Origin of the sequence: Serratia sp. 201 (assembly GCF_037027545.1) — a bacterium.
GTDB lineage: Bacteria > Pseudomonadota > Gammaproteobacteria > Enterobacterales > Enterobacteriaceae > Serratia > Serratia bockelmannii.
Genome location: NZ_JAXCHC010000002.1, coordinates 1,534,426 through 1,588,841 on the forward strand (window position 1 = coordinate 1,534,426; position 54,416 = coordinate 1,588,841).

The 54,416-nt window shown below is 58.8% G+C and carries 52 protein-coding genes and 1 pseudogene (1 of these 53 running past the window's edge); 26 read left to right on the forward strand and 27 right to left on the reverse strand.

Translation table 11 applies throughout. From position 1 onward, the window contains the following. Positions 1-17: the 5' end (the start) of a sigma-54-dependent Fis family transcriptional regulator gene (locus WA302_RS15445; protein ID WP_261456363.1), read on the reverse strand. 1,762 nt of this gene lie to the left of the window's left edge; only the first 17 of its 1,779 coding nucleotides appear in the window; it begins with the start codon at positions 15-17; its stop codon lies beyond the left edge, outside the window. 276 nt (positions 18-293) lie between these two features. Here WA302_RS15445 and exaC point away from each other — a divergent pair, with 276 nt between their 5' ends. Further along, positions 294-1,814, forward strand: a complete 1,521-nt coding sequence (gene exaC, locus WA302_RS15450) for an acetaldehyde dehydrogenase ExaC (protein WP_025302811.1) — start codon at positions 294-296, stop codon at positions 1,812-1,814. 52 nt (positions 1,815-1,866) lie between these two features. On the opposite strand, the gene adhP is transcribed toward exaC, so the two are convergent. Further along, complete coding sequence (gene adhP, locus WA302_RS15455; RefSeq protein ID WP_261456362.1) at positions 1,867-2,883, reverse strand: alcohol dehydrogenase AdhP; 1,017 nt, start codon at positions 2,881-2,883, stop codon at positions 1,867-1,869. A 556-nt stretch (positions 2,884-3,439) separates the two neighbouring features. On the opposite strand from adhP, the gene WA302_RS15460 reads away from it, so the two are divergent. From WA302_RS15460 to WA302_RS15475, 4 genes are all read left to right on the forward strand, one after another. Next, complete coding sequence (locus tag WA302_RS15460) at positions 3,440-3,649, forward strand: hypothetical protein (protein ID WP_049207659.1); 210 nt, start codon at positions 3,440-3,442, stop codon at positions 3,647-3,649. A 355-nt stretch (positions 3,650-4,004) separates the two neighbouring features. Next, on the forward strand, positions 4,005-11,945 hold the full coding sequence (locus WA302_RS15465) for an RHS repeat domain-containing protein (protein WP_336064420.1): 7,941 nt from the start codon (positions 4,005-4,007) through the stop codon (positions 11,943-11,945). Positions 11,946-12,003: 58 nt separating this feature from the next. Further along, positions 12,004-13,488: a Ca2+-dependent phosphoinositide-specific phospholipase C gene (locus WA302_RS15470; protein WP_049204014.1), complete on the forward strand. Its 1,485-nt coding sequence runs from the start codon at positions 12,004-12,006 to the stop codon at positions 13,486-13,488. Positions 13,489-13,554: 66 nt separating this feature from the next. Next, positions 13,555-13,848: a SelT/SelW/SelH family protein gene (locus WA302_RS15475; protein ID WP_004928553.1), complete on the forward strand. Its 294-nt coding sequence runs from the start codon at positions 13,555-13,557 to the stop codon at positions 13,846-13,848. A gap of 6 nt (positions 13,849-13,854) precedes the next feature. Here WA302_RS15475 and WA302_RS15480 read toward each other — a convergent pair whose 3' ends face one another. Continuing rightward, positions 13,855-14,796 carry a LysR family transcriptional regulator gene (locus WA302_RS15480; protein WP_127145892.1) on the reverse strand — a complete coding sequence of 314 codons (942 nt, stop codon included), beginning with the start codon at positions 14,794-14,796 and terminating at the stop codon, positions 13,855-13,857. Positions 14,797-14,893: 97 nt separating this feature from the next. On the opposite strand from WA302_RS15480, the gene WA302_RS15485 reads away from it, so the two are divergent. From WA302_RS15485 to WA302_RS15515, 7 genes are all read left to right on the forward strand, one after another. Further along, positions 14,894-16,093: an MFS transporter gene (locus tag WA302_RS15485; RefSeq protein ID WP_089195874.1), complete on the forward strand. Its 1,200-nt coding sequence runs from the start codon at positions 14,894-14,896 to the stop codon at positions 16,091-16,093. Between the two features lie 105 nt (positions 16,094-16,198). Next, positions 16,199-16,693, forward strand: coding sequence for a TIGR00645 family protein (locus WA302_RS15490; protein ID WP_025302805.1), 495 nt, complete (start codon positions 16,199-16,201; stop codon positions 16,691-16,693). Positions 16,694-16,882: 189 nt separating this feature from the next. Continuing rightward, a complete protein-coding gene (gene fabZ, locus WA302_RS15495) occupies positions 16,883-17,338 on the forward strand; it encodes a 3-hydroxyacyl-ACP dehydratase FabZ (protein ID WP_025302804.1) in 456 nt (151 codons plus the stop codon). A 30-nt stretch (positions 17,339-17,368) separates the two neighbouring features. Further along, on the forward strand, positions 17,369-18,157 hold the full coding sequence (locus WA302_RS15500) for a spermidine synthase (RefSeq protein WP_127145891.1): 789 nt from the start codon (positions 17,369-17,371) through the stop codon (positions 18,155-18,157). Positions 18,158-18,237: 80 nt separating this feature from the next. Beyond that, positions 18,238-18,432, forward strand: coding sequence for a ribbon-helix-helix protein, CopG family (locus WA302_RS15505; RefSeq protein ID WP_004928567.1), 195 nt, complete (start codon positions 18,238-18,240; stop codon positions 18,430-18,432). A 141-nt stretch (positions 18,433-18,573) separates the two neighbouring features. Beyond that, positions 18,574-18,975, forward strand: a complete 402-nt coding sequence (locus tag WA302_RS15510; protein WP_127145890.1) for a VOC family protein — start codon at positions 18,574-18,576, stop codon at positions 18,973-18,975. After that, complete coding sequence (locus WA302_RS15515; protein WP_170311432.1) at positions 18,975-19,514, forward strand: dihydrofolate reductase family protein; 540 nt, start codon at positions 18,975-18,977, stop codon at positions 19,512-19,514. Before WA302_RS15510 ends, WA302_RS15515 begins: the two co-directional genes overlap by 1 nt. Here the strand turns inward: WA302_RS15515 and WA302_RS15520 are convergent. The 3 genes from WA302_RS15520 to WA302_RS15530 form a co-directional block, all read right to left on the reverse strand. Further along, a complete protein-coding gene (locus WA302_RS15520; RefSeq protein ID WP_336064428.1) occupies positions 19,499-20,896 on the reverse strand; it encodes an MFS transporter in 1,398 nt (465 codons plus the stop codon). The two genes, WA302_RS15515 and WA302_RS15520, sit on opposite strands and share 16 nt — an antisense overlap. Positions 20,897-21,009: 113 nt before the next feature. Further along, entirely contained in the window at positions 21,010-22,077 is a 1,068-nt protein-coding gene (locus WA302_RS15525; RefSeq protein ID WP_025302799.1) for an oxidoreductase, read from the reverse strand. 12 nt (positions 22,078-22,089) lie between these two features. After that, the gene (locus tag WA302_RS15530; RefSeq protein WP_336064429.1) at positions 22,090-22,839 is read right to left on the reverse strand and encodes a DeoR/GlpR family DNA-binding transcription regulator; all 750 of its coding nucleotides are present in this window, start codon (positions 22,837-22,839) and stop codon (positions 22,090-22,092) included. 152 nt (positions 22,840-22,991) lie between these two features. Here WA302_RS15530 and WA302_RS15535 point away from each other — a divergent pair, with 152 nt between their 5' ends. Further along, positions 22,992-23,867 (forward strand): alpha/beta hydrolase, encoded by an 876-nt coding sequence (locus tag WA302_RS15535; protein WP_049296061.1) that lies wholly within the window; start codon positions 22,992-22,994, stop codon positions 23,865-23,867. On the opposite strand, the gene WA302_RS15540 is transcribed toward WA302_RS15535, so the two are convergent. Then, positions 23,794-25,011, reverse strand: coding sequence for an MFS transporter (locus tag WA302_RS15540; protein WP_336064431.1), 1,218 nt, complete (start codon positions 25,009-25,011; stop codon positions 23,794-23,796). The genes WA302_RS15535 and WA302_RS15540 overlap by 74 nt on opposite strands. Next, complete coding sequence (locus tag WA302_RS15545; RefSeq protein WP_336064432.1) at positions 25,011-26,168, reverse strand: serine hydrolase domain-containing protein; 1,158 nt, start codon at positions 26,166-26,168, stop codon at positions 25,011-25,013. Before WA302_RS15545 ends, WA302_RS15540 begins: the two co-directional genes overlap by 1 nt. Before the next feature lie 121 nt (positions 26,169-26,289). Between WA302_RS15545 and WA302_RS15550 the strand changes: the two genes are divergently transcribed. The 6 genes from WA302_RS15550 to WA302_RS15575 all read left to right on the forward strand — a co-directional run bounded on the left by WA302_RS15550 (position 26,290) and on the right by WA302_RS15575 (position 32,656). Further along, the gene (locus WA302_RS15550; RefSeq protein ID WP_049204008.1) at positions 26,290-27,177 is read left to right on the forward strand and encodes a LysR family transcriptional regulator; all 888 of its coding nucleotides are present in this window, start codon (positions 26,290-26,292) and stop codon (positions 27,175-27,177) included. Positions 27,178-27,402: 225 nt separating this feature from the next. Further along, positions 27,403-28,707, forward strand: coding sequence for an MmgE/PrpD family protein (locus tag WA302_RS15555; protein WP_049204007.1), 1,305 nt, complete (start codon positions 27,403-27,405; stop codon positions 28,705-28,707). A 19-nt stretch (positions 28,708-28,726) separates the two neighbouring features. Beyond that, positions 28,727-30,064, forward strand: coding sequence for an LLM class flavin-dependent oxidoreductase (locus WA302_RS15560; RefSeq protein ID WP_049204006.1), 1,338 nt, complete (start codon positions 28,727-28,729; stop codon positions 30,062-30,064). 17 nt (positions 30,065-30,081) lie between these two features. Then, the gene (locus WA302_RS15565) at positions 30,082-30,996 is read left to right on the forward strand and encodes an ABC transporter substrate-binding protein (RefSeq protein WP_049204005.1); all 915 of its coding nucleotides are present in this window, start codon (positions 30,082-30,084) and stop codon (positions 30,994-30,996) included. Next, entirely contained in the window at positions 30,993-31,898 is a 906-nt protein-coding gene (locus WA302_RS15570) for an amino acid ABC transporter permease (protein ID WP_025302790.1), read from the forward strand. Before WA302_RS15565 ends, WA302_RS15570 begins: the two co-directional genes overlap by 4 nt. Continuing rightward, a complete protein-coding gene (locus WA302_RS15575) occupies positions 31,895-32,656 on the forward strand; it encodes an amino acid ABC transporter ATP-binding protein (RefSeq protein WP_025302789.1) in 762 nt (253 codons plus the stop codon). The genes WA302_RS15570 and WA302_RS15575 overlap by 4 nt, the downstream gene beginning before the upstream one ends. A gap of 39 nt (positions 32,657-32,695) precedes the next feature. Here the strand turns inward: WA302_RS15575 and WA302_RS15580 are convergent, their stop codons facing one another. The 3 genes from WA302_RS15580 to WA302_RS15590 form a co-directional block, all read right to left on the reverse strand. Next, a complete protein-coding gene (locus WA302_RS15580; RefSeq protein WP_016927779.1) occupies positions 32,696-32,833 on the reverse strand; it encodes an AcrZ family multidrug efflux pump-associated protein in 138 nt (45 codons plus the stop codon). Between the two features lie 193 nt (positions 32,834-33,026). Next, positions 33,027-33,497, reverse strand: a complete 471-nt coding sequence (locus tag WA302_RS15585; RefSeq protein ID WP_025302788.1) for an Rrf2 family transcriptional regulator — start codon at positions 33,495-33,497, stop codon at positions 33,027-33,029. Between the two features lie 130 nt (positions 33,498-33,627). Next, entirely contained in the window at positions 33,628-34,023 is a 396-nt protein-coding gene (locus WA302_RS15590; RefSeq protein ID WP_025302787.1) for a DUF427 domain-containing protein, read from the reverse strand. 231 nt (positions 34,024-34,254) lie between these two features. Between WA302_RS15590 and osmB the strand changes: the two genes are divergently transcribed. Continuing rightward, on the forward strand, positions 34,255-34,467 hold the full coding sequence (osmB, locus tag WA302_RS15595) for an osmotically-inducible lipoprotein OsmB (protein ID WP_336064436.1): 213 nt from the start codon (positions 34,255-34,257) through the stop codon (positions 34,465-34,467). Between the two features lie 154 nt (positions 34,468-34,621). Here the strand turns inward: osmB and WA302_RS15600 are convergent, their stop codons facing one another. Next, positions 34,622-36,169, reverse strand: a complete 1,548-nt coding sequence (locus WA302_RS15600) for a methyl-accepting chemotaxis protein (RefSeq protein WP_193389593.1) — start codon at positions 36,167-36,169, stop codon at positions 34,622-34,624. Between the two features lie 414 nt (positions 36,170-36,583). Here WA302_RS15600 and WA302_RS15605 point away from each other — a divergent pair, with 414 nt between their 5' ends. Both WA302_RS15605 and WA302_RS15610 read left to right on the forward strand, forming a co-directional pair. Continuing rightward, positions 36,584-37,822, forward strand: coding sequence for a hypothetical protein (locus tag WA302_RS15605; protein ID WP_336064437.1), 1,239 nt, complete (start codon positions 36,584-36,586; stop codon positions 37,820-37,822). A 49-nt stretch (positions 37,823-37,871) separates the two neighbouring features. Further along, positions 37,872-38,267, forward strand: coding sequence for a polyketide cyclase (locus tag WA302_RS15610; RefSeq protein ID WP_049204002.1), 396 nt, complete (start codon positions 37,872-37,874; stop codon positions 38,265-38,267). 6 nt (positions 38,268-38,273) lie between these two features. Here the strand turns inward: WA302_RS15610 and WA302_RS15615 are convergent, their stop codons facing one another. Both WA302_RS15615 and mrdA read right to left on the reverse strand, forming a co-directional pair. After that, entirely contained in the window at positions 38,274-39,992 is a 1,719-nt protein-coding gene (locus WA302_RS15615; RefSeq protein WP_049204001.1) for a penicillin-binding transpeptidase domain-containing protein, read from the reverse strand. Positions 39,993-40,099: 107 nt separating this feature from the next. Continuing rightward, on the reverse strand, positions 40,100-42,025 hold the full coding sequence (mrdA, locus tag WA302_RS15620) for a penicillin-binding protein 2 (protein ID WP_049204000.1): 1,926 nt from the start codon (positions 42,023-42,025) through the stop codon (positions 40,100-40,102). Between the two features lie 294 nt (positions 42,026-42,319). Between mrdA and WA302_RS15625 the strand changes: the two genes are divergently transcribed. Further along, positions 42,320-42,601 carry a YjcB family protein gene (locus WA302_RS15625; protein WP_033634498.1) on the forward strand — a complete coding sequence of 94 codons (282 nt, stop codon included), beginning with the start codon at positions 42,320-42,322 and terminating at the stop codon, positions 42,599-42,601. A 36-nt stretch (positions 42,602-42,637) separates the two neighbouring features. On the opposite strand, the gene WA302_RS15630 is transcribed toward WA302_RS15625, so the two are convergent. Continuing rightward, positions 42,638-43,084, reverse strand: a complete 447-nt coding sequence (locus tag WA302_RS15630) for a MarR family winged helix-turn-helix transcriptional regulator (RefSeq protein WP_038629307.1) — start codon at positions 43,082-43,084, stop codon at positions 42,638-42,640. Positions 43,085-43,335: 251 nt separating this feature from the next. On the opposite strand from WA302_RS15630, the gene WA302_RS15635 reads away from it, so the two are divergent. Further along, the gene (locus WA302_RS15635) at positions 43,336-44,535 is read left to right on the forward strand and encodes a multidrug efflux MFS transporter (protein WP_004940721.1); all 1,200 of its coding nucleotides are present in this window, start codon (positions 43,336-43,338) and stop codon (positions 44,533-44,535) included. Positions 44,536-44,706: 171 nt separating this feature from the next. Here the strand turns inward: WA302_RS15635 and WA302_RS15640 are convergent, their stop codons facing one another. The 4 genes from WA302_RS15640 to WA302_RS15655 form a co-directional block, all read right to left on the reverse strand. Next, a complete protein-coding gene (locus WA302_RS15640; protein ID WP_025302780.1) occupies positions 44,707-45,198 on the reverse strand; it encodes a nuclear transport factor 2 family protein in 492 nt (163 codons plus the stop codon). 9 nt (positions 45,199-45,207) lie between these two features. Then, on the reverse strand, positions 45,208-45,546 hold the full coding sequence (locus WA302_RS15645; protein WP_016927790.1) for a MoaF-related domain-containing protein: 339 nt from the start codon (positions 45,544-45,546) through the stop codon (positions 45,208-45,210). Positions 45,547-45,970: 424 nt separating this feature from the next. After that, positions 45,971-46,405, reverse strand: coding sequence for a glyoxalase/bleomycin resistance/dioxygenase family protein (locus WA302_RS15650; RefSeq protein ID WP_049203999.1), 435 nt, complete (start codon positions 46,403-46,405; stop codon positions 45,971-45,973). Positions 46,406-46,422: 17 nt separating this feature from the next. Further along, positions 46,423-47,292: a helix-turn-helix domain-containing protein gene (locus WA302_RS15655; protein WP_049203998.1), complete on the reverse strand. Its 870-nt coding sequence runs from the start codon at positions 47,290-47,292 to the stop codon at positions 46,423-46,425. 181 nt (positions 47,293-47,473) lie between these two features. Here WA302_RS15655 and WA302_RS15660 point away from each other — a divergent pair, with 181 nt between their 5' ends. Both WA302_RS15660 and WA302_RS15665 read left to right on the forward strand, forming a co-directional pair. Next, complete coding sequence (locus tag WA302_RS15660; protein WP_049207124.1) at positions 47,474-48,391, forward strand: DMT family transporter; 918 nt, start codon at positions 47,474-47,476, stop codon at positions 48,389-48,391. Between the two features lie 54 nt (positions 48,392-48,445). Further along, positions 48,446-49,342 carry a PhzF family phenazine biosynthesis protein gene (locus tag WA302_RS15665; RefSeq protein ID WP_049203996.1) on the forward strand — a complete coding sequence of 299 codons (897 nt, stop codon included), beginning with the start codon at positions 48,446-48,448 and terminating at the stop codon, positions 49,340-49,342. A gap of 271 nt (positions 49,343-49,613) precedes the next feature. Here the strand turns inward: WA302_RS15665 and WA302_RS15670 are convergent, their stop codons facing one another. The 8 genes and pseudogenes from WA302_RS15670 to WA302_RS15705 form a co-directional block, all read right to left on the reverse strand. Continuing rightward, positions 49,614-49,952 (reverse strand): hypothetical protein, encoded by a 339-nt coding sequence (locus tag WA302_RS15670; RefSeq protein ID WP_080350763.1) that lies wholly within the window; start codon positions 49,950-49,952, stop codon positions 49,614-49,616. Positions 49,953-49,980: 28 nt separating this feature from the next. Continuing rightward, the gene (locus tag WA302_RS15675; RefSeq protein ID WP_261438760.1) at positions 49,981-50,382 is read right to left on the reverse strand and encodes a hypothetical protein; all 402 of its coding nucleotides are present in this window, start codon (positions 50,380-50,382) and stop codon (positions 49,981-49,983) included. A 12-nt stretch (positions 50,383-50,394) separates the two neighbouring features. Beyond that, positions 50,395-50,853, reverse strand: coding sequence for a hypothetical protein (locus WA302_RS15680; protein WP_261456354.1), 459 nt, complete (start codon positions 50,851-50,853; stop codon positions 50,395-50,397). Positions 50,854-51,103: 250 nt separating this feature from the next. Continuing rightward, the gene (locus WA302_RS15685; RefSeq protein ID WP_197826672.1) at positions 51,104-51,385 is read right to left on the reverse strand and encodes a hypothetical protein; all 282 of its coding nucleotides are present in this window, start codon (positions 51,383-51,385) and stop codon (positions 51,104-51,106) included. A gap of 265 nt (positions 51,386-51,650) precedes the next feature. Next, entirely contained in the window at positions 51,651-52,004 is a 354-nt protein-coding gene (locus WA302_RS15690) for a hypothetical protein (RefSeq protein ID WP_049295562.1), read from the reverse strand. A 1-nt stretch (position 52,005) separates the two neighbouring features. After that, positions 52,006-53,133: pseudogene (locus WA302_RS15695) on the reverse strand (RHS repeat domain-containing protein); the annotation flags it as partial. Positions 53,134-53,280: 147 nt separating this feature from the next. Next, on the reverse strand, positions 53,281-53,634 hold the full coding sequence (locus tag WA302_RS15700) for a hypothetical protein (protein ID WP_025302770.1): 354 nt from the start codon (positions 53,632-53,634) through the stop codon (positions 53,281-53,283). Between the two features lie 3 nt (positions 53,635-53,637). Then, the coding region (locus WA302_RS15705) for an RHS repeat domain-containing protein (RefSeq protein WP_336064446.1) at positions 53,638-54,416 on the reverse strand (779 nt) is incomplete at its 5' end.

The window sequence follows — 54,416 nt, forward strand, 5'->3', positions numbered from 1 at the left end:
CGGTCATCAGGAAACATGCGTTTCTCCCCCCGTTTACGAGTGTTGCAAATATGTATCACATATGTGTATCAGGCGTTGCGACACGGAACACAAAAACCCAGCGCCGGCGGCGGTACCGCATGATTCGTCACGTCATATCAATTTTTAACGCGTTAATAAATGAGATCTTTTAACGATCATCTTCGCCATTCATCAATCTGGCACGGGCCGTGCTTCTCCGTGCTGCGGCGACATGCCGCACTCACAGGCGCAGCCCAATAGCGCCGGTTATCATCTGCAGAGAGGTGCTTCACATGAAATATGTCCACCCCGGTTTGCCTGGCTCGCTGGTTTCGTTCCGCAAACGCTATGGCAACTACATTGGCGGTAAATTCGTCGAACCGGTATCCGGCAACTACTTCACCAACACCTCGCCGGTGACCGGCCAGCCGATCGCCGAATTCCCACGTTCCGACGCCAAAGACATCGAACTGGCGCTCGACGCGGCGCATGCGGCGGCGGACGCCTGGGGCAAAACCAGCGTGCAAGAACGCGCCAACGTGCTGCTGGCGATCGCCGATCGCATCGAGTCGCGGCTGGAGATGCTGGCGCTGACCGAAACCTGGGACAACGGCAAACCGATCCGCGAAACCCTGAATGCCGATTTGCCGCTGGCGGTCGACCATTTCCGCTACTTCGCCGGCTGCCTGCGCGCGCAGGAAGGCACTGCGGCGGAGATCGACCAAAATACCGTGGCCTACCATATCTATGAACCGCTGGGCGTAGTCGGTCAGATCATACCGTGGAACTTCCCGCTGCTGATGGCCGCCTGGAAACTGGCGCCGGCGCTGGCGGGCGGTAACTGCGTGGTGCTGAAACCGGCGGAACAGACGCCGCTCGGCATCAGCGTGCTGATGGAAGAGATCGGCGATCTGCTGCCGCCGGGGGTGCTCAACGTGGTGCAAGGCTTCGGCGCCGAGGCCGGCGAAGCGCTGGCGCGCAGCAAACGCATCGAAAAAATCGCCTTCACCGGCTCCACGCCGGTCGGCCGCCACATCCTCGCCTGTGCGGCGGAGAACATCATCCCCAGCACCGTCGAGCTGGGCGGCAAATCGCCGAACATTTATTTTGAAGACATCATGCAGGCGGAGCCGGCGTTTATCGACAAGGCGGTTGAGGGGCTGGTGCTGGGCTTCTTCAATCAGGGGGAGGTGTGCACCTGCCCTTCACGCGCGTTGATCCAGGAATCCATCTACCCGCAGTTTATGGAGAAAGTGCTGGCACGCATCGCCACCATCCGCCAGGGCGATCCCTTCGACACCGAGACCATGATCGGTGCCCAGGCGTCAAAACAGCAGTATGACAAGATCCTGTCGTACATCGACATCGCTAAAAACGAGGGAGGCAAAATCGTTGCGGGCGGCGAACCCGCTCAGCGCGGCGACGAAGTGCAAAACGGTTTCTACCTGCAGCCGACGCTGATTACCGGCAACAACAGTATGCGTTTCTTCCGTGAGGAAATCTTCGGGCCGGTGATTGGCGTCACCACCTTCAAGGATGAGGCCGAAGCTCTAGCGTTGGCCAACGACACCGAGTTCGGACTGGGCGCCGGGCTCTGGACCCGCGACATCAACCGCGCCTACCGCATGGGACGCGCGATCAAGGCCGGGCGCGTGTGGACCAACTGCTACCACCTGTACCCGGCGCACGCCGCGTTCGGCGGCTACAAGAACTCCGGTATCGGGCGCGAAACCCACAAGGCGGCGTTGTCGCACTATCAACAGGTGAAAAATCTGCTGGTCAGCTACGACGCCAAACCGCTGGGCCTGTTCTGAGCCGGGCATAGCGACAAGAAGGCCACCCGCGGGTGGCCTTTTTTAGCGATGCTTATTTCGCCATGCCGAGATCGATCACCATGCGACCGCGAATGGTGCCCGCCTTCATCTCGTCGAAGATGGTGTTGATATCGCCCAATGGCCGTTTGGTCACTTTCGGCGTCACTTTGCCTTCGGCAGCGAACTGGAACGCCTCTTTCAGATCTTCGCGTGTGCCGACCAGCGACCCCACCACCTGAATGCCGTCCAGCACCAGGCGCGGAATGCTCAGATCCATGCTCTCCGGCGGCAGCCCCACGGCCACCACTTTACCGCCGGCGCGCACCGCATTGACCGCCGAATTGAAGGCGGCTTTCGCCACCGCCGTCACCACCGCCGCGTGAGCGCCGCCGGTTTGCTGCTGAATGATCTCCTCCGCATTTTGCGTTTTGGAGTTGATGGTCAGATCGGCGCCAATCTGTTTGGCGAACTCCAACTGGCCGTCGTTGACGTCGATGGCAATCACTTTGGCGTTAAACACGTTTTTGGCGTACTGCAACGCCAGGTTGCCCAGCCCGCCCAGGCCATAGATGGCGATCCACTGCCCCGGCTTGATATCGGAAATTTTCACCGCCTTGTAGGTGGTGACCCCGGCGCAGGTGATACTGCTGGCGGCGAAAGAATCGAGCCCGTCCGGCACTTTCACCGCGTAGTCCGCCACCACGATGCACTCTTCCGCCATGCCGCCGTCAACGCTGTAGCCGGCATTTTTCACCGAGCGGCACAGGGTTTCGTTGCCGCTGACGCAATATTCGCAATGGCCGCAACCCTGGTAAAACCAGGCGACGCTAGCGCGGTCACCCACTTTTAACGAGGTAACGCCCTCACCGACGGCGGAGACCACGCCGATACCCTCATGTCCCAACGTAATGCCCGGCACCTCGCCGAAATCGCCGTTTTTCACGTGCAAGTCGGTGTGGCACACCCCGCAACACTCCATTTTTAACGCCGCCTCGCCGTGCTTCAGCGGGCGCAGCACTTTATCCTGAATGTCTACGGTATGGTTTTTCGTCACTACGGCAGCTTTCATGCTGTATTCCTCCAGCCGGATTATAAAAACGGTCTTGATCACGGTCGTTACTGTCACCCAGGGCGACAATTCACATTCTCTTTTTCCGCTAAACGGTTAGCTTTAAAATATAGCAGAGAAATTTTTTTTATTGAATTAATTGCACGGCATTGCAGAAGCATGAGTGCCATTCACTTAACACAATAAAAACAACGCTCTCTAATTAATGTAACATCACCTGTCACAGAAATACCCTTAGTTCAATAACGACTGAATAAGATTATAATTAACACGCTTAATATCATTGATAAAAAAGTTATTTTATTTATCATCATGATTTTGAAATGGTTTAATTTTATTTATACTTTCATTGACAGAATCAATTACCTCCCCTAGTTTTAACTATGCTGTTTATCTCTGATAAGACTTTTCTTCACCTTCTATTTTTCATCGCCGCTATTTTTAGCGGCGCTACCCACAGCTGTCTAAAAATTCGAGGTTATATATGTCGACGACACAATTTAAAGTTATTAGCGTCAGTTCTGGCTCCACTCAAAGTTTGGATTTTGGTTCACGGGTGATTAATGCTTCCGTCGCCGTTCAGGGGTTTAACGTTTCTTACGGCAACACCGACCACCACCTGAAAACAATCGACGTCTCCAGCGCGATCGCCGGCCTCAGCGGCAGCAGTGTCACGGTGTCCGCCACCTGCTTTATGGAGGACAAATCCAACAATAAAACCTCAGGTACGGTAAGAGTGCTGGTGATCGCCGAATGCGAATCCTGAGACGTTGAGCGGCCGCTGGCCCGCCGTTTGGGCGCAGAGGCGCATCGCCTGGCTTTCAATCGCCCCTGGCGATTGAAAGCCATTTTGTTTCCCTGCGCTTTATCGATGAGGGTATTTAAAAATGAGTGACAAAACCAACGGTCAGATCCCGCCAGTACGGCCAAGCCAATTCGAAAGCAATGAAAAAAACATATTCGAAGACAGCGTCAATCTGTTTCGCGGCGATGTGAATTTATCGCTTGATTTGGTTGCGTTAACCGGAAGGAATCAACTCGACGTCAAAGTCACTGCATTTTATGGCAGCAACATCAAAAATGAAATTTATCAATCAAATGTTAGCGCACCAACCGGAATTATGGGATTAGGCTGGCAATTGCCTTTCGAACGCATTGAAGTCGATCACCGGGATAATGCAACACCCGGTGACAACCTTTATCGAATTTATACCAACAACGCCTCATCAGAATTAATTCGCGCGCCCAACGATTGGCTGAGAGCGAAATTACCAATCGCCGCCACCACCGCGCTCAATAGCGGCAAAGTGGACACCGAAATCCAATCCGCTTTCATCGCCGCCGGCCTGCAGTTGGGTTGCCATGCTCAGGTCGTCACGCGGTTCGACGATCGACAATGGGAAATTATCGACCCAGTCTATCAGCGCACCTTCAACGTGCTGCGCCAGGACGCCGAACTCGCCGTCTTCTCCGGCGGTGAAGCGTTTGAGTGCTTCCACTATGATTTCAGCAAGGTCCTGTATTATCCGCAGTTCGAACGCTGGGAGCTGGTCAAGGACAACGGGGTCAGCTACTTCTACGGCGGCAACGCGCAGGATGATCAGAGCATTCAATGGAAAGTGCGCTGGGGCAACTGGTCGGGACAATCCGCTTTGACCCACTCGCCCCAGGGCGATGCCTTGCAGGCTCGCTTTGCGGCAATCTGGAATCTGGCGCAGGTGGAAAGCCTGTGGGGCGATCGGATCGCCTTCCGTTACGAGGCCGTTGAACAGCCGGTTGGCGAACGAGGCTTAAGTTTTACCAAAGCCTGCTACCTGACGCGCATCACCGACATGTTCGATCGCACCGTCGATTTTGGCTATCAGGAGAAGCGGTACGACACGCAGTCGCCCGCAGGCCCACGGGAATACCTGTCTCCGCATTGGGATACCCCCTACAGCAAGGCCCCCGGCAACGCCGCTTCAGCCTATCAGGATCGCTACGAAACGCGCTATCTGGACAACATCGTCGTCAAAAACTCGCAGGGCACATTGCTCTATGCGGTGCAGCTGAGCTACGACACGCAGAGTAATTTCAGCGGTTACCCGCAAAGCGATCCGCTTTACGGTGATACCGTCAAACGCACGCTCACCGGCGTCCAGCGGCGCTATGCGGAAAATTGTGCGCTGCCGCAGATGCAGTTCAGCTACTGGCCGGCGGGTACGGTCAATGCCGGCGCGCTCAGTGGCGCCGTCACGCCGGACGGTGCGAAAATCGCCTACCGGTATAAGCAACAAACGCTGCCGCTGTGCGATCGCCAGCGGCAGATCGTCAGTCCCTGGCCGCGCAGCGCCAAACCGCGCGTATGGTTCGGCGGCGATTACGCGGTCTGCCTGTGGCTTAACGAGTCGAGCGACCAAATCCACGTCACGTTTTACACCTGGCTTGGGCGCTGGCAATGCTGGGCTCCCGAGCAGCAAACGATCAAGGCCGCTTTCGACATCAACAGTGTCAACGTCGTCACTGCCGGTGATTTCGCCTGCCTGACCTATGCCACCCCGCAGAGCGGCAAATCCTATGCGCATGTCTATCACAAGGATAACCGCAAATGGGGCGAGTGGTTCGACAGCGCGCCAATCGCCGCCAACACCACCCAACTGCAGCTGGCCGCCGGCGACAACTTTTTTGTGGTCTGCGACAAGGATCAACGGACGCTGCTGCGCTACACCTGGGATAACTTCACCAAACGGTGGGCGATCGCCGATAGGTCTGGCGATCTCAACGCCACCGCCCGCCCCTACATCGCGGCGGCCAACGGCTATTACGCCGTCCTGGATTATGCCCCCCTCACCGGCGGCGAACACCGTAATCGGCTGGCGCTTTATTATCAGGATAGCCAAGAACAATGGCGAAACGGCGCCTCACTCCCGCTGGTGTTCACCCTCGGCGGCGATGCGTCGGCCACCCGTTTCGGTTTTGCCGCCGGCGCCTCGTTTATCGCGCTGACCTACATCACGCAGGAGGTTTCGCTCAGCGTTGATTACACCGTCAAGGTCATCGGATGGGACGCGGCATTCGGCGCCATGACCAGCACTGACTTTCCCTGCCGCCTGCCGAAAAGCGCGCCGTCGCAAACCCTCACCATTCCGTTCCTGGCAAAATTCGTCAACAACGCCATGATTGCGTCCGGCCCCTATCTGCTGCGCTATAACGGCGCAGACTGGCTGCGTAACGACAGCCTGCTGTTACGCAGTACCTGCAGCGATCAGGACATCAACTGGTTCGCCTACGGCGCCGATTACGCAATCGCCGTCAGCAACCGCGAATTCGCGGCTCAGGCGCGCATGGTAGCCTACGATCCCAACCGGCAAATCATCGCCTGGAACGATGCGGCGCGCGATCTCTATACCCGTGACGATCCGACTTCGGAAAGAAAAAGACACTACTTCCCGACGGCAGGCGCGGATATCGCCACCATGGGCAACCGCGTCTATCACCGCGGTTCCTGGTGTAATTGGTTGGACGCGGCAGCCGGATATGCCGAAGTGCCCTACGCGATAGACAGCACCACCATGATCAATCAGGGACCGCGCTTTATCTCTTATCTGAACCTGGACGGCACGGCAGCCAAAAACACCACCGTGAAAACCTTCCGCAATCAGGCCTTCGCCGGCGATGACACGCTCACGCAACGTTATTTCACGCAGATTGGCGTCTCCGGCATGGTCAAACCCAATATCAACGGCCAATATCCCGCCGGCCTGTCCGCGTTCGTTACCTATCTACCGCTGAACAAAGACTTCGATAATGCGGAAAGCCTGACGCTGAATCGCTACCTCGACAACACGCTGCAAGGCGCACTGGTGGATTACTGCGTCGACACGGTCAGCATCGATGACGGCTACGCCGTCAGCACCACCTGCTACGTGTTCGACATTGCGACAGCGACCTGCGACCCTACCGGCGCGGTCTTCAAGTACTACAAGAGTGCCAGCTATCCCGGCAGCGAGAGCATGTCCGCGCCGCGCTTCGGCTATCGCGAGAACTATTACTTCAATGGCCTGACGCGCCAGGATCCGCAGGTCGGCCAGCGAGTTCGCGCTGCAGATCAAGCGTCATCCGGGCTGTTGGACGGCCAATTGATCGAGCAAAAGGTGTTTGACGCCGACGGCAATCTGTTGGTTCACGAACAAAAAAACCTGATGGCCTTCACCTCCGTAGCGATCGACGGCGTCGAGCGACCGCTGTTCGGCGGTTATACACGCTGCATCGCCGACAACAGCCTTAATGATGGCCTAGCGATACGTACCGATTATCGCTATGACTCACGCTTCGGCAAATTGATCCGCGAGCGCTTTGACAATGTGACCGCCACCGGAGAAACGCAGGGCGTTGCCAAACTCTACGGCTATGCGTTCGAAGCCTATCCCTGGTTCTTACTGAAAAATGCGATCGACGCGCCCTTCAGCCAATTCGACGCAGCGGGGAGCGCGGCGCTGGGAGAGGCGCTGCCAATCTACGCCGGCAGTCTGCAACGCTACGGCGCTCTGCAACGGCAACAGCCGCTTGCCGATGAAGCTGCGCCGACAGTGTGGGCCGCCACGCAAGCCTATGTGCTGCAAGCCGCGATTGGCGCCCAGCCCCCCAGCCCGCCGGCGCTGGCAAGCGATCCGGGTGACGCGTGGTTGCCGGTAGGCACAATACTGGCCAGAACATTCTATGGTGCGATCCTCTCCCAGAAAAACAGCGAAAGCCAGGTCGAAAGCACGCTGTGGGACAACAACCAGATCCTGCCGGTGGCGGCGTTCGTCAGCGGCGCGGCGGATGAGTGCGATTTCATCGGTTTCGAACCCTATCAACACAGCACCGATCCCTGGCGGCTCGACGGCGATACGGCGATCGTCGACGACGACGCCTATGTCGGCAGCCGCAGCCTCAAACTCGGCGTCGGTGCGACCCTGACCCGAACGGCGCCGCTGCGGCAAACGCAGCCGGTCGTTGTCTCCGCCTGGATCAAAACCTCGCCCGGTTTCAACGCGGCACCCGGTGCGGCAAACTTGATCAGCCGTAGTGGCAACGCCGCGCCGCACACCACGCCGATCGTCCCCACGGCAGAAGGCGCTTGGGTTTACTGGCAAAGCGTCATCCCCTATAGCGGCGATCCGGAGCGTCCGCTCGCGCTCGCCTTCGACAACCAAAAAACGGTCGGCTATGTGCTGTTCAACACCGTCAGCGTCACGCCGTTGGCCAGCAAGATGGAGGCCCGCTGCTACGATCCGCTGTATCTGGATGAGATCGCCGTTATGGGCAACAACGCCGATGTCCAGCGCTGCGGCTACGATCCGCTGCGGCAAAAGTTCGTTGAGACCGGGCCACAAGGCGAAAGCAAGAAAGGCGTGGTGAACTATGCGCCACGCAGTTGGCACGATACGCTGCCATTCAGCTACCCGCAGCACGATCCCGCCAGCAGCTGCGAAATTCTGGCCGCCGACGGTGGGCAATACGAAACCTTCACGCAGGGCGAACAAACCTGGACGCGCTGGCGGCGCGACGACGACAGCGCCTGGCGTCTCAGCCAGGGCCGGCTACTGCATTGCGGTACGACGCTCAACCGCCTGCGTTGGTTGGCCACCGCCGGCCGCTACGCGGTGGGCTTCACCCTTTCGTCGCCGGCGACGCAGAACCTCACCTTCGGCCTGACGATCGGCGACAGTCTGAGCGCCCAGTGGGACGCCATCGCGGGATGGCGGCTGACGCTGGCGGGCAACACCTACACTGACGACGCGACCAACGGCTGCCTGCCCACCTCGGTGCTGCTGGTACCGGGCGACGATGCCGTTCTGTTATATGCCGACGGTCGTCAGGTTTTCGCCCTTCAGACCGATGCAAGGATCGACGGTGAATTCAGCCTGCAGGCACAGGGGGAAATCTATTTTGCCAATGCGGTTACCTTCCGTTCGCCGCAGCTGGCCATCACGTATAAAAACGCCAACCGGCAGGAAACGCAGCACCAGGTGCTGAACGAAGGACGATGTCTGGTGCGTGAAACGCTATACGACGCGCTGGGCAATACGGTTGCCGAAACCAAGATCGCCGCCTTTGAACGCACGTTGTTCGGCTACCGGGCGGCCTTTGTCCGCACACTGGACGCCGCAAACGGCGTGATGACCGGTGAAGTGAGTGATTATTACCCGCAGGACGAAGGTTACCCCTATAGCGGCACCCGTTATGAGGCTTCCTCGCTGAAACGCCCGGTGGCCAAAGGCATGCCAGGCAAAATCTTCGCCATTACCGGCGACAACCCGCATATTACGAGGTTCATTTACGCCGTCACCGATCACACGCAGGTGGCAGGTATCGCCTGTCGCCCTGGAGAATTGCGGGTGAGCGCCCTGTACGATGCCGATGGCACCGGCGTGCTGTCACTCAACGATCGCCGTGGCCAGACGCTGAGCAAGCAGACCGAGGCCGGCGGCGTTGTTCGCGACGCTGTCCAACAGATCTACGACGCGGCGGGCAATATCGTGCAGGTTCGCCACCCGTCGTCTTCCCCGGCGGATGACGCCTTCATCAGCCACAATCGCTACAACTTCCTGTGTCAGCTCGCTGCACGCGTCACGCCGGATGCCGGAGAAACGACATATATCTACGATCCTGCCGGACGTCTGCGTTTCAGCTCAACGCCGCTGAGCCGCGCGAAAGACCGCGTGTTGTATAAAAAATATGACGTTCTGGGGCGCCTGAGCGAGGATGGCGAAGTGGCGCAAGCCTGGGGTGACGGTTCGGCGCTGCAGGCGATCGCCGATAACGATCCGCACTACCCGCACCATGATGACTGGCAAACGCAAAACGTCTATGACGGCGAAGGCGACGAGCCGACTCTGCGCGGCCGCCTGTGGAAAATGTACCGTCGCACCGCTGACGGACTCTGCGTCGAAAACTGCTATGGCTACGATACGGGAGGCAATGCGACCCTGTCGCAACTGCGTCTGCCGGACGCTGGCGATTACATCACGGGCTATGCCTACAACAACCTCGGCAACGTCATCCGCATCGATTATCCCGCCGGCGCGCCGCTCGCCAGCGTGGCCTATCGCTATAACGACATGGGACAAACCGCCGCCATCGGCACGCCGGACGATCCGGAGAAGTTCGTTCGCTACCGTTACCATGCCGACGGCAGCCTGGCTGAAGAGCAGTTGAATTCACAGGGGGGGCGGGCGCTGCGACGCACCATGAGTTATAACTCTCCCGGCTGGTTGAATGAAATCAACAACCACTATGCCGACGGCGCACCGCTGTTGAAACATCGCTTCAGCTACACCGACGGCGGCTACGAGGGCGCCGGTTACTTCAACGGCAATATCGCCGGCGTAGTGCACGACAATGCGGTCAGGCCCGAAAACAGCTTCGCTTATCGCTATCGCTACGATCCGCGCGGCCAATTGACGGTCGCCGAGCACAGCGTCAATTCCGCCTACAGCCTCGGCGCGCCGCTGACCTTCGACGCCGGCGGCAACATCCTCCGGCTGCAACAGGGAGACACCCTCTTCAGCTACGAGTATCAGCCGAACAGCGGCAAAGTCGCCGCCGTGCTCGCCAATGACGCGGTCGCGCAGCGTTACGAGTATGACGTCGTCGGTAACGTCACGCTCTCCGCCAGTCGCGGTATTCAGCGTATCGATTACAACCCACTGAATAATCTTCCGTTAACGATCGCACTGGATGACGGCCGCCAGCTTGCGCTGTGCTACAACGGCATCAATCAGCGGGTGCAAAAGCGGTTCGCCGACGGCAGCAAACTCGCTTACGTACACGGCCTGAGCGACGCGCCGCTGATGGAGTTCGGCGCTCGTACGACGCAATATCTCTATGGCGTCGGCGGATTGCTGCTGCTCATCGACGGTGGTGAGGCCCAGTACGTGCTGAAGGATCAGCAAGGTTCGATCCGTGCCGTAGTGGCGGAAAACGGTCAGGTCAACGCATTGCTCGACTACATGCCCTTCGGCCAATCGTTGCCGACTGGCGTCGGCACGTCCTCGTTACTGCGCTATCGCTACACCGGCCAGGAGTTGGACGAAGATTTGGGACTCTATAACTATCGGGCGCGCTTCTACGATCCGCAATTGGGGCGCTTTTACTCCTGCGATCCTAGATTCCAGTATGGCGGCCCTTACGTCTACTGCGGCAACAACCCGGTTAATCAGACCGACCCTTCCGGTGAGATCGCCCCAATCATTATCATCTTGCTGATCGGGGCCGCCGTCGGCGCCGTGCTGGGCGGCGGGGTCGCCCTGTACAGCGGCTATCAGTCCGGATTGCGCGGTGGCGCGCTAGCCGGTTATGTATTCGCCGGCGCAGGGATAGGAGCCCTCGCCGGGGCTCTGTCCGCCGCCGGCGGAGTCGGCGCCTTTGCCGCAGGGTCGGCAGCGGCGGCGGCGGCTTCCACCACCGCCGGCGGCATTGCGGCGGGCCTGGCGGCCGGCGCAGGGGTCGGAGCCACCGTAGGCGCGGCAGTAGGTGCGGCGCAGGGAGTGAGCCAATTCTTCATCAACGACGCCTTTGGCGTCGCCAACAGCGGCAGTTGGCAACAGTCGCTGCTGAAAGGCGCCGTTACCGGTGCCGTCGGCGGCGCGATCAGTGGCGGCGCCGCAGGGGTTGGCGGTGCGGCCGCCTTCCAGCAGGCTGCGCGTTTCGCCGAGCTGACCGGCGGCAACGGCTGGGCCTTCAGCCCGACCTCGCTCACTCAGGTCAGCAACGCCTACAACGCTTTCGGTAGCCTGGGCATCGTGCCGTTGCCAGCCTTCGTCAGCCGCATCCCCAACTACAACCTGCCACTGGTCGGGGGAATGCAAAGTTTCGTCCTGGGGAAATTCAGCCTGCCAACTTTCAGCAGCCTCGGCGGTGCGGTGGCCAAGCAGGCCGTCTCGCCGCTGCTGCCGAGCGGCGGTGGCACGGCGACAGGAACCCCGCCGACGGCCTTCTATGGACAACAGGCCTACAGCCCGGCGATGACCGGCAGCATCGGGCTGCAAACGGCGCTGGTATTGGATCCCGCCGGCTGGAGCAACGGCAAAGCATAACCCACGCAGGGTGCGGGACTGCGCGTCCCGTCCCTGCGTCTTGATGAGAGGCAACGTCATGAATGATGCAACGATTCGCTACCATCAGGTGCGGCAAAAGAGCACCCACAACTCGTATCAACGCACGGAAAGCTACCCGGCTCAGGCGCTGTACTGGCGCATCCGTTCCCTTGAGATCGATATCCACAACAGTAATAACGCCGCCGGTTGGCCGCAGTTAAACGGCAACTGGTACGTTTATCATCTGGCGGTCATCGATCAGGTCAGCTCAGTCAACACCTTGGCGGATGCACTGGACGCGCTGTTGGCGTTTCATCGCGCGGTGCCGCAGCACGAAGTCGTCACCCTGTGGCTGGATTTGAAAGACGACTTCAACGCCGCCCGAGATCAAACACCCGAATCGCTCGATCGTTTGTTGGCCGAGCGCCTGGGGCGCGAACACATTTGGGGACCACCCGATCTGATCGGCGACTGCACCGATCTGCAAGCAGCGATCGCCGCCTATGGGTGGCCGTCGCTCGACACCCTGCGCGGCAAGTTCATTGTTGGCTGCACCACCGGCGATCTCGCCTCGCCGAATTCGGTGCTCAATCAGTATGTGCAAAACGGCGCCACCGCCAATCAACGGCTGGCGTTCGTCACGCCGGAAATCACCCAGGCGCAACAAATCGACCAACACGCCTGCGCCGTGATGTTCAACCTCTCGGCCGCCCACACCGCCCTGGCGAACGCGGTGTTTACCGCCGGCTTTGTCGGCCGCGCCTACGGCCTGAACGACGCAAACAGTTGGGCTACCGGCTGGAACAGTCGCGCGCACCATCTGGCCACCAACAAGGTTAACGCCGATTGGGACGGGTGGGCGCGCACCGATCTGCCGATGACCGGCTATCCGTTTACCGGCATCGACGTCACGCTACCGCCGGATCTGACCGAATCCGGTGCACTCTGCGCCATCAAGGTCGACTCCGGCGATATCTGGAATAAACGCGACAGCGGCTATTTTCGTTTCGATCGTGCCACTATCGGTGCCGAACGCACGCTCAGCGCCTTCGTCGCCAACCCGCAGTCACATACCGACGGCTTTATCAAAGGCGGAGTGATGGCGCGGGCCACGACCGCCGATGACGCCGCCTATATCGCAATATTTCAAACCGCTGCTCACGAAATCCGCATGCAGTACCGGCGGGATAACGGCGCCGGTACGGAAAAAATCGATGCCCGTCTGCCAAATGGCGTCAACGGCAAGCCCGTCGTCAGCAGCAATACGCCGATATGGCTGAAGCTGACGGTTCGGGCCGATGGCCACCAGGCACAAGGCAGTTATTCAATCGACGGCCTGATCTGGCACGCCGTAGGGGAGATCGGCGTCAGCCAAACGCTGCCGCTGCAAGGCTGGGCGGCCTCTTCACACGGCGCCGGCTCCGTAAAATGGCTGTTCGGCGGCGCAAAGGCGCCGACAGAGAGCACCGTCTTCGGCAACTCGGCCACCGGCGAATTCATCGCCGACAGCGCCCCTGCCGCGAGCCTCGGCCCCTACCGTTAGGAAAATTGACAACGGCGGTGCGGCAGCTGATGATGCAAGCACCGCTTCCTACTCGATCCGCCAACGATGAAAAATGCCCCCGCAGTGACGATCCACTACTGTTCGCAATGCAACTGGCTGCTGCGCGCCGGCTGGATGGCGCAAGAGCTGCTGAACACCTTTGGTGACGATCTCGCCTCCGTCACCCTGATGCCGGGCACCGGCGGGGTCTATCAAATCAGCGTCGATGGCGTGATGATTTGGGATCGCAAGATTGACGGCGGCTTCCCCGATGCGGCGCAGTTAAAGCAGCGGCTGCGCGATCACAGCTTCCCCGATCGCTCTCTCGGCCACAGCGACGGTAAAAAAGCCAGGCACTGAAGGCCGTCAGCGCCCCGTCGGCGGCTGCGCGCCGATAATGCGCGGCATCGTTTCTTTCATCATTTCCATGAATTTGCGTAAACGCGCGGGATAATAGCTGGCGTAAGGATACAGCAGGTAGATAGGCAGTGGCTCGGCTCGCCACAGGGGCAACAGCGTCTGCAGAGATCCTTGCGCCAACTCTTCTTTCACCACCCAAGACGACACGATCGCTACGCCCAGCCCTTCCAGCGCCGCTTTACGCGCCGCATAAAGGCTGTCGGTGCTCAACCTGGGTGCGATGCCGAAACGCCGCTGCTCGCCGCTGGTCGCGTGGGTCAGGACGACCTCATTGCGATAAAAACTGTTTACCGCCAGCCACGGTAATGATGCCAAATCGTCGAGATCGACGATCGCCGGTCGTTCAGTCAACAGTGCGGGTGACGCCACCGTGCTGCGCGGCACTTCCGCCAACAGCACCGCCACCACCGAAGGATCGGTCACCGCGCCAACGTGAATGGCGCAGTCTACGCCTTCGGAAATGAAGTCGGGAGAGTGGTCGTTCAGCGTCCACTCCACGCTGGTTTGGGGATAGCGCCGCAAATACTCCCCGAGCGGCCCGATCAGCTGATCCTGCCCAAAGGCGTGCGGAGCGCGCACGCGCAGTGCGCCAACCGGTTCGTCGCGCGCGCCGCGCAGCGCATCTTCCAGGCTTTGCCATTGCGCGAGCAAGCCGCGCGCTTGCTGATAGCAGCGTTCGCCGTCATCGGTAAGATGGAGCGCATGCGTCGTCCGTTGGATCAACCTGGTGCCCAACAGCTGTTCCAACGCCCGCAGACGTCGGCTGATGGTCGGCTGCGAGGTGCCCAGCTGCTGCGCCGCCGCCGACAGGCTCCCGCTCTCGACAATACGCACCAGGGTTTGCAGCAGGATTATACGGTCGCCGTTGGATAAATTAATTTTATTCATACGCATTACGTATAACAGTTCTACCCATATCGGGTCTACCCGCCGATAGCATTCAAGACAAAAATAGCCGCACATCCACCTTGTCAGGAATTATCGAATGAGCCTCTCACCCACCGGCGGTGCGCTTTCCGCCAAAACCGTTTTCCTGTTGGCCACCGGCGCCGGCCTTAGCGTCGCCTCTATTTACTACAGTCAGCCGATGTTGAGCGTCATGGGTGCCGACTTCCATGTCGGCGTTGGCGATACCGGATTCGTACCGACCCTGACCCAATTGGGGTATGCCTTGGGTATTCTGTTACTGGCGCCGCTGGGCGATCGCCACGATCGCCGCGGGATCATTCTGGTGAAGGGCGTGCTGCTGGCCATGATGCTGCTGTTGTGCAGCCTGGTTTCCTCTTTTTCGCTGCTGTTGCTCAGCAGCCTGACGCTCGGCCTGGCCGCCACCGTCGCGCAGGACATCATCCCCGCCGCCGCGGCTCTGGCTCCTGATGCCCGACGCGGTAAAATCGTCGGCACCGTGATGACCGGGTTGCTGGCCGGTATTTTGCTGTCGCGCGTGTTCAGCGGGCTGGTCGCCGATTATTTCGGCTGGCGCAGTGTTTATGCGTTAGCCGCGCTGGCCGTTTTACCGATCACGCTGGTGATAGGGCGAGCTTTGCCGCGCTTTCAGCCTCACAGCACGCTGAGTTATCCCGCCTTGCTGCGTTCGATGAGCCGGCTTTGGGCCACCTACCCTGAATTGCGGCGCGCGGCGTTGTCTCAGGCCTTTTTGTCCGTCGCCTTCAGCGCCTTCTGGTCCACGCTCGCGGTGATGCTGGCCGATCGCTATCAGCTGGGCAGCGCAGTCGCCGGCGCGTTCGGCCTGGCCGGCGCAGCGGGTGCACTGGCGGCACCGTTGGCGGGCAGTCTGGCTGACCGATACGGCCCAGACGGCGTCACTAAAATCGGCGCTGCGCTGGTAACGGTTTCTTTCGCCCTGATGTTTTTACTGCCGTTACTACCGCAATCGGCGCAATGGGGGCTGATCGCGCTGAGCGCCATCGGGTTTGATCTCGGCATTCAGGCCACGCTGATCGCGCACCAGACCATTATTTACGGCCTCGATCCGGCTGCCCGCAGCCGCCTTAACGCCATTCTGTTCACGCTGGTATTCATCGGCATGGCCACCGGCGCCGCACTGGGCAGCCGCGTACTGGAACACCTGGGATGGCCGGGCGTAGTGGCGCTGACGACGGCCGCGGCGGGTGTTGCTTTGCTGATCCGCATGACGCGCCACTCTTTGCGTGCAACAGCCTGATCCGCGCCGTGATAGGCGCTCGGATAACGCAACCGGTTGATTTCGCCCGGGCCACCTGCGCTATACTGAGCGCCCTTTTTGCCACGCATTTAAAACAATTTTATGATGGAACGCTTGCTAGAAAACGCGATGTACGCCTCCCGCTGGTTGCTCGCACCGGTTTATTTCGGCCTTTCACTGGCCCTGGTCGCCCTGTCGATCAAATTTTTTCAGGAGATCCTGCACGTCCTGCCCAACATTTTTTCTGTCGCGGAAGCCGATCTGATCCTGACCCTGCTGTCGCTGGTCGATATGGCGCTGGTGGGCGGGTTGTTGGTGATGGTGATGTTCTCCGGGTATGAAAACTTCGTCTCGCAGCTGGATATCACCGAAGGGAAAGAAAAACTGAGCTGGCTGGGCAAAATGGACGCCACCTCGCTGAAAAACAAAGTCGCCGCGTCTATCGTCGCCATTTCCTCCATTCACCTGCTGCGGGTGTTTATGGACGCCAAGAACGTGCCGGACAACAAGCTGATGTGGTATGTGATCATCCACCTTACCTTTGTGCTGTCCGCCTTCGTGATGGGCTACCTGGATAAAGTGACCCGCTCAAAACACTAAAACGTACTGCCACACCCGGTCGTCATGATCGGGTGCCTCCCTCACGCGCCCTTCTTCGCCTGTTTCCCCGCCGTCGTTTTTTTCATCTGGCACATCTGATGATAATTTTATTATAATGTTATTACACTCATCATGGACTGAACGCCGGCCCTTGCACCGGTTTCGCCGCAGACAGGATCACGCTCTCTCATGCCATTGACTGGTCACCCCCTGCAATTCAACGATATTCAGGCGATTTTGCCTCATCGTTATCCCTGCCTGTTGGTCGATCGCGTGCTTCCCGCCGGCACCTGCATTGCCGAAGGGAGGCTGAGCGCCATCAAGAACATCACCGCCAATGAGCCGACGTTCTGGAACGGCCACGCGCACTTCGCCGGTTTTCCCGGCGTGCTGTTGGTGGAAGCGCTGGCGCAAAGCACCGGACTGCTGGCGCATTACTATCTCGGGGCGCTAAACGAGGGGGAGCATTACTATTTTGCGGCCATTCAGCGTGCGCGGTTTTATCGCGCCGCCCGCCCCGGCGACCAGGTGCTGATGGAGGTGGCCTTTGTGCGCCGCCGCGGGGCGATCGCCCGCTTTACCGGCCGCGCCAGCATCGATGGCCAGCGCATTTGCACCGCCGATTTCATGTGCGCCCGTAAATAGGCCGCTTGCCGAAGGAGCCCTGCGAATACCATGTCTCTGGTTGACAGCTTACTCAAAACCCTCGATTTCTCTCCGCGCGGCCAGGTGATCGCTCGCGAAACCGACGCCTGGGGCGAAATCATCGTTTCCGACCACAAGGACTACCGCACGCTGCGGTTTGACGGCATCTGCGAACAGAGCAAGATGAGCCTCAGCAACCCCGCGCAGCCGATCCACAACTACATCAAAGCGATGCTGATGGCGGTGGCCTGGCAGCCGCCGGCCTCGACGTTGATTTTGGGGTTGGGCGGCGGCAGCTTGCTGCGTGCGCTGCACGCGCTCGATCCGGCGATGCGCCTCGACGTCGTCGAGCTGCGCGCTGCGGTGATCGCCGTCGCACGCCGCTATTTTACGCTGCCGGCCACCGACACCATCAGCCTGCGCACCGCCGACGCCATGGACTTTGTGCGCCCGCCCGCCGAGACGCGTTACGATCTGATCTTCTCCGATCTCTATTCGGCGTTCGCCATGGATCCGCAGCAAGGCACCCAGACATTCCTGGAAAACTGCGCCGCGCGGCTGAACGACGGGGGCTGGCTGGTGCTGAATTACCACGATCTGCCCGACGAAAACAGCCTGCTGTACCACAGCCTGCACCGGATATTCGGCACCGTATTGTTTTGCGTCGCCCCCAGCGGCAACGTGATCATTTACGCCACGCCGGCCCAGGTGACATTGCCGCTGAGCGCGCTGCGCAACCTGGCCGCCGGCAGCGGCGAGCTGTTCAACTGCGAACTCGGCTACCTGTCACGCAAAATAGAGCGGCTGCATTTCCGCTAAAGACGAGCGGCGACGCGGTCTGGCTGGCCGCTTCGCCCACGTGGTATTATCATTCAGTTATCATTCTCTGGAGGATCCTGATGGAAAAGAAAACGGCGCGGCTAACGGTGCTGATTGACCCGGACAAGAAGAAAGCTCTGGAAGAACTGTGCCTACAGCAGGACGTCACTCCTTCCCAGGTGGTACGCCAGCTGATCCGCGATTATCTGCACAAGCATCAGGTTGACTATCCCAGCCAGCCGACTCACGCCAATCCACGCGTCGAAAGCAACTGAGCGGCTGCCTGTTCCGCCTACTGTGAAGCGCGCGTTGCTCCTGCGCGCGTCCCTAATCCGAATCCTCCGTTACGGTCTGTCCATTCTGCAATATCGCTGCTACTGTTTGCGTTCATACTCTCTCTTCGGAAAGGAAGCGCCATGTTCAGCCATATTACCGTCGGCGTCAGCGATCTGGACGCCGCCGCCGCCTTCTACGACGCCATTCTGTTGCCGCTGGGATTACAGCGGCGGGAAGTGACGCCGGACGGCGGTCCCGCTGCCCGCTGCTGGGTGAAGCCGGGCCAAACGCTGCCGCGTTTCTATGCTTACCAACCCTTCGACAGGCAGCCAGCCAGCGCTGGCAACGGCGGCATGCTGGCCTTTCTCGCCGCCGATGAGCTGGAGGTTAAACGCGCCTACGCTGCTGGTCTGCTGGCGGGCGGCAGCAGTGAAGGCGAGCCCGGCGAACGCGCGCATTACGGCAAGGGCTATTACGGCGCTTACCTGCGCGACCCCGACGGCAACAAGGTCCATGTGGTGTACCGGGGAGATCTCGCCTGATGAAATGTTCGGTTTATATCGCCACCAGCGTAGACGGATTCATCGCCGGCGCGGACGGCGACATCGACTGGCTGCTGCGCCCCGAGTACGCGGTTTCGTTGCTAAACGGCCTGAGTTATGAGGCATTTATCGCCGACATCGACGCACTGGTAATGGGGCGCCATACCTATGAAAAAGTCCGCGCCTTTCCCGAATGGCCCTATGGTGACCTGCCGGTGGTGGTGCTGTCGACGCAGCCGCCCTCGCCGCACGAGACAGGCCACGTTCGCTGGATGAATGGCGAACCGGCGGCCATCGTGGCGCAGTTGGCCGAGCAAGGCTGCGGTCACCTGTATATCGACGGCGGCCAGACCGTACAGCGTTTCTTGCAGGCCGGATTGATCGACGAACTGACGATTACCCGCGTGCCGCTGCTGCTGGGTGGCGGCATTCCCTTGTTCGGCGCCGATGGCCCGGAGCAACGCCTGCGCCTGCTCGCCGTCACCCAGTCGGACAATGGTTTCGTGCAAGAACGCTACGCGGTTCAGCGCGCATCGTAACGCAGCATCCGTCGGCGGCCGCCGAAGGCGATGAGCAACGCAGCCAGCGCCAACAGCGCCGCCACGCCGTAAGTCACCCGCATGCCGTCAACCGCGGCCGCCGCCGCAGTACCCGCCACCTGCTGCGAAGCCAGATAAAACAGCGCCCCCATCGCCGAAGCGCCGGTGATCGCCCCGAGATTGCGCGCCAGGTTCACCATGCCGGCGATCAGCCCGCGCCGTTCAGGAAACAGATCCTTCATCAGCATGGTGTTGTTGGCCACCTGAAACAGCGCATAGCCGGCGGTCAGCAGCGCGATGGGGGCGATATAGCCGAGCACGCCCCAGCGGTTAAGCAACGACAGCAATGCCGCCCCGGCGGCCACCGCCGCCAGCCCAAACTGGGCGATGCGCTGCGAGCCAAAACGATCCACCAGATAACCGGCCGGTATGCCGGTCAGGATCGCCACCGCCGGCCCCGCCGACATCACCAGCCCGACCTGCGCAGCGCTTAACCCCAGCGCGCGTGACAGATAGAACGGCCCGACCACCAGCGTGGCGGTCATCACCGTCATCACCAGCGCGCTGGCCGCCAGCCCCGCCGTCAGGGCCGGATGGCGGAACAGCGTCGGCGCCAACAGCGGCGATACGGCGCGGCGTTCCACACCGATGAACAGCGCCCCCGCCAACAGCGCCCCCAGCATCAACGCCAGGTTGAGCGCGCCAAAATTGCCGCGCCCAAGGGTCATCGCCAGTGAATAGCAGAGCAATGCGCCGCCCAGCAGCAGCGTACCGGCGCGATCGAACGGTTCCGGGGGCGCTGCCGCGCGCGGCCCATTCGGCAAGTATCGCCAGGCGAGCCACAGCGCCAGCAGCCCCAGCGGCAGGTTGATCAGGAACATCGCCCGCCAGCCGAAACCGACGATCAGCGCGCCGCCCAACGACGGCCCCAGCGCGGTGCCCACGGCCGACATAGTGCCGAGCAGCCCCATCGCGCGGCCGATTTTTTCCGTGCCCAGCGCCTCGCCCGCCAGCGCCATGGCAATTGATATCATGACTGCGCCCCCCAGCCCCTGCGCCAGGCGCGCCGCCAGCAGCAGCCAAAGCTGCGGAGCCAACGCACAAGCCAACGAAGCGGCGGTAAACAGCGCGATGCCCGCCAGCAGCAGGCGGCGGCGATTGAGGCTGTCGCCCAAGCGGCCGATGCCGATGATGCAGGTGGTGACGGCCAGCAAATAACAGAGCAATACCCACTGCACCGCTTGGAACGAGGCATGGAACGCGGTGGCGAGCGCCGGCAGCCCGACATTGGCGATGCTGATGCCGAGCGATGACAGCAGCATGCTCAAAGACAGTGCGGCCAGTATGCCGCGGACGCCCTGCGGCGAAGGATGGGATAACATGATAAGCACTCCTGACATAGACTGAGGATTAGCCTATGTCAGGAGGTAGGATGGCGGAAGACGCACGGCGTGCACTGTATCCATGCGCCTGACGCCTTATCTGACGCGAGCCGTTACCAGGCGGCGATTTCCGCCTCGGTGAGCGGCAACGGCTGAGTCACACCGGTTTCCGCCGCCAGGGTGGCCGCCTCCAGCACCGCCATTACCGCCAGCGCCTGCGGTGCGGTAACCGGATTGCTGCCGGCGCCGCGCAGCGCGTCGCGCACCTGGACGTAATATTGACGCTGGTCGCCATCCGGCGTCGGCAGCGTACGCACCGGCTCCGTGCCGATAAACAGGCTCATCGCATCGTCGTCTTTGCCCCACTCCGCCGAGCCCGGCGTCACGCCAGCCAGCAGTTGGCTCTCCTGCCCGTCGGCGCGCGCTTTGACCACGCTGCCTTTCTCGCCGTGCACGGTAAAGCGTGAGACGCCGCCCGCCACCAGCATGCTGCCGTGCAGGATCACGCGGTGCGTCGGGTAGTTGAGCACCACGTGGGCCCAGTCGTTAATCTGCGCGTTGGGGCGCAGCGTAGCGATGTTGGCCTGCACGCTGTGCGGTAAACCGAACAGCTGCAGCGCCTGATCGACCATGTGTGGCCCCAGATCAAACCACAGCCCGCTGCCCGGCAGGTTCTGCTCGCGCCAGCGCACCCGCACTTCTGGGCGGTAACGATCGATGTGCGACTCAAAGTGCGTCACCTTGCCGATCAGCCCCTGTTCGATCACCTGCTTCACGCCCAGGAAATCGCTGTCCCAGCGGCGGTTCTGGAATACCGACAGCAGGCGATCGTGTTTTTCCGCCGCCGCAATCAGCGTACGCGCCTGCGCCAAATCCAGCGTAAACGGCTTATCCACCACCACGTGCTTGCCCGCCTCCAGTGCGGCCAGCGCCAGCGGCGCATGGGTGTCGTTCGGCGATGCGATCACCACCAAATCCACCTCCGGCCGGCGGATGGCCTCCAGCGGATCGGCGATCACCTGCACGTGCGGCAGATCGGCATGCACCTTGGCGGCATCGCGCGAAGCCACCACGCTCAGTTCCAGCCCCGGCACCGCGTTAATCAGCGGCGCGTGAAACGCCTTGCCGACAAAGCCGTAGCCAATCAGCGCCACCTGCAACGGTCGAGCAGTATCGTTCATCAGTGTTCTCCTCTAGCGGTCGTCGGCGACGACACAAAGTTCAATCAATGATTGTTCGTCCAGGTTGTCCCACGGGCGATCGGTAAACAGACGTTGGATCTGCGCCAGATCCGCAACGTGATGCGGCTCGCAGCGGTCCAGTTTCATATGGTCGGCCACCAGCCAGCGCTCGCCGCTGTTGGCCAACATGGCGCGTTTGACCTCTGCATCGGCCTCTTCGCCGGCGCTCAGTCCCAGCTGGGGATGCACCGCACAGGCGCCCAGTAAGGCGATGTCCGCGCGGTAGCGCGCCAGCAACGCCAGCGTGGTGCTGCCGGCGAATAGCCGCTGACGCACATCCCACTGGCCGCCAAGCAGGATCAGGTTAATCTCCGGCCTGTCGCTCAGGCACTGCGCGATATCCAGCGAAGCGGTGATCACCGTCGCCGGGCCGCGCAACGCCTGCGCCACCGCCAACAGCGTACTGCCCGCATCCAGCATCAGGGTGCTGCCGGGCGGGATCTGCGCAGCCACCGCGCGGCCGAGCCGCTGCTTGATCTGCGGCAACAGCGCCGCGCGCGCCTGACGTGGCATGCCGGACGGTTCGAGCGCGATCGCCCCGCCGTGATTTTTCTGCGCCAACCCTTGCCGCTCGAGATCGGCCAGATCGCGGCGCACGGTATCGACCGAAACGCCGATGGCGCCGGCCAATTCCGCCACCGCCGCCTGCCCGCGTTCGCTGAGCAAATCCAGTAAATGGCGCTGTCGTGCCGCTTTGTGCATGGGCTTATTCCGCCGTAAAAAGCATAAAACAGCAATATACAGCAGATAACAGCAATGGAGAAGTCGCAATTGTGCGCACCGGCGATCAAACATCTTTTCGCCTGTGGGACGATGATGATGAAGACATAACGCATAACAATCCGGAGAAACGCATGAACATCGATCTGACGTTTGAACACCTGAACGCACGCGCCGTGCAATACAATGCCCGCGCTTCGGTGGAGGATTTTGACGCCTGCATGGCGGAATACGCCGCGCTGGCCCAGCGCGCCAAGGCCCAGACGCCGGGCATTTACGATCTGCGCTACGGCATGAGCGCCGCCGAGCGCCTCGACCTGTTCCCGGCCAGCGCACAACCCGCCCCGCTGCTGATCTTTATTCATGGCGGCTATTGGCATTCACAGCGCAAAGAGGAAGCCTGTTCGATGGCCGCCGCGTTTGCTCGCCGCGGCGTGGCGGTCGCCACGCTGGAATACACGCTGGCGCCGGAAGCGACGCTCGCGGAGATCGTACATGAGGTGCGCAGCGCCGTCGCCTGGCTCTATCATCACGGGGCGCCGTTCGGCATCGATCCGGCGCGCATTTTCGTCAGCGGCAGTTCGGCCGGCGGTCACCTGTGCGGCATGCTGATCGCCGACGGTTGGCAGCAACGCTATCGCCTGCCGCCCGACGCGATCAAAGGCGCGCTGGCGCTGAGCGGCCTCTACGATCTGCGCCCGCTGTGCGATATCTACATCAACGACTGGTTGCACCTGACGCCCGAGCAGGCGCAAACCCTCAGCCCGCTGTTTTTACTGCCGGCGAAAGACCATGCGCCGCAGATCCTGCTCGACGTCGGCCAACGGGAAACGCAAGGTTTCAAAAACCAGACGCAGGCCTATTATGACGCTTGCCGGGCGCATGGCCTCGACGTCCAGCTGCTGGCCGACCGTCACTGCAATCACTTTACGCTGGTCAACGAGCTGGCGGATGCGGAAAGCGCGATGTTCCGGCAGGTGATGGCGATGATCGACGCAACGCAACGGTAGCCTGCCGCTGCAACCGCAGCCTGGCGGCGATCGTAATCACCGCCAGCGCGGCGAACAAGGCTCCGCACAGCAGGCTGCCCTGTAGCCCCCACGCGGTAATAAACCCGCCGCCCGCCAGCGAGCCCAGCGCCACGCCCAGATTGATAAAGGCGATATACAGCCCGGTGGCGAACGCCGGCGCTTGCGGGGCTTCGGAGGTCAGCCAAATCTGCGTGACAATCAAACCGCTGGTGTGCGCCGCTCCCCAATACAGGCAAAGCGCCGTCATCGAGCCAATATTCACGCTGCCATAGCGATACAGCAGCGCATAAGCCGCAATCAAGGCTATCGGATGCAGCAGCACCGTCACCGCACGATGGCGGCTCAGCCATCTGCCGGCCAACAGGTTGCCCACGACACCGCCCACACCGAACGCCACCAGAAGAAAGCCGATGACGCCGCCGCTGAGACCGATTTCGCGGCTGAGGTACTCGGCCGCGTAAGCATAGACGGCAAACATGGCGGCAAAGATCAGCACGCAGGTAGTGATATTCAGCCACAGCGTACCGCTGCGCAGTATCGCCAACTGTTTGCCATAGCTGAGGCGCTGTACGGCCGCATCAGGCAAACGCCACAGCAATCCCAGCGCCGCCAGAAGGTTCACCCAGGCACAGAACCTGAACGACGCTTCATAGCTGAACTGTCCGGCGATCCATTGCGTCAGCGGTATCCCCAGCACCATGCCCATGCTGGTGCCGATGAACGCATAAGCGGTTGCTTTGGTAGCTTGATGCGGCGGATAAAGCGCCGCGGCCGCCACCATGGCCAGTGAAAAATAGATCGGATGAAACAACGCCGGCACAATGCGCAGCAGCATGAGCATGGAGAGGCTGTCCACCTGGGCGGACAGCGCGCTGGCCGCCGCAAACACGGTCAACGCGATCAACAACATGCGTTTGCGATTGAATTGCGACGCCAACAGCACCAACAGCGGCCCGAGCAGCGCAATGGTCAGGGCGAAGATCCCGACCAGCCAGCCTGCCTGCGCCGTGGAGATGCCATACCGTGCAATGATCAGCGGCAAAATGCCCACCACGCCGAACTCGATGCAGTAAACGCCGAACAGCCCCAGCGCGAGGAAGAAAATCGGTGGCATCAGACCCATCACCTCGCTCCCGTCGCGGCATAAACCGCCTGACAAATCTCGCCGACAAAGGCGCCGGACATCCCCTCCAGCGCCGTGTTGGTAAACGCCACCACGCTGAGCTGTCGGGCAGGATCGACGAACCACGAGTGGCCATAGGTGCCCCCCATCCGCCAGCTGCCTACGGACTCCGGCGTTTGTGCGGCGACGGGATCTTTCAGCACGGTGATGCCCAGGCCAAACCCGCGCCCTGGCCAAAACGGCATCGTTAAATCGCCGATTTGGTTGGTGGTCAGCGCCGTCACCCACTCGGTTGGCAGTACCGGCTTTCCTCCCTGGCGCAACGCTTCCAGCAAGCGCAGGAAATCCTCGGCCGATCCGACCATACCGGCGCCGCCTGAAGCGTAAGCCTGCGGATCCAAGGCTCGCGCCGGCGACAGAAGAAAACCGGCGCTGCCATCGATGAACGGTAAACGATCCGGTTGGCGCAGGCGGCGTGGCCCACCGGGATGGTCGGCGTAAGCGGCCGCCAGGCGCGCGGCGTCCACCGCCAGGAAGTCGGTATCCGTCATCGCCAGCGGCCCGGTCACCCATTTTTTTACTGCCTGCGCCAGCGGCAGGCCGCTCGCCTGTTCAATAACCGCGCCCAACACATCGGTGGCGATAGAATAGCGCCACGCCGCGCCGGGCGGAGCCAGCAAAGGGGCGCAGGCAATACGCCGCACGTTTTCCTGCAGGCTGACGGACGCGTCATCCATACCGTCGGAGACCGCCGACTGAGCGTAGAATCCCCCTTCCGGCTGGAAAAATCGGTAGCTTAATCCGGCGGTGTGGGTCATCAAATGCCATAACGTCATCAACGGTTGGGTGCCATCCGCCAGTCGCGGACGAAAATTCGGTAGCCAACGCGTGATCGGATCGTCTAACCGCACGGCGCCTTGCGCCATCAACGCCAGCGCCGCCGTGGACACGATCGGTTTGGACACCGAGGCCAGACGAAACAGCGTATTGAGCGCCATCGGCCGGCCGGCTTCGCGATCCGCCATGCCCGCCGCGCGTCGATAAACGATTTCACCGCCCTGCGCCACCAAAACGACCACACCAACCAATCGTTTTTCGCGTAAGGCTTTCTCTATCGCGCCGTCAATCGCGTTGGCGGAGGATCCGTATTCATTCATCTTTATTACCCCAGGTAGTCAGCCCATGCTGTCGCCACCGAGCATAGGGCGTGGCGATTAACGAAAAAACAGGCTAGATTTCCTTTCATAGCGGACACTCACGTCCGTAATGGGGCAAGCAATGGATAATCTGTCTGGGGTGAGCGTCTTTGTGCAGACCGCGGAGACGCTGAGTTTCGTTGAGGCCGGGCGCGTGCTCGGCATTTCCGCTTCCGCGGTGGGGAAAAGCATCGCCCGCCTGGAAAACCGGCTGGGCACGCGCCTGTTTCACCGCAGCACGCGCAGCATGACCCTGACCGCCGAAGGCCGGCTGTTTCTGCACCGCTGCCAGCGCATTCTGGAGGAATTGGCGGCGGCGGAACGGGAAATCAGCGATACGCACAGCGCGCCGCGCGGCAAGCTGCGTGTCAGTTTGCCGCTGGTGGGCGGCCTGCTGAATCCGGTGCTGGCGGAATTTGTTCGGCGTTACCCGGAGATTGAGCTGGAAACCGATTTTTCCGACCGTCGAGTCGCGGTGATTGAAGAAGGGTTCGATGCGGTGATCCGCGTGGGCGATACCGAGGACTCTCGCTTAATGAGCCGCCAACTGGGCACGTTTCACCTACAGCTAGTGGCGGCGCCGGACTATCTGCGCCGGGCGGGAATACCCCGCCAGCCGGCAGAACTGCGCGATCACGCCTGCCTGTTATACAGATTCCCCACCACCGGCAAAGTCGAGACCTGGCCGGTGGCGGGCGGAGATAAACTGCTCGACGAAGGTCTGGGCAAGCGCACGGTATGCAACACCGTCGATACGCTGATTTACCTGGCGGAACAGGGCCTGGGCATCGCCTGCCTGCCCGATTTCGCGGTGCGACAGGCGCTGGAGCAGCAGCGGCTCCACCCCGTGCTTGGCGACCAATGCCGACACAGTGGCAGTCTCAAAATCCTCTGGCCTTCAAGCAAACATCTTACACCGCGTCTCAGGGCATTTATCGACATCATGAGCGTTCGCCTTTTCTCAGCCTAAGTCCTCTACCGTGTTAGAACAAATTCAGCTTTGTTTTGCACAAAAATAGCTAAAGCGCAGCCTGCCGCGCCTGCCAGCAGCCCTGACGGCGGCGCAGTGCCGTCGTGATATTCCATTCAGCGATATGGAAGCGCCGTTCGTTCTTTCGGGACAAAGAAAACCGCCACACAATACCTTTCACCCCGCACTCGTGCATAACCATCTATAAATTCAGGTGTTAACGCCTTGTCATTATCGATAACCGCCCAATTCGCTCATCTGATATTGAACAGCCAGCCGGATCAAACCGCCCTGTCAGCCGCTCGCCGCGGCGTGACAGATTACTTCGCCTGCGCATTGCCGATTGCCCGCGGGGCGTTGAGCGATGCCGGTCTGGCAGCAATCGGCACGACGTTTCCGCCGACCAGCAGTGAGAACCGTGCACTGCGCTATGGCTATGTCAGCCACTCGTTGGACTTCGATGATTACCATCCTGCGCTGCGTGGCCATCCTAGCACCGTAGTGCTCTCCGCCCTGCTGGCGCTGAACGGTGAGAGTGACAATGTCACTGAGCTGTTAACCGCCTATATCATCGGTGTAGAGGCCGCGGGCCGGCTGGGATTGGCCGCTGGCACGCAACATTACGTGCTGGGTTTTCACAGCACCGCCACCCTGGGCGCGGTCGCCGCCTGCGCCGCCGTGGCGCGTTATCTGCAGCTTGACCAGCGGCAAACGCAAATTGCTCTCGGCCTGGCGGCCACCCAGGCGGCGGGCCTGCGCAGCCAGTTCGGTTCGGCGGCCAAACCGCTGCACGCAGGGCTGGCGGCACGCAACGCGGTCAATGCCGCCCTGCTGGCTCAGGCCGGTTTCATCGGCCAACCGGAGGGCGTGCTGGACAGCCTGCTGACTTCCCACGGCGACGGCCGGCAAAAACCGGAATGCCTGACCGCCGACTGGGGCACGCCCTGGCGCATCCTGCAACCAGGGCTGGAGTTCAAGCGGTACCCGACCTGCGGTGGCACTCACAGCGCGGCCGAGGCGGCGCTCGCCCTGCGCGCGCGGCTGCTGGAACAAGGCGACGCCCTTGCGGAGATCGCACTGGTTGAGGTCAGTTTTCCGCCCGGCGCAGATACCGCACCCTATATTCGCCAGCCGGCCACCGGTGTGGAAGCGCGCTTTAGCCTCGAATACGTCATAGCCGATGCGCTATACCACGGCGAGGTCCCGCTGACGCATTACGGCGAACAGCCGGTCGATGCGGCTATCGCCGCCCTGGCGGCAAAAGTTGAGCGCCATGTCGATCCCGCAGCCCCGCCGGACGCGCTCGATCCGGAGATGCGCTTCCATCGCCTGACCCTGACGCTGCAGGACGGAAGGCAAATAAGTGACATGGTCACAAGAAAGCAAACCGCCGCCCGGCCGACAGACCTCGACGCCAAGCTGCACGCCATTCTGCAGCTGCTTCCGGGCCTCGAAGGCGAAAGCGTTATCCGCGACTGCGCCCTCATGTCCCCTGGCGCGCTGCCGCGACTGATTGCATTGTTAAATTAATAATAAAACAGGAATAATTATGAGTACTTCACCTTCAACACCATCGCGCCAACTCCGTCTCGGCCTGTTCGTTCAGGCGCTGGGACACCACATCGGAGGATGGCGCGCACAAGGCGCCAGCGGTTCACCGACCGATATCGACTGGTTCACCTGGATCGCAAAAAAAGCCGAAGAAGGCACCTTCGATATGTTCTTCGTCGGCGACGCGTTGGCCACCAGCGTGCACCGCCTGCCCTCGACGATGTCACGCCTGGAGCCGCTGACGCTGCTGGCGGCGCTGGCGGTTAACACCCGCCATATCGGGCTGGCGGCGACCGCCTCCACCACTTTCGATCAACCTTTCCATCTGGCACGCGCCATGGCCTCCATCGACCATATCAGCCACGGCCGCGCCGCCTGGAACGTGGTGACCTCTTTCTCCAGCGATGCGGCGCGCAATTTCAGTCGTGAAGACCTGCCGTCGCACGCCGAACGCTATGAAGTGGCGCGGGAATTCCTCGAGGCCAGCTACAAACTGTGGGACGGCTGGGAAAAAGACGCTATCGTGCGCGATAAGCAAAATGGCGTATACGCCATCGACGAGAAAATCCACGCCGCCAACCATAAGGGCAAGCATTTCTCGGTGCAGGGCCCGCTGAATATTTCCCGCTCGCCGCAGGGGCGGCCAGTGATCATTGAGGCCGGCTCTTCCCCGGCCGGCCAACAGTTGGCGGCGGAAACCGCCGAAGTGGTGTTCACCGCCGCCGCCAGCCTGGAAGAAGGACAAGCTTTCTACCGCAGCCAGAAAAAATACGTGGCCGACGCCGGCCGCAACCCGGACCACCTGCTGATCCTGCCAGGTGTGATGCCGATTGTCGGCCGTACCAAAGAAGAAGCGCAGGAAACCTGGTATCAGCTGAATCAACTGGTGGATATCGATAACGGCATTGAGCAGCTGTCGGCGCGCTTTGGCTTCGATTTGAGCGATTACCCGCTGGACGGCCCGGTGCCGAACGTGGGCGCCACCGAAGGCGGCCAAAGCCGCGTGAAACTGCTGACCGATCTGGCCGCGCGGGAAAACCTGACGCTGCGCGAGCTGGCGGCCGTCGCGGCCGGTTCGCGTGGCCACCGCGTGGTGGTAGGCACCGCCGCAGAGATCGCCGACGACTTCCAGCTGTGGCTGGAACAGCAAGGCGCAGACGGCTTCAACATCATGCCGGCGGTGTTGCCCAACCAACTGGAACTGTTCGTCGAGCTGGTGATCCCGGAGCTGCGCCGCCGTGGCCTGTTCCGTGAAGAGTATCAGCATGCAACCCTGCGTGAAAACCTGGGCCTGCCGGAACCGGCAATCAACTTCGCTAACGTAAAATCGGCTTAATCCGCAGGGAAATCATGATGAAAAACACATTCAAACGCACCGTACTGTCCCTGCTGTTGGCTTCCTCCACGCTGGCGCCGTTGGCCGCCGGTCATGCCGCTGAAGGCGATGTTCCCTTCAAGGCGGCGGTGAAAGCTGCCGCCGATCCGGCGCTGCACGACAGCCTGCCTGACGCTATCAAAAAGGCCGGCTATATCGTTGCCGGCACCAACCCGAACACCCCGCCGACCACCTTTTACCAGGCGGACAACAAAACGCTGGCCGGGCGTGAAATCGACGTGATGAGCGCAATTGCCGATCGCCTGGGCGTGGCGATCCACTGGAAGGACACCGGCGGTTTCGACAACATCATCCCCGGCCTGAAGTCCGGCCGTTATGACGTCGCGCTGGCCAACATTGACGCCAACAAAAAGCGCTTCCAGCAGGTGGACTTCGTCGGCTATTACAACGCTTCCAAACTGGCCTTGATCGCCCGCAAAGACGCTGCGCTTGGCCCTTACACCGAGCTGGCCCAGCTGTGCGGCCAGACCGTCGGCGCCGGCGCAGGTACCTCGCAAATCACCCGCCTGCAGCAGGCCAGCGATCAATGCGTCGCCGCCGGCAAGCCGGCCATCACCATGCCGATCTTCCCGGACCGTCCGGCCGGGGTGCAGGCGGTGATCAGCGGCCGCGTGCCGATGTTTTTCGGCCCGTATGAAGGGCTGCGCTACCAGGCCACCCACGTCAAACCGCTGACGCTGGCCGGTGATATCAACATCGACGGTACCACGGTGGCCATCGCCCTGCCGAAAGGCTCCGAACTGGTGAAACCGGTGCAGGCGGCGCTAAATTCGCTGATCGCCGACGGTAGCTACCAGAAAATCCTCGACGGCTGGGATATCGGTTTTGGTGCCGTGAAAACCGCCGGCATCAATGAAGAGATCGCAAAATGAGTGGGCAATACCCTGTCGACGACGCGGAACTGAGCATCGTTGGCCACCGGCATTACGGGCGCTGGCTCAGCGCCCTGGTTGTACTGCTGATCGTCGGCGTTATCGTCAATTCCATGCTGCACAACCCGCGCTTTGAATGGTCGGTGGTGGCGGAAAATCTTACCGAGGCGTCCATCCTCAACGGCGTGCTCATGACGCTGAAGCTGACGGTAATTTCGGTGGTGTTCGGCTTCGCCGGCGGCGTGCTGCTGGCGCTGATGCGCCTGTCGGCCAATCCGGTATTGGTGGCGGTAAGCTGGTTCTACACCTGGTTCTTCCGTGCAGTGCCGATGCTGGTGCAGCTGTTCCTGTGGTACAACATCGCCGCGCTTTATCCCCGCATCAGCTTGTGGATCCCGTTTCTGGGCGAAGTCGCCAGCGCACCGACCAATACCCTTATCAGCACCTTCAGCGCCGCGGTGATTGCGCTGGTGATGCATCAGTCGGCCTATGCGGCGGAGATCGTGCGCGCAGGCATCCAAAGCGTCGGCAGCGGCCAGTTGGAAGCCGCCAAAGCACTGGGCTACCGTCGTGGGCAAATCCTGTGGCGCGTGGTATTGCCGCAGGCGATGCGCACCATCCTGCCGCCGGCGGGCAATGAGGTGATCGGGCAGTTGAAAACCACCGCGGTGGTGTCGGTGATTGCCCTGCAGGACGTGCTGTATTCGGCGCAGATCATTTACCAACGCACCTACGAGGTCATCCCGCTGCTGCTGGTCGCCACCCTGTGGTATCTGGCCATGACTTCGATTCTGTCGATTGGTCAATACTACGTGGAGCGCTATTTTGGCCGCGGCACGCAGGCAACGCGCAGCGGCCGGTTCTTCCTCAACCGCAAAGCCCCTCAGGGAGGTGAACAATGAGCGCATCTATCCACATCAACCGGGTGCGGAAATCCTTTTCCGGCACCGACGTGTTGAAAAACATCAGCCTGACCATTCCGGCAGGTTCGGTAACGGTGATCCTCGGCCCTTCCGGCTCCGGCAAATCCACCCTGTTGCGCTGCATCAACCACCTGGAAAAGCTGGACGGCGGCACCATTCGTGTTGGCGAACAGCTGATCGGCTATCGCCAAAAAGGCCGGCATCTGTACGAGCTGAAAGAAGCCGAGGTGGCCGAACAGCGTAAAAGCATTGGCATGGTATTTCAGCAGTTCAACTTGTTTGCACACCGCACCGTGTTGCAAAACGTCAGCGACGCGCCGCTGCGGGTGAAAAAGGAAAAAAAAGCCGAGGTGCAGGAACGGGCGAAACAGCTGCTGACCCGCGTCGGGCTGGAACATCGCATCAACGCCTGGCCGCGTGAACTGTCCGGCGGCCAGCAGCAGCGCGTCGCCATCGCCCGCGCGCTGGCAATGAACCCACAGGTGTTGCTGTTTGATGAACCGACCTCCGCCCTCGATCCTGAATTGGTTGGCGAAGTGCTGCAGGTGATGAAAGACTTGGCGCATTCGGGCATGACCATGGTGGTGGTCACGCACGAAATCGGCTTCGCACGCGAAGTGGCCGACCAGATTGTCTTTATGGATCAGGGAAAGGTGGTAGAAACGGGCAGCGTGCAGCAGGTTCTGGATGCGCCGGGACATGAGAGGACGCGCAACTTCCTGGCGACGGTATTGTAACCCTCCGTCAGGGGGCGTTGCGTCCCCTGACGTTCAAATTCAGCCGTTATTTTTTCTGCCGATAGCGGAAAAGACGTTGAACACTTCACCCAGGCCGTAAATCGCGCCGAGCAAGACGGCCACCATTACCGGCACCAGGACCACCACGGTGGCCAAGCTTTCAATCATTTCTAACATCGTTCTCTCCTGGTTTATAAGCACAGCGAACCTACGCCGGAAGAAAAGGTTTCCGGCCAATCGATCGATTATCGTGGGGAGGCAGTCTAAAACGTGAGCTACATCACACTTGATGCGAGCTAATGTAACTTACACAATTACATTAACGCAATGCAAAAAATGCTCTGCGCGTAGCGGGAATTTGCGTGGTTTTTTATTGCGTATCCGCTTGATATTGCGGTGAACAAGGGACAAAAGGATAGCCCGCGCACCGTTCGACCTGCCCGGCCATTTCGGCGATGCTGGTTTGCGCCAGGCTGGCTTCCAGCGCGTGACCGACGCGTGCAAATTCTTGCTCCAGCACCGGGGTAATGGCGTGGCCGATATAGCACGCATCGTTAGGCCGGGTACGGTGCAGCATGAAATACGGTTGATCCTCTACCGCGCGATACACGTCCAGCAGCGAGATCGTTTCCGCCGGCCGCGCCAGCAGCGCCCCACCGCCTTGTCCCATCTGTGAATAGGTCAGCCCGGCCTCCGCCAGCGCGCCGAGGATGCGCCGTACTACCGTCGGATTCGTGTTGACGCTGCGCGCGATGTCTTCTGAACGCACCGTCTGGCCACGACACAGCGTGATATTGGTCAGAATATGGATGGCAACGGCAAATCGCGTAGAGGTAGACACCTTGGCACCTGCTCAGAGTTTCGTTTATGTCGGATTAAAACATAAGGAAAGCGTATCAATTTACGATAATACACATAATGAGTAGGGATAATGAAAATGTCAACCTGCCCCGCCCGATGGCGGCGGCGGCTCACGCTTCTGTGCGGATCTCCGTCACTTTATCGGGATAAAATGCCAGATGATCCTTGATCGCTACCACGGCGTTGTAGGGCATTTCATAACTCCAGGCCACATTGGCCTCCTGCTCGCCGTTAAGCACAAGGGAGAAATAACTGCAGTCGCCCTTATAAGGGCAGTAGCTGACGTGCTCGTTTTTCTGCAACAGCGCCCGATTCACATCCTCACGCGGAAAGTAAAACACCGGCGGATAGGTGGCTTCCTGCAGGATGAGCACGTTGCGGCTGTCGGCCAGGGTCTGACCGGCTGCACGCACGACAACCCGCGCCGGATGGCGGGTCAAGGTGATTGGGTGGTCCGGGCCGGGGATTTTCACCGGTTTGCCGGATGCGGAAACGAGATCGGACATGGCGGCCTCCAGAGTGTGCGCCCCGCACCCCGCGAGGCGTCTTTCCAGTATAGACCCACGATTTTACCGGCGGCCGCACATTCGGCGAGCAATCGCTTTTCACCGCCGCAAAATTAAGAATTTTTACCTGTTCGATTTTCTTACGGAGGAATACATTCATCCCAACTTCTACCGGCAGGTTAATCGGATTATTTTTAATCCATTAATCAGTCAATTTACCAGGAACTCATTATGAATATTAAACGTGCCGTAGGTGTGTTGGTGGTGGTGATGGCAACGCTTTCCGTTACCGCATGTGGGCATATGTCCAATCGCGATCGCAACACGGCGATCGGCGCGGGCGTCGGTGCAGTCGGCGGTGCGGTGCTGACCGACGGCAGCACGCTGGGTACCCTCGGCGGCGCGGCGCTGGGTGGCATTATCGGCCACCAGACCAGCCGTTAATCATCGCGTTAAAATAATCTCTGCAGGCCGGCATTTTTTTAATCCATAAGCGCCGGTCTGTTTTTTATTTATCGAAATAACGTCCCTCAGCGGTGGAAAATAATAAATAACGTTTAGCGCAGCTTTATTATTCATTAACCTGCGTCAGGGTTATTTATTGCACAGGCAGCCTGAAACGCGCCATCGCTTTTTCCAACCGTTCCGATTCGCCCTGCAGCGACTGAGAAGCGTCGGTCACCGCGTTCACCACGGCGCCGGTTTGTTGCACCACCTGATTCAGCGCCGCAATGCGCGCCGTCACGTCCTGAATGCTCTCCCCCTGATTGAAAGACGCCTGCGAGATTTCCGCCATCAGGGCACTGCATTTGTTCACCAGATCGATAATCTGGCGCAGGTTGCCGGTCAGCAGATCCACCGCCTGCGAACCTTGATCGATTTGCTGCAGTGAACGGTTGATCAACTGCTGAATATCGCGCGTCGAATGGCTGCTCTTTTGCGCCAACAGACCCACCTCTTTGGCTACGATGGCAAAGCCGCGGCCGTGAACGCCGGCATGCGCGGCCTCGATCGCCGCATTCAGCGCCAGAATATGGGTCTGGAACGCCACGCTGTCGATCAGCGCGACGATGCCACGCATCTCGGCCGATTGGATGACGATCCCTTGGATTGAAACATTGACGGTTTCCATCATCTGCTCACCGGCGCCGGCGTACTGCCGGGCTTGTTCGGTTCGTTGGCTGGCCTGCTGGGCGTATTGGCCGTTTTCTTCCACCCGCGCCGCCAGCTGCTGCACGTGCTCGGTCGCCAACTGCAATTCGCCGTCCTGCTTCGCCGACTGCGCCGTCAACTGGCGATTGCCGTCCGCCAGCCGCCCAACGCCGCTCAGGATCCCGCTCGCCGCATCGCGCACCTCGCTCACCAGACGCTGCAAGCCGCTTTGCATATGGCCAATGCTGGTCTGCAGCTGACGCATCTCGCGGTTGAATGCCCGCTCAGGCGGCAGCGGCCGCGAAAGATCGCCGGCGGCCAGCACGTTGAGGTGTGCGATTGCCCGCTGCAACGGTGCGATAACCCAGCGAGAGACGCCGACCCAGACCCCTACGGCAATCAGCGCCAGCGCCGCCAGCGCGCCAAACGCAAAGATCTTGGCCTGCTCCAGCGCCGCCAATTGCCGCACGTTGACGTCATCGCCACGCCGCTCGTTCAGCGTCTGGTAGGCAAGATACTTCTCGTTGAAATCCGCCTGAAACGCCTGGATCGGCACGGCGAAAAACGCATCGACGCTGGCGCTGCTTTGCAACCCTTGCGCCTGTTCCTTCAGGCCGTCATAGAACAGACGATAGCTGTCTTTCAGGGCGCCCGTCGCTTCGGGCGCAGCCGCGCTCAAGCGCTCGAACCGGGCAAAGGCCTGCTTTGAAGCCGCCAACGCCGCCAACGATTCATCCAGCAGGCTATGCCAACTGCCCTCGGAGCCGGTGGCTTTATCCTGCAGATAATAGATGCCCGCACGGTTCAGGGTATCGCTGGCCGTCAGCAGCGACAGTCTGGCGCGATCCATTGTCGCCTGCTGGCGATGCAACGCATCGCCCGTCACCAGATTAACCTTGGCGTCGCGCAAAATATTGGAAATAAATAGGGTGGAAAACAATTGCAGCAGAGAAAATAGCGCGATAACGCAAATTACCCCGCTTAATAAGCCCATGCTCTTGCCGAAGCCAAACGCACGCGGTAGCGCTGCCGCAGGTTTTACCCTGCGGCCCAGTGTCAGTTTTATGTTCATGATTTTTAGTCAGTCATACCAGGATGCCGCGAGTCTAACGGGCATTGATGACACGACTATTTCAGCCTGCTCTGCGTCGCCCCCGCCGGCCAAGATCCCCCAATAATCGGTATTGCCCGTCAACTCTCATTTTTATTTCTTGACTTGTTTAATACCGGATTTATAGTTTTTCCATTAAAAAAGAAACAAAGTTTCATATATTAACCGGCGCGAAATTTAATATATGAAACGCTCAATAAAATCGTCTCAAATATAAAACCGATGAGCGTAAATGCCCTGTTCACAGGTGAAACTCGCTCGCCTTAATAAACAGTCTATTTTCTTCAGGGGCCTGCTATGCGCAAGATCACGCTTTGTTTTTTCCTTGTTTCACCAGTGAGTTATGCAACCGTCGCCGCATTGCCCAACGATGTTGCCACCACCGCGGCGCCGGTAAAAAAAAGCCGCCCGGCATTTCCGCATATTCATTGGCAAAGCGAGGATAATAAAAAGAATATTGATATCGGCGGCGCACTGCGCGCCAATTATCGCTATGAAGACTGGCACAGCAGCAATTATCGGAATCCTCCGCATTTACGCTTTGACGCTTTTCGCATCGATGCCGTCGGCCAGGTAAACGATGCATTTTTCGATGGCGGATTCTGGTTTCAGGATCGGCGCAAATACGCCATCGACTGCGCCTATGTCGGCTATCACCTGTCTGAACGTTCCGCCGTGCAACTGGGCGCGCCGTTCAAACCGTTCGGCCTGATGCCCTACCCGCAGTTCGGCTGGTCGTACGGCATTCCGTTTTACCTCGGCTTTGGCGTCAACACCGGGCTGGGCGCCAAATACCAATATCAGCATGATGATTGGGCCTTCGACGCCGCCTATTACCCGCGCATGATGCCGACCGGCGTGCGTTACGCCCCCGACGTCGCCAGCTACGACGATTTGAAAAACACCAACTATGCGTCACAGCACCTGCAGCGCAACGAAAAACGCGATCAGATAAACCTGCGGCTGACGCGCGCTTTCCACCAGGGCGGCTGGGACAATGAGCTCGGCGGTTCGCTGGCGGCCTCACGGCTCTACAACCAGGCTACCGGCGATAACGGCAGCTTCTGGGCGGCGGGCCTGCATACGCTGGTGAATAACGATCCCTGGCATCTGTCCGGCCAGGTGATCCGCTACGGTTACGATGCCAAAGGCCCGGCCGGGGCCAACAATTCGGTGATCCTGATGGGCGGCAACGGCCTGACGCCGGCCTATCTGATCCCGTCGCAGGCCACCACCGCCGCCATCAACCTGGCGCGCGACGTCGACGTACCCTGGGGGCCGGTGAAAAAGCTGCGGTTCTACAACGACTACAGCGTGCTCTGGAAGGATAAGCACGGCGGTTCCGACTCCAAAATGAATACGCTGGGGGTGCAGGTGTTCGCCATGCCGGTGATGCTGTGGGTGGACCTGACCTGGGCGCAGAATGCCAACCCGTGGGGCGGCGTGGAAAACGCCACCGGTTGGACCGGCACGCAATCCTCCGGCAGCAATAAATGGTATTTTCGCACTAACGTGAACATCGGTTACTACTTCTGAGCACGGCGAGATCTACACTGAAGTATCACCGCCAACCGGAGAAGCCACGATGCTGAGCGCGCAAACGCTGCATATTGCCATCAACCGCCCCTGTGACGAGGTGTACGCCTTTCTCAGCCAGCCGGAAAATTTCCCCTTGTGGGCCAAAGGGTTGGCCAACAGTTTACGGCAGGAAGATGAAGAATGGGTGGCAGACACCCCACAGGGAAACCTTCGTATTCGCTTCAGCGCGCCGAATGCCTTCGGCGTGCTGGATCATTGGGTGACGCTGCCGAACGGCGGCGTGGTCTACGTGCCGCTGCGCGCGCTCGCCAACCGGCACGGCACCGAGGTGATCTTCACCCTGTTCCGCCAGCCGGACATGGACGACGCGCTGTTCGCCCGCGACGCCGGGCTGGTGAACGCCGATCTGCGGGCGCTAAAGCGCCTGCTGGAATCGCGCTAATCCCCATCAGCCCTTGACCGACGACACCACGTTAAGCGGTTGGGCATCCGGCAGGATATTCATGTGCTCCAGCACCTGGGCCATGATCTTGCCGAACACCGGCCCCGCCACCGAACCGCCGAAGTGCTTGCCGGCTTTCGGGTTGTTGACCATCACCACCAGCGCCACCTGCGGATCGCTGGCCGGCGCCACACCGGCGGTGTAGTTGATGTAGCCGCCGTCGTATTTGCCGCTGGGGCCCATTTTCTCGGCGGTACCGGTTTTGATCGCCAGCCTATAGCCCGGCACCGCGGCGCTCACCCCGCTGCCGCCTGGCAAGGCGTCGCTCTCCATCATATGCACCACGGACCGTACCGTATCCGCCGGCAGAATACGTTGCCCCATCACCGGCGGCGTCACCTTGGTGATCGACAGCGGGCGATAAATGCCGAAGGAACCGATAGCAGCATATTCGCGTGCCATCTGCAGCGGCGTCACGCGCAGCCCATAGCCGAAGGAGAAGGTAGCGCGTTCGATATCGGCCCAGCGTTCACGGTGCTGCGGCAGATAGCCGCTGCTCTCGTTGCCGATGCCAAGCTCGGTCGGCCGCCCCAGGCCAAAGCTACGGTAGACCGCCGGCAGCACGGTGGCCGGCAGCGCCAGCGCAATGTGCGATACCGCGATGTCGCTCGATTTTTGCAGCACGCCGGTGATGGTCAGTTTCGACCAGTGGCCGACGTCTTTGATCAGGTGACCGTTCACCCGATACGGCGTGGTGTCCAACACGGTATCCGGCCGGATCAGCTTATGTTCCAACCCCACCATCACCACCACCGGTTTCACCGTCGAACCCGGTTCGAAGCTGTCGCTGCTGCACACGTTGCGGATATCTTTCGCCGGCGTGCTGCCATAGTTGTTCGGGTTGAACGACGGATAGCTGGCCATGCCGAGGATTTCGCCGGTGTCGATCTTGACCAGCACCGCGCAGCCTGAGTCGGCCTGGTTAGCCACCACGCCGTCGCGGATCTGCGCATAGAGCACGTACTGGATAAATTTGTCGATGCTGAGCGTCACGTTCGGCGGCGGCACCGGATCCACGCTTTTGAGCACGCCGATCACCGCGCCGCTGCCATCCTTCTGATAGACCCGCAGGCCGTTTTTTCCCTGCAACAGCGGGTTGAACCCAAGCTCGATGCCCTCCAGTCCCTGATTGTCCTGGCCGACGATGCCGATCAGCCCGGCGGCATCCTGGCCCATCGGATAAAAGCGGCTGAAATCCTGCTCGGCGCTGACGCCGGTCAGGTGCAGTTTGCTGATGTAGGCGGCGTTGTCATCCTCCACCTTGCGTGCCAGGTAGACAAAACGTTTGTGCGCGTTGCTCTGGATCAGATGCTGGATGTCCGCCAGCGGGATCTTCAGCACGTTGGCCATACTCTGCCAGCGTTCGTTACCGGTATCGGTCTGGGTATCGAGAATATGCTTCGGGTCCAGCACGATGTCTTTGGACGACACGCTGACCGCCAGCGCCTCATCGTTGCGATCGGTGATCATAGCGCGGTTGGTCGGCACCACCTGGGTGCGGATCGAACGCTGGTCGGCCTGATCCGCCAACTGCTGGTGTTCCAGCAGCTGCAGGTAGCCGACCCTGAACGCCAACAGAAAAAAACAGACCAGCATGCCGGCGCAAATCCAGCCGAAACGAACTGTGGAATAGGTTTTACCGCTCTTTTTGGTCGATGGCGCCACTGTTGTGTTAACCCTACGTTTTTATTCGGTTTATGGTGTTATTTCAGTCTACCTTGCCGGAAATGGTCAGGAGATTGCAGTTTGTAAGAAAGTAAAAACAAACCGCATCACCGTTGCACATCCGCACTGTCGTTTAACTGCGGTTTACTTTGCGGCATATCACCGGGCTGTGGCGCGTTGGCCGGGTCAAAAATATGGTCGAGGATCGCGCGTGCGGTCGGCCCCGCCACCACGCCGTCGCCACCGCCGTTTTCCAGGATCAGCGCCATCGCCACCCGGGGGTTTTTGTAAGGCGCGAACAGCGTATAGAAGATGTGATCGCGTAGCCGCACCGGGATCATTTTGGCGTTGTAGGTCTGGTTTTGCTTCAGGCTGAACACCTGCGAGGTGCCGGATTTGGCGGCGATCTGGTACGGCGCGGTGTGGAACAACTTGTAACCGGTACCGTTCGGCAGGTTGGCCATGCCGTACATGCCGTTGCGCACGATGCCCCAGTAAGGCGAGTGGGGATCACCGATCTGCGCCGCTTGCGCCGGCGGCTGGTAGCGCGTCACCCGGTTGCCCTGCTGCAGCGAATACAGCAGATGCGGCGTTTTCACCTGGCCGTTGTTGATCAGCGTGGTCAGCGCTTTTACCATCTGGATTGGCGTCGCCACCCAATACCCCTGGCCGATGCCCACCGAAACCGTATCCCCCTGATACCAGCCTTTTTTGTGCACCTTCAGCTTCCAGTCGCGGCTCGGCAGCACGCCGCGATACTCTTCGTTCAGATCGATGCCGGTGGACTGGCCGTAGCCGAACTGGCTCAGCCAGTGGTGAATACGATCGATGCCCATCTCATACGCCACCTGATAAAAGAAGGTGTCGGCGGACTCCTCGATCGCTTTGGTGACGTTGAGCATGCCGTGGCCGGTTTTCAGCCAGTCGCGGTAGCGGCGCTCAGTGCCGGGCAGCGTCCAGGTCGGCGCACCGAAAAAGGTGGTGGTGGGCGTGATCACCCCGGCGAACAGCGCCGAAACGGCCATGTAGGGCTTCACCGTGGACGCCGGCGGGTACAGCCCCTGGGTGACGCGGTTGATCAGCGGCAGATCCGGGTTGGTCAGCAGCGCCTTATAGGCCTGATAGCCGATGCCTTTGACGAAAGGATTGGGATCGTAGCTGGGGCTGGAGACCATCGCCAGGATGCCGCCGTCGCGCGGATCTTCCACCACCACCGCGGCGCGCTGCCCCTTCAGCACCGATTCGATGTACTGCTGCAGCGGCAAATCCAGCGTCAGGTAGATGTTCTTGCCGGCCTTCGGAGGCTGCTCCTTCAGCAGGCGGATCACGCGCCCGTGGTTATCCACCTCCACCTCCTGATAGCCGGTGGTGCCGTGCAGCTCGGACTCGTAATAGGCTTCGATGCCCTGTTTGCCGATGTTGCGGTCGGCGGCGTAGTTTTCGCTCAGGCCGGCCTTGTCCAGGCGCTTGAGATCGCTATCGTTGATCTTCGACACATAGCCCAGCACGTGCGCCAGCTGAGCGCCGTAAGGATATTCACGCTGTTGATAGGTATCGATGGTCACCCCGTCGAAACGGTATTGATTGACGGCAAAGCGCGCCACCTCGGTGTCGCTCAGACCGGTTTTTAGCGTCACCGGCTTGTAACGGCTGTTGTGGTGCATGTCATCGCGAAACGCGCTGATGTCCTCCGGCGTCAGGTCGACGATCGGCGTCAGCGCCTGCAGCAGCGCCGCCATGTCGGTGATTTTGCTGGGCGTGATCTCGATACGATACAGTGTCACGTTTCGCACCAGCGGAGTGCCGTTACGATCAAAGATCAGCCCGCGGCTGGGAGCTAGCGGCAGCATCTTGATGTCGTTCTGGTTGGAGCGCGTCTGGTAAAAGCCGTGCTGGCGGATTTGCAGCCGGTAGAGGTTGACGATCAATACGCCGAAGCACACCACTACCAGCGCCAGCGCCACGCCTGCCCGGCGGATAAACAGTCTTTCTTCCGCAGAGTGGTCGCGAATTGTTTCTTTTAACAGGGCCATGCAGTGCCGGTACCTTTTGCGTCACATTTCCCCGCAAAATCAGGGGGCTGAAAAGCCGGCAAGCATAGCGTTATCGGGCGCGACGCCCCATGAAAAGGTTGCTAATGAAATGGCATAACTGTTTCAGCATATTGGAATGTTACCGGCGGCGATTTTTTCACCGCGATCCCCATTGAGCCCCCGTTCGCCCCAATGCTACAATGTGATCTTAATCACACTATTACCGATATTCCCCCGCATTTCCCTGTCGGCGCCCTGCCGGATGCGGCTTTTTGTTACATAGGATCGAGTTCGATGAGTACCATTGCCACCGGTTTAGTCATGATGCGCTGGGAGTTGCTGAGCGCCGTGATGATGTTCTTCGCCAGCCAGTTAAACGTCGTTTGCCGTAAAACCAGCCGCAACGGCATGGCGTTCATGTTCAGCAGCCTGGGCCTGTTTACCGCCTGCTGGTTCGTGATGGGCCTGATGGGCATCCACCTTACCCTGGAAGCCTTCACCCAGTTCTGGTCATCGGCCTGGGATCGCTACGTGGACGTGGTCAGCACCATGCCGGTCGATTGGCCGATGCCGTAACCTCGCTGCACGGGCGGCGCACCGGCCGCCCAGCGATTATTCCTCGTCCGTTGGCGCCGCCGCCAGCCGCGCCATCAACGCCCCCGCCTCAACCAACAGCGCCTGTTCTTGCTCCGTTAAACAACTTTCCATCGCCGCCAGCAGCCACGCCTCGCGCCGGCTGCGGCTTTGCTGCAGCAGGCCCAGCCCGGCGGGCGTCAGACGTACCCGCACCCGGCGTTTATCTTCGGCATCCGGCGTGCGCACCAGCAGCCCGTCGGCCTCCAGCTCACGCAACGCGGCCGCCAGGTTAGAGGAACGCATGCGCTCCGATTCCGCCAGCAGCGACGGCGTCGCCTCGCCGCCGTGGCGATCGATAGCCCCCAACAGCATCAGCTGGGCCCAGGATTTTTCGTCGCTACGCGACTCGCGCCGTAAACGGCGCACCAGCGACATTAACTGCGTGCGCAGCAGCGTCACGTCTTCAGGGTGATCTTTTTTCATTGGCATCAATCTAGCGTTCAGTTTATCCCTGCTTTCACACCGCCGGATCGCGCAGTGCCCTGCCTGGCTACCGCGCCGCTCTGGCTTAACCTAGTTACCTATGATAATATAGCTATTAATATATAGCAAAAAAGACACTGCATCGGCAGGGTTACGTTTGCTCACGCATTTGCCCCTCGCCGATTAATTTGCAGTGTTATTATTATTTTGATTAATAAATCCCTCCTTATTCAACGTGGTACGGTAAGCCGATGGAAGCGTGGAAAGTCAATCTGATCTCGGTCTGGCTCGGGTGTTTCTTCACCGGGCTGGCGATGAGCCAAATCCTCCCTTTTCTGCCGCTGTACGTCGAACAGCTCGGCGTCAGCGATCACCAATCCCTCAGCCTGTGGTCCGGGCTGGTGTTCAGCGGCACCTTTTTGGTCTCGGCGGTGGTCTCGCCGCTGTGGGGCAGCCTGGCCGACCGCAAAGGCCGCAAGCTGATGCTGCTGCGCGCCTCGCTGGGCATGGCGATCGTCATCGCGCTGCAGGGGCTGGCCACTAACGTGTGGCAGCTGTTCGCGCTGCGCGCCCTGATGGGGCTGACGTCCGGCTATATTCCCAACGCCATGGCGCTGGTCGCCTCGCAGGCGCCGCGTGATAAAAGCGGCTGGGCGCTGGGCACGCTCTCTACCGGGCAGATCTCCGGCGTGATCGCCGGGCCGCTGTTGGGCGGGCTGATGGCCGACCATCTGGGGCTGCGGGTGGTATTTTTCGTCACCGCCGGGCTGATGTTCGTCAGCTTCCTGGTGACGCTGTTCCTGATTAAAGAGCGGCGCATCACGGTGAAAAAAGCGGATCAGCTGAGCGGCAAGGCGGTATTCCGTTCGCTGCCCTATCCGACGCTGATCGTCACCCTGTTCGTTTGTACCCTGATGATCCAGCTGGCTAACTCGTCCATCAGCCCGATCCTGACGCTGTTCATTCGCGAGCTATCGGGCGACGTCAGCAATATCGCCTTTGTCAGCGGCATGATCGCCGCCGTGCCCGGCATTGCGGCGCTGATCTCGGCGCCACGCCTCGGGCGGCTCGGCGATCGCATCGGCACCGCGCGCATCCTGATCGCCGCGCTGCTGTTCACCACCGGCCTGTTCGCCGTGATGGCCTGGGTCAATACGCCGCTGCAGCTGGGCATTCTGCGCTTCCTGCTGGGTTTTGCCGACGGCGCGCTGATGCCGGCGGTGCAGGCGCTGCTGCTGAAGTATTCCTCCGATCAGGTGACCGGGCGCATCTTCGGCTATAACCAATCCTTTATGTACCTGGGGAACGTGGTTGGCCCACTGCTGGGATCGGGCATTTCGGCGATGATGGGGTTCCGTTGGGTGTTCGCCGTCACGGCAGTCTTGGTGCTTTGCAATGCGCTGCAGCTGCGTCATCAGTTCAAAAAAGTGGAAAATCAACGTGCGGGATAACGGGGAATGTGGGGAAACGCCTCAAGCAGTGGCGGGACAATGACGCCCATCAACCGTACCACCACTGCCAAAGGCGGCCGTAGCCTACTCGACGCGGCGGTCATTTAATATTTATGTAAGTAAATAAAGTGTTGCGGGCGCGTAGAGGGCCGCCGCAGCGGCCCTTGTGGCTCAGAACATGGTATTGTCGTTAGCCGATTTTTCCGGCACATCCTGATTGACGTCCCAATGCTCGGTGATTTTCCCCTGATCGTTCACCCGATAAATATCCACGCTGGCGGTGCCGCGATCCTGCGGGTTATTTTGGTATTTGACGTGAACGTAGACCAGATCGCCGTTGACCGCGCTGCGGTATATTTTGGCGCTGTATTGCGGATTGTCTTTGAAGGTCTGGCTGAAGAAATCGAGGAACGGCTTGATGCCGTCGCCGACGAACGGGTTATGCTGCTTGTAGTTTTCCACAATCAGCCTCTGCGCCACGCCGATGTCGTGGCGGTTGAAGAAGCCCGCGTACAGATCTTCCACCACCTTCAGCTTTTGCTGGGCATGATGATAGCCGCCCTTGCCGGCCGACTTTTGCGACGCCGCCTGATCCGTTGACAACGCCGGGTAACTCGCCAGCAAGCCGCCGACGATCGCACAGGCGATCAATGCCTTTTTCATAACTGCTCCTTAGTTTCCTGAGTGACCTACGATTTTCAGCTGCCCTTTCAGATGGGTGAAGCTGCCGTCCTTGGCGGCGATGTTGGTGTACACCTCGCCGCGCTCAAAGTCCTCGATATGCGTCACGTTGTCGCCGGACTGCGGTTCGTGCCAATAGACCATGTAGACCTTCGGCCGAATCTCCACTGCGGTGTACTGTACCGTGTCGGTAATGCCCTGCGACGCCTCGCCGATACCGGTGAAGGTCATGGTCTTGTCATCGGTAAAATCCAGCTTGAAGGCGAAATCGCCGAAGGTCACCTGCACCACTTTACCGACCGCAATGAACTGCCCGTGTTTTTCCGTCATCGTCGCCGCCTTACTGTTTGTCAGGGAGGGTTGCGCCGCCGTAGCGGCAGGCAATGCCAGGGGGAAAGTCAGGGCTATCGCCAATGCAATGCCCGTTCGCTTCACTGTTTTCATCGTTCCTTCTCCTTTCCGTGGTTGAAAACGAGAATCATTATTATTTCTTAAGGGTTGGCGGAAATATAAGAATAATCTCTATTCCCATCAGGCACCTGGCGGCAAAAAAAGACGGGGGGAAATCGCCGTAAAATGGCATGGCAATAGCGCGTTCTGGCCCTTGGTTTTTACGCAATGAACGGGATTACTGCTTTCAGGGAAGGAAACAACTCGGGGATTCGATAGGTCTATAGCGCGGATCGCTTTAAGCTAATGCGTATTTGTTCTTAGGCCGCCCGCCGCTGCAAAACGGCGGCGAACGGCACGGCATTTAACGCAGCCAGGGGGTATGGGTGACGCCAACCAGCAAGCCTTCCGGGCTAAGCAAACGGGTAACGCTTTGCCCCCACGGCTCTTCGCGATTGGCGACCAACAGCCGATAACCGCGATCGACCAGCCCCTGGGTGGCTACCGCCATGTCGGCCACGTCAAACTCGATCCATGCCTGCGGCACCGCGAGATCCGCCGGCCAGCGATCGTCGCCAAAGCAGGACTGCGCCGCCTGCGCCAGCGGCCACAGGGCAAAATGCTTCACCCCGTCCAGCGCGCCTTGCTCCGACAGCAGATAGGTTTCGTTGCCCGGCATCGGCTTGAGCGGCAGCCCCAGCGCCTCGACATAAAATGCCTTACTCTCGTCGCTCTCACGCGTGATGGGCCCGAATCCGGCGACAAACAACACGCCCAGCCCGGCAAACTGTTGATCCATGCTGCACTCCCTTTCGGTTAGCGCCCCAGCCGCACCTGCAGCGGAGCAAATCCATAGGCCGCCTTGAAGCGGTTGCTGAAATGGCTGGCGGAACTGAAGCCGCACGCCAGCGCGATCTCGGTGATCGGCTGTTGGCTATGCCGCAACAGCTGTTCCGCCCGCTGCAGCCGGGCGCGCATCACGAACTGGTGCGGCGCCAGGCCGGTGGCGTGCTTGAACATGCGGGCGAAATGGTATTCGCTCAACCCGGCCTGCGCCGCCAGATCCGCCAACAGCAAAGGCCGATCGAGGTGGCTTGCGATATATTCCCGCACCCGCCGGGCTACCGCAGGGGCCAGGCCGCCGCGCACCGGCGGCAGCTTCCACTGCAGCTGGCTGTAACGCTGGATCAGATGCGACATCAGCAGGTTCGACGCGCTGCTGAGCGCCAGCAGATTGGCGCTGTCATGCCAATCGCAGTTGAGCAAAAACTGGCGGTACAGCAGCGTGATCTGCGGATCTTCGCCGAAGCTGCGCTGCTCCACGTTGATCGCCGCCGGGCTGCGATCCCAGGTCTGCTCCGCCAGCTGCCGCAGATGCCCATCGGTGCAATACAGATGCACGAACGACAGATCGCTGCGCACATCCCAGGTGGAGGCGTATTGGCGCGGCATGATGCAGAACCGATCCGGCCCGCCGCCGTTGCGCCAGCCGCCCGGCACCTGCTGGTAGCACTCATAGCCGTCGGCGACGTACAGGCTCAGGGTATGGTGGTCGGCGCTTTCCTGCGTGACGCGATCGTTGCAGTTGGACCAGGCGGCCAGCTCCACGCCGGTGCCCAGCAGCACGCTGCCGTGCAGCCGCGCCTTGTGCTCACGCAGTGTTTCAAACGCCTGATAGTTGGACATCGCCGGCCCCGTTGTTCGACATGCCGACAGTGTAAAGAGTGGCGCCGCCGCATACCAGCCGCCGCCCCGCGCTTTTGGCAAAAAAAGCGCAAGAATATGCAACTGAGCGCAAAGCGCTGCAAGCGCCGCCGCGCGCCAAAGCGGATACTGCGCCATCGGTTTTTTCGGAGTAACAAATAGAATGAATGCGCTGTTGTACCTCGCCGTGGTGCTGATTTGGGGCACCACCTGGATTGCGATCACCCTGCAACAGGAAGGGCCGGTGGCCATTCCCGTCTCGATCGCTTACCGCTTCGCCATTGCCGCCGCGGTGATGTTCGCCGTGCTGTTGCTAACGCGCCGCCTGCGCCGCCTCGCCCCGCGCGATCATCTGTTCTGCGTGCTGCAGGGCTGCTGTGTGTTCGGCTTCAACTTCTTCTGCTTCTACCACGCGGCCGCCTACATCAGCAGCGGGCTGGAATCGGTGATCTTCTCGATGGCGGTGCTGTTCAACGCCCTCAACAGCCTGCTGTTTTTCCGCCAGCGCCCCAGCCCCAACCTGCTGCCGGCGGCGCTGCTGGGTTTGACCGGCATCGTGGCGCTGTTCTGGCAAGATCTGGCCGCCACCCGCATGGCGCCGGAGCTGCTTAAAGGCATCGGCCTGAGCGCGCTCGGTACCTACGGTTTCTCGCTGGGCAACATGATCAGCACGCGCCATCAGCGCCGCGGGCTGGATATCTTTTCCACCAATACCTACGCCATGACCTACGGCGCGCTGTTGATGGCGCTGATCGCCCTGGCGCAGGGCGCATCGTTCCAGATGGAATACAGCAGCCGCTATATCGGCTCCCTGCTGTACCTGGCGATCTTCGGATCGGTGATCGCCTTCGCCGCTTACTTCAGCCTGCTCGGCCGCATCGGCGCCGGCGCGGCGGCCTACAGCACCCTGTTGTTCCCGCTGGTGGCGCTGACCATCTCAACGATCTACGAAGGCTATCAGTGGCACTTCAACGCCGTGCTGGGCCTGTGCCTGATCCTGCTGGGCAACCTGGTGATGTTCGCCAAGCCGACGCTGAAATGGCGGCGGGCGGATATCTCAAAACAAAACTCAACCCTTTGAAGCCATTGGCGAATATCGTTATCATCAGGTTTTGTTGATAATGGATGATGGCAAATGCTCAGAAGTGATGATGTGACACCCCGCGCCTACAAACAGGTGGACGTGTTTACCCGTACGCCGCTGCAGGGCAACCCCGTGGCGGTGGTGCTGGAGGCCGAGGGGCTGAGCAGCGCGCAGATGCTGGCACTGGCCCGCTGGACCAACCTTTCGGAAACCACCTTTGTGCTTAAACCGACGCACCCGGCGGCGGATTATAAGGTGCGCATTTTCACCACCGAAAAAGAGCTGCCCTTCGCCGGCCACCCGACGCTGGGCACCGCCCACGCCCTGCTGGAAGCCGGATTGGCACCTAAACGGCCTGGAACGGTGATGCAGGAATGCGGCGTCGGCCTGGTGGCGGTCAATATCCAGCCGGAAGGCACCTTGGCGTTCGCCGCGCCCGAAGTTGAGTTTCGCCCAATGGCGGCTGAGGAAACAGAACGGCTGATGGCCGCTTTACGGCCCGCGATGATTGAAGGAGGCCCCCTGCCGGTGATTGCCGAGATGGGCATTCGCTGGCTGATGGTGCGCCTGCCGGACGCACCATCCTGCCTGGCGATAACGCCGGATCAGGCCACGATTAAACGGCTGCAAACGGCGTGTGATGTAGATGGCGTGGTGATCTATGGCCCCTGCTCCGCAACCGAACCGGCCGATTACGAAATGCGCGCGTTTATGGTGGAATGCGGTGTTTTGATTGAAGATCCGGTAACCGGCAGCGCCAACGCCTGCCTGGCGCGCTTATTGAAGGCCAACCGCTTCCCCGACGGCGGCCGGACCGCACAGGGCTACCAGGTGCGCCAGGGCACCCAACTGAATCGAGATGGCCGCGTGAGCGTGCGCTTTATTGACGGCGAACCTTGGATCGGCGGGCAGTGCTGCACCCTGATTAACGGCACATTGGGTATTTAGTTTGTCGGCGATCGGCGCCAGCGGCAGGTGCGCGTCGATGTCGCTCTGCGGGCTGCGCTCGCCCAGCAGGTTATCCGCCAGATCGTACACCAGCCGCGCGCCCGGTTTGCCCTGATTGGGTTCGCGGTGTTGCAGCAGGCGGCCTTTGATGCAACTAACAATCTAATGCTTTTACTCTTCCTCTTTTTTATTTATAAAGAACCTAACATTTCCTTTTCAGGCATCTACCTTACATCTCATATTCAATGTTTCTCATATTTGTTGTAAAACACTAACAATCTTTATCGCCATTTATTATCTTATTAATCTCAGGTCGCCACACACGCCCCCATTTTCTCTCCAAATTCACAGAATAGTTTTCAATTGAATAATAGTCATTTTTATCATTATGGGATGTGAAACATTGATCAACACCATTAACAATCCATGATAGCAAGTTTAAAATATCCGTATCATACTCATTTTCTTTCAAAAACGCCTCTGAATTATTTACTAAGTCACTTAATAGCTTCTCATCAAAGAACGACCTCTCAAAAAGAGAGTAGCAAAAAGTCCCTTCAACCAAGTCATTTCTGTTTTTCATAACATCAAGCTTTAACTCCTTGCTCACATTGCCCCCTAATCATTCTGTAATTTTTCTATGAAATCAAAAATCCAAAAAAATTCTTTGGCTCTAAATACAGTAATTTTTCATGGTCACCATCTTTATACCTTACGATGAACACTGAGAACGGTTCTTCACTATAATTCACTGCAATTATTTTAACCTCCAGTTCAGTTTTAAAAACCTGTGGATAAATTGACATCATAGAAAACTGATCATCCACATCCACCTCAAACCACGGAGCGATTTTTTCAACTAAATGTGAATTAACAATCCCCTCATCATCAATGTAAAATTCAAATACAGCTTCATCTGATATAAAGTAAACTCTATCATACATCGGGTGAAAAATCGGTGGTGTATCCGAATCTATGTAGACAGTGACAACTATATCACTCACCCCAAATTTAATTTCATGCTCACTAAACCCACTCATATATTCAATAAGCTAACGCCAGAATGAAAAATCAGATACGAAAATTTCGTTTATCATCACCCCACCAGGGATATGGTTTATCGCATCGGAAATCTCATCATATGGGGATGGGAGGATAAACGTAACACCAAAGTCATCATTAATAATGATGGAGCCATTGTATATTTTCTGCGACCTCGTCAGCTTTATTATATCTATCACACTCATTCCGGGAAATATGATTCCATTGTAGCCCCCTTGATAATGAGCATTACATCCAAGTGACAAAATGACACCGTCTTTATCAGTTACGACGGTCAAGGCATTATCGACTATATATGAATTTCGCTCATTCCCGTCAGGTAGGAAGTGGCTTTTAATCTTGACACTAAATCTGGAGTGCATCTCATTAATATATAATGAAATATTTTCATTTAAAGCGACATTACCCATGGAGACACCCGACACAATCCTAGCGTTAAAATCAATCATGTTAGATACCGTAATATTAAATTATTTATCAATGTGTACGGATGGATATTTGAAAATTATCAAATCTGCTCGTTTAGATACTTTTCATTCTAAACATTTAGAACCGACTGAGAATTGTCGGCTCTAACGCAGATTTAGAAATGGTTACATTGTTAACGTGAACACTAAGAGTCAGGATAGACGACTCTATAATCCTCATCCCTATGAAGCTTAGTCCAAATTCCATCCTTCCACTTCACATCTCCATCTCTTAGTATTTTTTTATTTTTCTCTCAAAGTCTGGATTAAAAAAATCATTAGATTTTATTTTCACGTCGATCACATGATTATCATCACAAAGAACATCCCCTAATCTATCAACTCTATCTATAACCTCTATATTATAATCATCTAGTTCTGCTTTTGCCACATAGCGCCCCTTATCATCTTCACAAGGAAGTGAAACACCAAACGCCCTTTCCAGCTTAATAAGCAGCTTATCAAATGGAATGTCTTCCAATAATAAAATACCTAATTGCCTATTCTCGTTCACAGCCACTCTCCATTTCATGAACATCCGGAACGCCCTAACCTTCACCACGGGCTTGACCATACTTAACGGCTTCGTAGTTTTAACACGCTACCGCCCACGCCGTTATTGGTTTAACAGCTAATAGGTACAGGTACCTACTCGATGGTATGGAGGCATCAAGTAGTCCTGTTTCGTGGTGTTCTATCAATCCAAAGGCGTCGCGCAGCGACTGTTGTTACTATGCCTCCTACCACTTCGATCTTTTTCTGCGATTCAAAACGCCCCGTTATTCATACAATATTTTAAAATTACCTGTAACATCGAAAACATGATCATAAGTACTTAACGCAACTCTTTTTTTTCCTGAACTGTATTCTTCCAGCAAATCAAAGCTTGACTCTGAATACCTCTCATAAGGGTAGTCATCAACTTTATAAATAGACATCCTTTCTATTTCACTAAAAAAGAACTCTATTTTCACATCTGCCTCATTCAAAACCTCTGGCTCGCATGCCGATAACGAAAGCAACGCTTTAACTTTAAATGTAAAAGGAGAAAGACTGATTTCATGTTCAGAAATGATCAAGGCATCTCGTCCTAGTATGATTCCATACTTAGTTTTTATTGCTTGTACATTCATTTTAAGCACATCCTCTAGTTCTAATTGACCTACCTGAATTCTTAGTTGAAAAACGCCTATTAAGATTAATTTTCGACAATTCTTCCTGTGTTGCCCACCTAGAAGGGATTTTGGCTACACCAGCCTCTTTAGCTGCATAAAGACGCCGGTTATCAAGACTAAAGACAGAATCCTTATGTGCACCTTGGGAAATTAACCTTTCTTGTACATTTTCTGGTAAATCACGCATTCTTACTTTTCTAATAGGTTCTACTTGATTGATATATGACGGATCGTTTTTCAATCTATGAATTAACTCATTAACATTCCTGCCATCATCGAAGACAGGATTAATACTGTCTTGTGAGAAAAGAACAGTTTTTGGGCTTACTGGAGATAACCCCAGCGGATCCACCCACATCAGCGGGTTCGGCGCATACTGATAAAGGTTCAACCCGCCGCGCAGCCCTATCGGATCCTGTGTGGTGAAACGCCCCACCTCGGGTTCGTAGTAGCGGAACAGGTTGTAGTGCAGGCCGCTTTCGTCGTCCTGATATTGCCCGGCGTAGCGCAGCGGCTGCTGATACTGCGCGCCATGCCGCTTCGCCGCGCCGGCCACCGTCTGGCCCTGCAGCTTGCCGAAGGTGTCGTATTGCCCGGACCAGCACAGGTTGCCCGCTGCATCGGTCACTTCCAGCGGCGCGCTGTTCAGATCGGTGTGGTACCAGTAAATATCAGCCGAGCGGCTGTCGCCCGCCTGCTCCAGCGCCGCCAGCGGGCTCCACGGGCTGGCCGGATCGTAGCTCCAGCTGCGGCGGCTGCCGTCGTCGCGCTGCTCCTGCAGAAACCGGACCCTGCCACAGGAAACGGGTCGTCTGTTCGGTTTTGCCCTTGTAGCGCACCGCCTTGCGGCTGCGGCGGCCCAGCGCGTCGTAATGATACTGCGCCTCGAATTCGCCCTGCGGGCCGCGGCCGTGCGCCCGCACCAGCCGGTTGTCGGCGTCGTAGCGGTAGTGCTGTTCGTACAGGCCGTTGCGCCGGCTGATCAGGTTGCTCTGCGCTCGCCCTGCAGGTTATCCGCCAGATCGTACACCAGCCGCGCGCCCGGTTTACCCTGATTGGGTTCGCTGTGTTGCAGCAGGCGGCCTTTGATGCAACTAACAATCTAATGTTTTTACTCTTCTTTTTTATTTTTAAAGAACCTAATATCTCCTTTTCAAGCTTTGATCTTATATCTCATATTTAATGCTGCACACTAAAGTGCCCCAAAGAAAGGATCCTTTCGACAGCTTGTCGGTCACTCTTCTTCGATGCACTCATCACTTATGATCGATAATCCATCAAGTTGATTAAACGCACTCTTCAAGAATTTGTACCTGCTGAGTTTTTCTGGATTCTTCCCATTAGTGAAAGACACCTTAATTATCGTGCTAAACTCTTTGTTATCCTCCTCTAACCACTCATTAGAGTGAGGAATATAATTATCAGTAATGGTTAACTTGTCCGCATAAAGGCCAGTATATGCAAAGTAAACACCAAAATAGGAGCTATCATACTCCGAGCAAGTTATATCCCATTTATCGTCCAGTAATTTGCTCGCTTCTTTTTTTGATATGATACTGCCATATTTTAAAAAATATAATTTTTTCATAATTTATCCACCACATTTATCAGGTATTCTAGTTCCCTTTCCTTTAGCCTTAACTTCAGCAGCAGACTCAAAGACCATTGCGTTCACAGGTCTACCTCCTGACATTTTGGATAATTTTTGCAATGTATCATCAATACCTAATTTCTTAGCCATTTCACTACCCATATCAATTGGTCCAGTACGCCCTCCTTTTCCTATTCCCAGCTGCTCTGCTTTTTGATATAGCTCAGGATGTGAAATAGCAACGTCAAAATCACTAACACGGCCAACATCAAATGGTTGACCTGTAGAGAAACTTACCCCCGATACGGAGCTTCCTTGCATATATGAAACTGTGCCGGGATATCCTAATTTACTCATTCCTGCCTGTAATGCTTCACCGAACTGTTTAAATTGGCCGAAACTATTAAAGCCATGTGGAACTCCTTCTACAGATAACCCCAACGGATCCACCCACATCAGCGGGTTCGGCGCATACTGATACAGGTTCAACCCACCGCGCAACCCTATCGGATCCTGCGTGGTGAAACGCCCCACCTCGGGTTCGTAGTAGCGGAACAGGTTGTAGTGCAGGCCGCTTTCGTCGTCCTGGTATTGCCCGGCGTAGCGCAGCGGCTGCTGATACTGCGCGCCTTGCCGCTTCGCCGCGCCGGCTACCGTCTGGCCCTGCAGCTTGCCGAAGGTGTCGTATTGCCCGGACCAGCACAGGTTGCCCGCCGCGTCGGTCACCTCCAGCGGCGCGCTGTTCAGATCGGTGTGATACCAGTAAATATCCGCCGAGC

What these genes read in the sequence shown, in the direction of transcription:
- WA302_RS15485 (WP_089195874.1), top strand. Translation starts at nt 14,894, where the DNA reads ATGAGCCTCTCACCCACCGGCGGTGCGCTTTCCGCCAAAACCGTTTTC.
- fabZ (WP_025302804.1), top strand. Translation starts at nt 16,883, where the DNA reads ATGCCATTGACTGGTCACCCCCTGCAATTCAACGATATTCAGGCGATT.
- WA302_RS15590 (WP_025302787.1), bottom strand. Translation starts at nt 34,023, where the DNA reads ATGTCCGATCTCGTTTCCGCATCCGGCAAACCGGTGAAAATCCCCGGC.
- WA302_RS15530 (WP_336064429.1), bottom strand. Translation starts at nt 22,839, where the DNA reads ATGCACAAAGCGGCACGACAGCGCCATTTACTGGATTTGCTCAGCGAA.
- WA302_RS15465 (WP_336064420.1), top strand. Translation starts at nt 4,005, where the DNA reads ATGGGATTAGGCTGGCAATTGCCTTTCGAACGCATTGAAGTCGATCAC.
- WA302_RS15550 (WP_049204008.1), top strand. Translation starts at nt 26,290, where the DNA reads ATGGATAATCTGTCTGGGGTGAGCGTCTTTGTGCAGACCGCGGAGACG.
- osmB (WP_336064436.1), top strand. Translation starts at nt 34,255, where the DNA reads ATGAATATTAAACGTGCCGTAGGTGTGTTGGTGGTGGTGATGGCAACG.
- mrdA (WP_049204000.1), bottom strand. Translation starts at nt 42,025, where the DNA reads ATGGCCCTGTTAAAAGAAACAATTCGCGACCACTCTGCGGAAGAAAGA.
- WA302_RS15570 (WP_025302790.1), top strand. Translation starts at nt 30,993, where the DNA reads ATGAGTGGGCAATACCCTGTCGACGACGCGGAACTGAGCATCGTTGGC.
- WA302_RS15480 (WP_127145892.1), bottom strand. Translation starts at nt 14,796, where the DNA reads ATGAATAAAATTAATTTATCCAACGGCGACCGTATAATCCTGCTGCAA.
- WA302_RS15510 (WP_127145890.1), top strand. Translation starts at nt 18,574, where the DNA reads ATGTTCAGCCATATTACCGTCGGCGTCAGCGATCTGGACGCCGCCGCC.
- WA302_RS15650 (WP_049203999.1), bottom strand. Translation starts at nt 46,405, where the DNA reads ATGGATCAACAGTTTGCCGGGCTGGGCGTGTTGTTTGTCGCCGGATTC.
- WA302_RS15605 (WP_336064437.1), top strand. Translation starts at nt 36,584, where the DNA reads ATGCGCAAGATCACGCTTTGTTTTTTCCTTGTTTCACCAGTGAGTTAT.
- WA302_RS15660 (WP_049207124.1), top strand. Translation starts at nt 47,474, where the DNA reads ATGAATGCGCTGTTGTACCTCGCCGTGGTGCTGATTTGGGGCACCACC.
- WA302_RS15640 (WP_025302780.1), bottom strand. Translation starts at nt 45,198, where the DNA reads ATGAAAAAGGCATTGATCGCCTGTGCGATCGTCGGCGGCTTGCTGGCG.
- WA302_RS15490 (WP_025302805.1), top strand. Translation starts at nt 16,199, where the DNA reads ATGGAACGCTTGCTAGAAAACGCGATGTACGCCTCCCGCTGGTTGCTC.
- WA302_RS15675 (WP_261438760.1), bottom strand. Translation starts at nt 50,382, where the DNA reads ATGAGTGGGTTTAGTGAGCATGAAATTAAATTTGGGGTGAGTGATATA.
- WA302_RS15505 (WP_004928567.1), top strand. Translation starts at nt 18,238, where the DNA reads ATGGAAAAGAAAACGGCGCGGCTAACGGTGCTGATTGACCCGGACAAG.
- WA302_RS15700 (WP_025302770.1), bottom strand. Translation starts at nt 53,634, where the DNA reads ATGAAAAAATTATATTTTTTAAAATATGGCAGTATCATATCAAAAAAA.
- WA302_RS15535 (WP_049296061.1), top strand. Translation starts at nt 22,992, where the DNA reads ATGAACATCGATCTGACGTTTGAACACCTGAACGCACGCGCCGTGCAA.
- WA302_RS15625 (WP_033634498.1), top strand. Translation starts at nt 42,320, where the DNA reads ATGAGTACCATTGCCACCGGTTTAGTCATGATGCGCTGGGAGTTGCTG.
- WA302_RS15520 (WP_336064428.1), bottom strand. Translation starts at nt 20,896, where the DNA reads ATGTTATCCCATCCTTCGCCGCAGGGCGTCCGCGGCATACTGGCCGCA.
- WA302_RS15470 (WP_049204014.1), top strand. Translation starts at nt 12,004, where the DNA reads ATGAATGATGCAACGATTCGCTACCATCAGGTGCGGCAAAAGAGCACC.
- exaC (WP_025302811.1), top strand. Translation starts at nt 294, where the DNA reads ATGAAATATGTCCACCCCGGTTTGCCTGGCTCGCTGGTTTCGTTCCGC.
- WA302_RS15540 (WP_336064431.1), bottom strand. Translation starts at nt 25,011, where the DNA reads ATGGGTCTGATGCCACCGATTTTCTTCCTCGCGCTGGGGCTGTTCGGC.
- WA302_RS15545 (WP_336064432.1), bottom strand. Translation starts at nt 26,168, where the DNA reads ATGAATGAATACGGATCCTCCGCCAACGCGATTGACGGCGCGATAGAG.
- WA302_RS15515 (WP_170311432.1), top strand. Translation starts at nt 18,975, where the DNA reads ATGAAATGTTCGGTTTATATCGCCACCAGCGTAGACGGATTCATCGCC.
- WA302_RS15645 (WP_016927790.1), bottom strand. Translation starts at nt 45,546, where the DNA reads ATGACGGAAAAACACGGGCAGTTCATTGCGGTCGGTAAAGTGGTGCAG.
- WA302_RS15565 (WP_049204005.1), top strand. Translation starts at nt 30,082, where the DNA reads ATGAAAAACACATTCAAACGCACCGTACTGTCCCTGCTGTTGGCTTCC.
- WA302_RS15680 (WP_261456354.1), bottom strand. Translation starts at nt 50,853, where the DNA reads ATGATTGATTTTAACGCTAGGATTGTGTCGGGTGTCTCCATGGGTAAT.
- WA302_RS15665 (WP_049203996.1), top strand. Translation starts at nt 48,446, where the DNA reads ATGCTCAGAAGTGATGATGTGACACCCCGCGCCTACAAACAGGTGGAC.
- WA302_RS15575 (WP_025302789.1), top strand. Translation starts at nt 31,895, where the DNA reads ATGAGCGCATCTATCCACATCAACCGGGTGCGGAAATCCTTTTCCGGC.
- WA302_RS15580 (WP_016927779.1), bottom strand. Translation starts at nt 32,833, where the DNA reads ATGTTAGAAATGATTGAAAGCTTGGCCACCGTGGTGGTCCTGGTGCCG.
- WA302_RS15525 (WP_025302799.1), bottom strand. Translation starts at nt 22,077, where the DNA reads ATGAACGATACTGCTCGACCGTTGCAGGTGGCGCTGATTGGCTACGGC.
- WA302_RS15500 (WP_127145891.1), top strand. Translation starts at nt 17,369, where the DNA reads ATGTCTCTGGTTGACAGCTTACTCAAAACCCTCGATTTCTCTCCGCGC.
- WA302_RS15635 (WP_004940721.1), top strand. Translation starts at nt 43,336, where the DNA reads ATGGAAGCGTGGAAAGTCAATCTGATCTCGGTCTGGCTCGGGTGTTTC.
- WA302_RS15610 (WP_049204002.1), top strand. Translation starts at nt 37,872, where the DNA reads ATGCTGAGCGCGCAAACGCTGCATATTGCCATCAACCGCCCCTGTGAC.
- WA302_RS15560 (WP_049204006.1), top strand. Translation starts at nt 28,727, where the DNA reads ATGAGTACTTCACCTTCAACACCATCGCGCCAACTCCGTCTCGGCCTG.
- WA302_RS15475 (WP_004928553.1), top strand. Translation starts at nt 13,555, where the DNA reads ATGAAAAATGCCCCCGCAGTGACGATCCACTACTGTTCGCAATGCAAC.
- adhP (WP_261456362.1), bottom strand. Translation starts at nt 2,883, where the DNA reads ATGAAAGCTGCCGTAGTGACGAAAAACCATACCGTAGACATTCAGGAT.
- WA302_RS15630 (WP_038629307.1), bottom strand. Translation starts at nt 43,084, where the DNA reads ATGAAAAAAGATCACCCTGAAGACGTGACGCTGCTGCGCACGCAGTTA.
- WA302_RS15600 (WP_193389593.1), bottom strand. Translation starts at nt 36,169, where the DNA reads ATGGGCTTATTAAGCGGGGTAATTTGCGTTATCGCGCTATTTTCTCTG.
- WA302_RS15655 (WP_049203998.1), bottom strand. Translation starts at nt 47,292, where the DNA reads ATGTCCAACTATCAGGCGTTTGAAACACTGCGTGAGCACAAGGCGCGG.
- WA302_RS15690 (WP_049295562.1), bottom strand. Translation starts at nt 52,004, where the DNA reads ATGAATGTACAAGCAATAAAAACTAAGTATGGAATCATACTAGGACGA.